At 69.4% G+C, this 44,081-nt stretch carries 46 protein-coding genes, 3 pseudogenes and 1 riboswitch; of the genes and pseudogenes, 30 read left to right on the forward strand and 19 right to left on the reverse strand.

Going from position 1 to position 44,081, the window contains the following annotated elements; translation table 11 throughout:
* The first annotated feature begins 82 nt into the window (after nt 1-82).
* The 4 genes from BLP62_RS07765 to BLP62_RS07780 all read left to right on the forward strand — a co-directional run bounded on the left by BLP62_RS07765 (nt 83) and on the right by BLP62_RS07780 (nt 3,835).
* Complete coding sequence (locus BLP62_RS07765) at nt 83-847, forward strand: YeeE/YedE thiosulfate transporter family protein (RefSeq protein WP_241374193.1); 765 nt, start codon at nt 83-85, stop codon at nt 845-847.
* Nucleotides 848-1,153: 306 nt separating this feature from the next.
* Nucleotides 1,154-1,819 carry a DUF4397 domain-containing protein gene (locus tag BLP62_RS07770; RefSeq protein ID WP_093007464.1) on the forward strand — a complete coding sequence of 222 codons (666 nt, stop codon included), beginning with the start codon at nt 1,154-1,156 and terminating at the stop codon, nt 1,817-1,819.
* Nucleotides 1,806-2,558: a methyltransferase domain-containing protein gene (locus BLP62_RS07775; RefSeq protein WP_093007466.1), complete on the forward strand. Its 753-nt coding sequence runs from the start codon at nt 1,806-1,808 to the stop codon at nt 2,556-2,558. Before BLP62_RS07770 ends, BLP62_RS07775 begins: the two co-directional genes overlap by 14 nt.
* A 5-nt stretch (nt 2,559-2,563) precedes the next feature.
* Nucleotides 2,564-3,835 carry an alpha/beta fold hydrolase gene (locus BLP62_RS07780; protein ID WP_176758168.1) on the forward strand — a complete coding sequence of 424 codons (1,272 nt, stop codon included), beginning with the start codon at nt 2,564-2,566 and terminating at the stop codon, nt 3,833-3,835.
* On the opposite strand, the gene BLP62_RS07785 is transcribed toward BLP62_RS07780, so the two are convergent.
* Nucleotides 3,750-5,153 (reverse strand): phytoene desaturase family protein, encoded by a 1,404-nt coding sequence (locus tag BLP62_RS07785; protein WP_093007470.1) that lies wholly within the window; start codon nt 5,151-5,153, stop codon nt 3,750-3,752. The two genes, BLP62_RS07780 and BLP62_RS07785, sit on opposite strands and share 86 nt — an antisense overlap.
* Nucleotides 5,154-5,236: 83 nt before the next feature.
* Here BLP62_RS07785 and BLP62_RS07790 point away from each other — a divergent pair, with 83 nt between their 5' ends.
* From BLP62_RS07790 to uvsE, 5 genes and pseudogenes are all read left to right on the forward strand, one after another.
* Nucleotides 5,237-6,676 (forward strand): SDR family oxidoreductase, encoded by a 1,440-nt coding sequence (locus BLP62_RS07790; protein ID WP_093007472.1) that lies wholly within the window; start codon nt 5,237-5,239, stop codon nt 6,674-6,676.
* A 61-nt stretch (nt 6,677-6,737) separates the two neighbouring features.
* Nucleotides 6,738-7,361, forward strand: coding sequence for an SDR family NAD(P)-dependent oxidoreductase (locus BLP62_RS07795; protein WP_093007546.1), 624 nt, complete (start codon nt 6,738-6,740; stop codon nt 7,359-7,361).
* Entirely contained in the window at nt 7,362-7,868 is a 507-nt protein-coding gene (locus BLP62_RS07800) for a flavin reductase family protein (protein ID WP_093007474.1), read from the forward strand. It begins immediately after the preceding gene.
* Complete coding sequence (locus BLP62_RS07805) at nt 7,865-8,377, forward strand: YceI family protein (protein ID WP_093007476.1); 513 nt, start codon at nt 7,865-7,867, stop codon at nt 8,375-8,377. The genes BLP62_RS07800 and BLP62_RS07805 overlap by 4 nt, the downstream gene beginning before the upstream one ends.
* Nucleotides 8,374-9,192 (forward strand): annotated as a pseudogene (uvsE, locus tag BLP62_RS07810) (UV DNA damage repair endonuclease UvsE); the annotation flags it as partial. The gene BLP62_RS07805 and the pseudogene uvsE, both read left to right, overlap by 4 nt.
* Nucleotides 9,193-9,303: 111 nt before the next feature.
* On the opposite strand, the gene BLP62_RS07815 reads toward uvsE, so the two are convergent.
* Genes BLP62_RS07815 through BLP62_RS07830 form a run of 4 tightly spaced genes read right to left on the reverse strand, consistent with a single transcriptional unit; the run spans nt 9,304 to nt 12,785 of the window.
* Nucleotides 9,304-10,167, reverse strand: a complete 864-nt coding sequence (locus tag BLP62_RS07815) for an NAD-dependent epimerase/dehydratase family protein (protein WP_093007478.1) — start codon at nt 10,165-10,167, stop codon at nt 9,304-9,306.
* A 5-nt stretch (nt 10,168-10,172) separates the two neighbouring features.
* Entirely contained in the window at nt 10,173-10,760 is a 588-nt protein-coding gene (gene ldrP, locus BLP62_RS07820) for a transcriptional regulator LdrP (protein WP_093007480.1), read from the reverse strand.
* On the reverse strand, nt 10,757-11,608 hold the full coding sequence (gene carH, locus BLP62_RS07825; RefSeq protein WP_093007482.1) for an HTH-type transcriptional repressor CarH: 852 nt from the start codon (nt 11,606-11,608) through the stop codon (nt 10,757-10,759). The genes ldrP and carH overlap by 4 nt, the downstream gene beginning before the upstream one ends.
* Before the next feature lie 52 nt (nt 11,609-11,660).
* Nucleotides 11,661-12,785, reverse strand: a complete 1,125-nt coding sequence (locus tag BLP62_RS07830; RefSeq protein ID WP_008632315.1) for a transposase — start codon at nt 12,783-12,785, stop codon at nt 11,661-11,663.
* Between the two features lie 207 nt (nt 12,786-12,992).
* On the opposite strand from BLP62_RS07830, the gene BLP62_RS07835 reads away from it, so the two are divergent.
* From BLP62_RS07835 to BLP62_RS13570, 12 genes are all read left to right on the forward strand, one after another.
* Entirely contained in the window at nt 12,993-13,274 is a 282-nt protein-coding gene (locus tag BLP62_RS07835) for a transposase (protein WP_093007484.1), read from the forward strand.
* A gap of 5 nt (nt 13,275-13,279) precedes the next feature.
* The gene (locus BLP62_RS07840; RefSeq protein ID WP_093007486.1) at nt 13,280-14,224 is read left to right on the forward strand and encodes an IS3 family transposase; all 945 of its coding nucleotides are present in this window, start codon (nt 13,280-13,282) and stop codon (nt 14,222-14,224) included.
* Nucleotides 14,225-14,365: 141 nt separating this feature from the next.
* Nucleotides 14,366-15,217 carry a phytoene/squalene synthase family protein gene (locus BLP62_RS07845; RefSeq protein ID WP_093007488.1) on the forward strand — a complete coding sequence of 284 codons (852 nt, stop codon included), beginning with the start codon at nt 14,366-14,368 and terminating at the stop codon, nt 15,215-15,217.
* Nucleotides 15,217-16,479 (forward strand): deoxyribodipyrimidine photo-lyase, encoded by a 1,263-nt coding sequence (gene phr / locus BLP62_RS07850; RefSeq protein ID WP_093007490.1) that lies wholly within the window; start codon nt 15,217-15,219, stop codon nt 16,477-16,479. Before BLP62_RS07845 ends, phr begins: the two co-directional genes overlap by 1 nt.
* A 45-nt stretch (nt 16,480-16,524) precedes the next feature.
* Nucleotides 16,525-16,704, forward strand: a complete 180-nt coding sequence (locus BLP62_RS13750; protein WP_093007492.1) for a hypothetical protein — start codon at nt 16,525-16,527, stop codon at nt 16,702-16,704.
* Nucleotides 16,705-16,713: 9 nt separating this feature from the next.
* Entirely contained in the window at nt 16,714-17,883 is a 1,170-nt protein-coding gene (locus BLP62_RS07860) for a cytochrome P450 (RefSeq protein WP_093007494.1), read from the forward strand.
* On the forward strand, nt 17,880-18,578 hold the full coding sequence (locus BLP62_RS07865) for a lycopene cyclase domain-containing protein (RefSeq protein WP_093007496.1): 699 nt from the start codon (nt 17,880-17,882) through the stop codon (nt 18,576-18,578). Before BLP62_RS07860 ends, BLP62_RS07865 begins: the two co-directional genes overlap by 4 nt.
* Nucleotides 18,579-18,582: 4 nt before the next feature.
* Nucleotides 18,583-19,254 carry a lysophospholipid acyltransferase family protein gene (locus BLP62_RS07870; RefSeq protein WP_093007498.1) on the forward strand — a complete coding sequence of 224 codons (672 nt, stop codon included), beginning with the start codon at nt 18,583-18,585 and terminating at the stop codon, nt 19,252-19,254.
* Nucleotides 19,251-20,273, forward strand: coding sequence for a glycosyltransferase family 2 protein (locus tag BLP62_RS07875; RefSeq protein ID WP_093007500.1), 1,023 nt, complete (start codon nt 19,251-19,253; stop codon nt 20,271-20,273). The genes BLP62_RS07870 and BLP62_RS07875 overlap by 4 nt, the downstream gene beginning before the upstream one ends.
* A 120-nt stretch (nt 20,274-20,393) precedes the next feature.
* Nucleotides 20,394-21,962, forward strand: a complete 1,569-nt coding sequence (crtI, locus tag BLP62_RS07880; RefSeq protein ID WP_093007502.1) for a phytoene desaturase family protein — start codon at nt 20,394-20,396, stop codon at nt 21,960-21,962.
* Entirely contained in the window at nt 21,959-22,957 is a 999-nt protein-coding gene (gene fni, locus BLP62_RS07885; RefSeq protein WP_093007504.1) for a type 2 isopentenyl-diphosphate Delta-isomerase, read from the forward strand. The genes crtI and fni overlap by 4 nt, the downstream gene beginning before the upstream one ends.
* A gap of 4 nt (nt 22,958-22,961) precedes the next feature.
* Nucleotides 22,962-23,078 (forward strand): HepT-like ribonuclease domain-containing protein, encoded by a 117-nt coding sequence (locus BLP62_RS13570; protein WP_280512754.1) that lies wholly within the window; start codon nt 22,962-22,964, stop codon nt 23,076-23,078.
* Here the strand turns inward: BLP62_RS13570 and BLP62_RS07890 are convergent.
* From BLP62_RS07890 to BLP62_RS07900, 3 genes are all read right to left on the reverse strand, one after another.
* A complete protein-coding gene (locus BLP62_RS07890) occupies nt 23,075-24,016 on the reverse strand; it encodes a YbgA family protein (protein WP_093007506.1) in 942 nt (313 codons plus the stop codon). The two genes, BLP62_RS13570 and BLP62_RS07890, sit on opposite strands and share 4 nt — an antisense overlap.
* A 96-nt stretch (nt 24,017-24,112) precedes the next feature.
* Nucleotides 24,113-26,698 (reverse strand): arsenate reductase (azurin) large subunit, encoded by a 2,586-nt coding sequence (locus BLP62_RS07895; RefSeq protein ID WP_093007508.1) that lies wholly within the window; start codon nt 26,696-26,698, stop codon nt 24,113-24,115.
* 12 nt (nt 26,699-26,710) lie between these two features.
* Nucleotides 26,711-27,193 carry an arsenate reductase (azurin) small subunit gene (locus BLP62_RS07900; RefSeq protein WP_093007510.1) on the reverse strand — a complete coding sequence of 161 codons (483 nt, stop codon included), beginning with the start codon at nt 27,191-27,193 and terminating at the stop codon, nt 26,711-26,713.
* Between the two features lie 217 nt (nt 27,194-27,410).
* Here BLP62_RS07900 and BLP62_RS07905 point away from each other — a divergent pair, with 217 nt between their 5' ends.
* The 3 genes from BLP62_RS07905 to BLP62_RS07915 all read left to right on the forward strand — a co-directional run bounded on the left by BLP62_RS07905 (nt 27,411) and on the right by BLP62_RS07915 (nt 29,481).
* Complete coding sequence (locus BLP62_RS07905) at nt 27,411-27,764, forward strand: ArsR/SmtB family transcription factor (protein ID WP_176758169.1); 354 nt, start codon at nt 27,411-27,413, stop codon at nt 27,762-27,764.
* Nucleotides 27,765-27,803: 39 nt separating this feature from the next.
* Nucleotides 27,804-28,715, forward strand: a complete 912-nt coding sequence (locus tag BLP62_RS07910) for a DUF72 domain-containing protein (protein ID WP_093007514.1) — start codon at nt 27,804-27,806, stop codon at nt 28,713-28,715.
* A gap of 121 nt (nt 28,716-28,836) precedes the next feature.
* Entirely contained in the window at nt 28,837-29,481 is a 645-nt protein-coding gene (locus BLP62_RS07915) for a hypothetical protein (protein WP_223903127.1), read from the forward strand.
* On the opposite strand, the gene BLP62_RS14390 is transcribed toward BLP62_RS07915, so the two are convergent.
* Both BLP62_RS14390 and BLP62_RS07925 read right to left on the reverse strand, forming a co-directional pair.
* A complete protein-coding gene (locus BLP62_RS14390; protein ID WP_093007518.1) occupies nt 29,478-30,671 on the reverse strand; it encodes a serine hydrolase in 1,194 nt (397 codons plus the stop codon). The two genes, BLP62_RS07915 and BLP62_RS14390, sit on opposite strands and share 4 nt — an antisense overlap.
* Before the next feature lie 9 nt (nt 30,672-30,680).
* Nucleotides 30,681-32,255 (reverse strand): gamma-glutamyltransferase family protein, encoded by a 1,575-nt coding sequence (locus BLP62_RS07925; protein ID WP_093007520.1) that lies wholly within the window; start codon nt 32,253-32,255, stop codon nt 30,681-30,683.
* Nucleotides 32,256-32,278: 23 nt separating this feature from the next.
* Here BLP62_RS07925 and mntR point away from each other — a divergent pair, with 23 nt between their 5' ends.
* Nucleotides 32,279-32,938: a manganese-dependent transcriptional regulator MntR gene (mntR, locus tag BLP62_RS07930; RefSeq protein WP_093007522.1), complete on the forward strand. Its 660-nt coding sequence runs from the start codon at nt 32,279-32,281 to the stop codon at nt 32,936-32,938.
* 4 nt (nt 32,939-32,942) lie between these two features.
* A pseudogene (locus tag BLP62_RS07935) lies at nt 32,943-33,164 on the forward strand (beta-eliminating lyase-related protein); the annotation flags it as partial.
* On the opposite strand, the gene BLP62_RS07940 reads toward BLP62_RS07935, so the two are convergent.
* From BLP62_RS07940 to BLP62_RS07970, 7 genes are all read right to left on the reverse strand, one after another.
* Nucleotides 33,149-34,315: a serine hydrolase domain-containing protein gene (locus BLP62_RS07940; protein ID WP_093007526.1), complete on the reverse strand. Its 1,167-nt coding sequence runs from the start codon at nt 34,313-34,315 to the stop codon at nt 33,149-33,151. The pseudogene BLP62_RS07935 and the gene BLP62_RS07940 overlap by 16 nt on opposite strands.
* Nucleotides 34,315-34,578 (reverse strand): hypothetical protein, encoded by a 264-nt coding sequence (locus BLP62_RS07945; protein ID WP_093007528.1) that lies wholly within the window; start codon nt 34,576-34,578, stop codon nt 34,315-34,317. Before BLP62_RS07945 ends, BLP62_RS07940 begins: the two co-directional genes overlap by 1 nt.
* Nucleotides 34,579-34,672: 94 nt before the next feature.
* Nucleotides 34,673-35,410: an SDR family oxidoreductase gene (locus BLP62_RS07950; RefSeq protein ID WP_093007530.1), complete on the reverse strand. Its 738-nt coding sequence runs from the start codon at nt 35,408-35,410 to the stop codon at nt 34,673-34,675.
* Between the two features lie 40 nt (nt 35,411-35,450).
* Entirely contained in the window at nt 35,451-35,783 is a 333-nt protein-coding gene (locus tag BLP62_RS07955; protein WP_093007532.1) for a hypothetical protein, read from the reverse strand.
* Nucleotides 35,764-36,516 (reverse strand): ABC transporter ATP-binding protein, encoded by a 753-nt coding sequence (locus tag BLP62_RS07960; RefSeq protein ID WP_093007534.1) that lies wholly within the window; start codon nt 36,514-36,516, stop codon nt 35,764-35,766. Before BLP62_RS07960 ends, BLP62_RS07955 begins: the two co-directional genes overlap by 20 nt.
* A complete protein-coding gene (locus tag BLP62_RS07965; RefSeq protein WP_093007536.1) occupies nt 36,503-37,531 on the reverse strand; it encodes a FecCD family ABC transporter permease in 1,029 nt (342 codons plus the stop codon). The genes BLP62_RS07960 and BLP62_RS07965 overlap by 14 nt, the downstream gene beginning before the upstream one ends.
* Nucleotides 37,528-38,385 carry an ABC transporter substrate-binding protein gene (locus BLP62_RS07970; protein ID WP_093007538.1) on the reverse strand — a complete coding sequence of 286 codons (858 nt, stop codon included), beginning with the start codon at nt 38,383-38,385 and terminating at the stop codon, nt 37,528-37,530. The genes BLP62_RS07965 and BLP62_RS07970 overlap by 4 nt, the downstream gene beginning before the upstream one ends.
* A 133-nt stretch (nt 38,386-38,518) precedes the next feature.
* Nucleotides 38,519-38,677, reverse strand: a riboswitch (cobalamin riboswitch).
* Between the two features lie 122 nt (nt 38,678-38,799).
* On the opposite strand from BLP62_RS07970, the gene BLP62_RS07975 reads away from it, so the two are divergent.
* Genes BLP62_RS07975 through BLP62_RS07990 form a run of 4 tightly spaced genes read left to right on the forward strand, consistent with a single transcriptional unit; the run spans nt 38,800 to nt 43,149 of the window.
* On the forward strand, nt 38,800-39,990 hold the full coding sequence (locus tag BLP62_RS07975) for an ROK family transcriptional regulator (RefSeq protein ID WP_093007548.1): 1,191 nt from the start codon (nt 38,800-38,802) through the stop codon (nt 39,988-39,990).
* Nucleotides 39,947-41,182: an ABC transporter substrate-binding protein gene (locus BLP62_RS07980; protein ID WP_176758170.1), complete on the forward strand. Its 1,236-nt coding sequence runs from the start codon at nt 39,947-39,949 to the stop codon at nt 41,180-41,182. Before BLP62_RS07975 ends, BLP62_RS07980 begins: the two co-directional genes overlap by 44 nt.
* A gap of 51 nt (nt 41,183-41,233) precedes the next feature.
* Nucleotides 41,234-42,343: a carbohydrate ABC transporter permease gene (locus BLP62_RS07985; protein ID WP_093007542.1), complete on the forward strand. Its 1,110-nt coding sequence runs from the start codon at nt 41,234-41,236 to the stop codon at nt 42,341-42,343.
* On the forward strand, nt 42,343-43,149 hold the full coding sequence (locus BLP62_RS07990) for a carbohydrate ABC transporter permease (protein WP_093007544.1): 807 nt from the start codon (nt 42,343-42,345) through the stop codon (nt 43,147-43,149). Before BLP62_RS07985 ends, BLP62_RS07990 begins: the two co-directional genes overlap by 1 nt.
* On the opposite strand, the gene BLP62_RS07995 is transcribed toward BLP62_RS07990, so the two are convergent.
* Entirely contained in the window at nt 43,139-43,735 is a 597-nt protein-coding gene (locus tag BLP62_RS07995; protein ID WP_093007550.1) for a protoglobin domain-containing protein, read from the reverse strand. The two genes, BLP62_RS07990 and BLP62_RS07995, sit on opposite strands and share 11 nt — an antisense overlap.
* Nucleotides 43,736-43,758: 23 nt before the next feature.
* Nucleotides 43,759-44,081: pseudogene (locus BLP62_RS08000) on the reverse strand (IS982 family transposase); the annotation flags it as partial.

The raw sequence follows: 44,081 nt of genomic DNA on the forward strand, positions 1-44,081 counted from the left end.
TCGTCTATAATGCAAAAGGCCGCTATGAGACGGGAAAGCATAGCGGCCACTATTTTTTCAGATCCAGGGGATAGGTAGCAACTTGGGTTACCACCTCCCCTTTTGGCAGGCCCTCCCCGCCTGGACCCCGGGAAGCGCCCTCACCTGGTTCCCCTCCCCGTACCTGGGCCTTGCCCTCTGGATGGGGCTTCTCGCCGCCTTGTACCTGGGGGTGAGCCAGGTGGAGCGGAGGAGGCGGGGAAGGCTCGAGCCCCTCCTCCGCCAAGAGGCCACCCACCCCCTCTTCGGCCCCTGGAGCCTGGCCGCTGGGGCCTTTCTCCTGGCCCTGGGGAGCCTCCTTCTCCTCCTTCTCCAGGGCCGCCCCTGGGGGGTGACAGCGGCCTTCGCCCTCTGGGGGGGCAAGCTGGCCCAGGCCTTGGGGGTCCCGGTGCTGGACTGGGCCCTCTTCCACAACCCCCCCTTCGCCGAGAGGCTGCAGGAGAGCGTGCTGAGGGACGCCACCAGCGTCACCAACTTCGGCCTCTTCCTGGGGGCCTTTCTGGGGGCGGCCCTAAGCGGAAGCCTACGTCTGAAGGACCTTCGCCGAATTCCCTGGAGCACCCACCTGGGCGTCTTCCTAGGCGGGGTGCTCATGGGCTATGGGGCCCGGCTTGCCGGGGGGTGCAACATCGGGGCCTACCTGGGGGGTACCGCCTCCTTCAGCCTCCACGGCCCCCTCTGGGGAGTCTTCGCCCTATTGGGGACGGCCCTAGGGGTGCGGCTTAGGCCCGTCTGCCGCTTGGAGAACGAAGGGGGATCCGCACCGCAGGCAGGTGGGAAGGAGGGCCTCGAGGCCCACAGGCTCTAAGTACCCCACCGCGGCTTTCGCCGCGGTGGGGGCCCCAAAAAGACCTTCCCAAGCCTTATTTCGGGCCACCCGTGTTGCGGAATCAACGTGCAGCCGCTTAGCAGGACGGCCCTTAGGGCCCCGGGAAAGGGGGCGTCCTGAGCATGGGGCACGGGTCCATAGCCAGGAGGCAGCCACAAGGCGCACCTCGGCACCCAGGGGCTTCCACGCAGCGTAGGCCCGGCTACTTTTGGAAGTTCTTTGTGGTTCAAACCCAGGTTCTCCCGAGGCCTCCCGGCTAGGCTCAAGGCCTGGAGGTGAACAGGCATGAAACGCGGGTTTTTCGCTATGGTTTTGACGGGCTTGGTGGGTCTGGCCCTAGGCCAAGGGGCCATGGTGCGGGTGGCCCACCTCTCCCCGGACGCCCCGGCGGTGGACGTCCTGGTGAACGGGCAGCGGGCCATCACCGGCCTGGCCTTCAAGGAGGTCACCCCTTACCTCCCCCTCCCCGCCGCCAAGGTCCGGGTCCAGGTGGTGCCTGCGGGGCAGGACGCCCCCGTGGTGATGGACGCCGAGCTGGACTTGAAGGAAGGGGTCTACTACACCGTGGCCGCCACGGGCTTCCTGGCCCAGATCCGGCCCCAGGTCTACACGGACCTCCTCGCCGGCTTCTTCCCCAGGGCGGGGTACGCCCGGATCCGGGTGGTCCACGCCTCCCCCGACGCCCCGGCGGTGGACGTGGCGGTGAAGGGGGGCCCCGTGCTCCTCGCGGGCCTTCCCTTCCCCCAGGCGAGCCCCTACCTCTCCGTGGCCGCGGGGACCTATGACCTCGAGGTCCGGGCGGCGGGCACCGACACCGTGGCCCTGAGCCTTCCCGGGGTAGAGCTGGAGCCGGGCAAGGTCTACACGGTCTTCGCCGTGGGGAGCCTCAAGGAGGGGACCCTCACCGTGGTCCCCGTGGTGGACGCCACCGTCCTCGGTGGGAACCGCTGAGGCTCCCAAGCCCCCCTTCCCGGGGCCTCCCGGGGAGGGGGTTCCCCCTTGGCTCCCTCCCCTCCTCGCCTGCCCCTTCTGCCGGGGGCCCCTCCTCGAGGAGGGATGCCCCGGGTGTGGCCGGGCGTTCCCCTGGAAGGGGGGCTTTCTGGACCTCCGGGCCTTCCGGGAAAGGCCCCTCCTCGCCCTCGTCAACCGGTTTCCCCCCGTGGCCTTGGGCTACGACCTCTGGCGCACCCGCTCCACGGGCCTCCTCTCCGGGGGGCGCCTGGACCTCGCCGGGGAGCTCGCCCTCCTCCGGGAGTGGCTTCTTCCTACGGGAGGGCCTTTTTTGGACGTGGGCACGGGGACCGGGGTCTACCGGGAGGCCCTGGGGGAGGGGATGGTGGGGGTGGACCCTTCCCCCGCCTTCCTGAGGGTGGCCCGGAAGCGCCGCCCGGGAGCCTACCTCCTCGCCCACGGGGAGAGGCTTCCCTTCCGGGAGGGGGCCTTCGGGGGCGTGGCCATCGGGCCCACCTGGAACGAGTTTTTTGACCCCATGGCGGCGGCCCGGGAGGCGAGGCGGGTCCTAAGGCCTGGGGGGAGGCTTTTCGGCCTCCTCCTCCTCGGCCCCGGGGCCTCCCTCGGGCTTTTCCGCCCCTCCCCGGAAGCCCTCCTCCGCCTCTTGGAAGGGGCGGGCTTCCAGGCCGAGGTCCGGAGGCTAGGCCTCATTGGCCTCGTCCTCGCCGAGGTAGGGTGAGGGGCATGAGGCGGCTTTTGGCCTTTTCCCTCGCCCTCCTCCTGGCCCAAGGCCAGGAGTACCGGGCCCTCCCCGGGGCGGACACGGGGCGGCCCGACCTGGACCATAGTTACGCCCTCGTCTACCCCGCCCCAAGGCCCAAGGCCCTCCTCCTCCTGGTGCCGGGGCTTCTCGGGGGAAGCACCAACTTCGCCCTGTTGGCCGAGCACCTGCGCGCCCTTGACCCGGACCTCGAGGTCTGGGCCTGGGAGAGGCGGGCCAATGGCCTCGAGGACCGCCGGGGCTTCCTTCAGGAGGACCCCGTGGCCTACTACCGGCGCATGCCCCTCCCCGACCTCACCCCCTTAAGGGCGTGGGGCTTGGAGGTGCACCTCAAGGACCTGGACCTGGCGGTGGAGGAGGCCAGGAGGCGCGCCCCCGTGGTCCTCGGGGGCCACTCCCTGGGGGCGGCCCTCGCCGGGCTTTACGCCCTCCTCCACGGGGAGAAGCTTTCCGGCCTCGTCCTCCTGGACGGGGCCCCCGGGGTGGCGCGCCTCACGGAGGAGGCCTTTTATGAAGGGACAGACCTCCCCTTTGGCCGCTTCGTGGGCTACCGGGCCTTCCTCCGAGGGGAGGGAAGCCCTGTCGTGGAGTTTTTGGGCCTTGGGCCTGAGGCGCTCGCCCTGGCCGAGGCCGAGGCCTTCCTGGCGGCGAAAAGGCCCGAGGAAGTCCTTCCCTTCGGGCCCTACCGGGCCACCCGGGAGGCCTTGGCCCTCCTCCGGGTGGACGACGACTACAGCCTCCTTCCCGTCTTCAGCGTGAGCGTGGGCCGGGCCTGGGCCAGGGAGGGCTTTAGCCTTTTTGGCCTCCTCCAGGGGCGGCTTGTGCGCACGGTGCGGGGGCCGAGGGCGGGCCCCGTCGCCTGGCGGGACACGGGGGAGGCCACGGACCCCAGGGCCTTCCTGAGGGCCTTCGCCCTCCCCGAGACGGGCTTTTCCGAGTGGTACTTCCCCTACCGGCTCCTCCTGGAGGTGGGGGGGTACCCCTACGTCCTCCGGGGCCTCAAGCCCCGGGCCCTGCCCTACCCGGTGCTCGCCTTAGGGGCCGGGCGGGGCCTCTACCCGAGGGCGGAGAACTTCCTTCTGGGAGAACTCTTCCCGGGGACGGAGGCCCGCGCCCAGGTCCTCCCCGGCCTCACCCACCTGGACCTCCTCACGGAGAGGGAGGGAAGGACGGCCGGGCTTCTCCTTCGCTACCTGCAAGGCCTAGGGCTTCTAGGGCCAGGCGGGCCGCCCTGAGCCCGGAGAGGGCTGCCGCGGGGACGCTCTGCCCCGGGAAGACCCCTTCCCCCACCCGGAAGACGTTGGGAAAGGGCCGCACCCGGGGGAAGCGGAAGGGGTGGGTCTGGGGATACCCCCCCACCCAGGCCCGCCCGGCGAAGCGGGCGTAGGTCCTGGGGGTGCCGAAGAGGAGGAACTCCGCCTCCCTCAGCCCCGGGAGAAGGGCCTCCCCAAGGCGTAGGGCCATCTCCCCCCACCGGGCCTTGAGCCTTCCGTACTCCTCCCGGGAAAGCCCCTCCCAGAGGGCGAGGGGGGTGTGGAGGCTTAGGGCGAAGGCCGTCTTCTCCCCCTCGGGGCGCAGGGAGAGGAAGGCGAAGGGCTTTTCCCTGGCGTTTTGCCGGAAGTAGGGGGGAGGGGCCCTAAAGGGCAGGACCCCGTGGACCACGAAGGCCCCCCAGGCGTCCTTGGGCGCCTTGAGGGGAAGGCCGAGAAGGGGGGCGAGGGGGACGTCCAGGACGAAGAGGTCGGCCTCCACCACCTCCCTTTCCCCCCGCCTTCTTCCCCCGTAGGCCACCTCCACGGCGAAGGCCCGCCCCTCCCGGAGGAGAAGCCTCTCCGCCCGGGCCTTGTAGCGCACGGGAAGGCCCTCCGCCAGGGCCTCCGCCACCCGCCCCACGCCTTCTGGGGCGAGGGCTGAGCCCATGTGGGGGAGGTCCAGGGCCAAAGCGGCGTAGAGGGCGTAGGTGCGCCCCGCCTCCGCCTGGCTTGCGATGAGGAGCTGGGCGTCCAGGAAGCGGAGGAAGTGGGGGTCCTGGGGGGCCCGGTGGACCGCCTTCAAGAAGAGGTCGGGGAGGAGGGGGAGAAGCTCGGGCACGAGGGCGAGGAGGCGGGGAAGCTCCTCCCTCTCGGGGGGCCAGGGGAGGCGGGGAGCGAGGCGGAGGAGGGCCTTGGCCCTCTCCTCCTGCCAGCGCCAGAAGGGGAGGACCTCTGGCCCGAAGAAGTCCCGCTGGGCCTCCCGCTCCGCCTCCCGCCCCACGGGCCGCACCACCCTTCCCCGGGGCAGGTGGACCTCGAGGAGGGGGAAGCCCTCAGGGAGGGGCTCCACGGGGAAGCGCACCTCCAGGGCCTCCGCGATGAGGGCCATGGGGCCTTCGGGAGCGAAGCCGGAAAGCAGGGTGGCCCCGGCGTCCAGGCGGTGCCCCCTGTGGGTGAAGGTTCCGGCGAGGCCCCCCGGGTAGGTGTGGGCCTCGAGGACCAGCACCTCTAGCCCGGCCTTCTGCAGGGCCCGGGCCGCCACGAGCCCCCCGATCCCCGCCCCCACCACCAAAGCCCGCACGGGGGCCAGGGTAGCGCCTCTTTTCCGGCAAGACCTTGGCCTACCGCCCTTTTCCCGGGGGAAGAGGGGTGTAGGCTTGGGGCGTGCGCGTCCTGGTCACGGGGGCCACGGGGTACGTGGGGGGGAGGCTCGTGCCCCGCCTCCTGGAGCGGGGGCACGAGGTGCGGGTCCTGGTGCGGGACGAGGCGCGGCTTGCAGGAAGGCCCTGGGCCAAGGGGGTGGAGGTGGTCCAGGGGAGCCTGGAGGACGAGGAGGCCTTGAGGCGGGCCCTGGAGGGGGTGGAGGCCGCCTACTACCTGGTCCACGCCATGCTCTCGGAGAGGGCCTTCCAGGAGGCGGAGCGCCGCCAGGCGGAGGCCTTCGCCCGGGTGGGCCGGGAGGTGGGCCTTGCGCACGTGGTCTACCTCGGGGGCCTCCTGCCCAAGGAGGGGAAGCCCTCCCCCCACCTGCGAAGCCGGGCCCAGGTGGGGGAGGTGCTGAGGGGGAGCCTTCCCGCCACGGAGTTTCGGGCCGGGCCCATCGTGGGCTCAGGGTCGGCGAGCTTTGAGATGGTCCGCTACCTCACGGAGCGCCTGCCCGTCATGCTGGCCCCCCGCTGGGTGCTGAACCCCGTCTCCCCCATCGCCATCCGCGACGTGCTGGCCTACCTCCTCCTGGCCCTGGAGAGGGGGCCTTCCGGGGTGGTGGAGATCGGCGCCGAGCCCCTCTCCTTCAAAGCCATGATGGAGACTTACGCCGAGGTGCGGGGGCTTAAGCGGGTCATCCTCCCCGTCCCCGTCCTCGCCCCGAGGCTTGCCGCCCTCTGGGTGGGCCTCGTCACCCCCATTCCCAACCGGCTTGCCCTCCCCTTGGTGGAGGGGATCCTCCACCCCCTGGTGGCGGACACCGCCCGGGCCCGGGCCCTTTTCCCCGAGGTCTCGCCCATCCCCTACCGCAAGGCGGTGGAGCTCGCCCTGGAGAGGATCGCCCTGGGGGAGGTGGAGACGCGCTGGTCGGGGGCGCTTTACGGCGGGGGGTTCCGCCTCGAGGACCGGGAGGGCCTCATCCGCGAGGTCCGCGCCCTCCGCACCCAGGCCTCTCCGGAGGCCCTCTTCCGGAGCTTCGCCTCTTTGGGAGGGGAGAGGGGCTGGCTCGTCTGGAACTGGGCCTGGGCCTTGAGGGGCCTTCTGGACCGCCTCCTCGGGGGGCCGGGCCTGAGGCGGGGGAGGCGCCACCCCACCGAGCTCCTCCCCGGGGAGGCGGTGGACTTCTGGCGGGTGGAGGCGGTGGAGCCCCCGAGGCTCCTCCGCCTAAGGGCGGAGATGCGCCTGCCCGGACGGGCCTGGCTGGAGTGGGAGGCCCGGGAGGAGGAGGGGGGAAGCCTCCTCGTCCAGACCGCCTACTTTGAGCCCAAGGGCCTCACGGGCTTCCTCTACTGGTGGGCCCTTTACCCCATCCACCGGCGCATCTTCAGCGACCTGGCGCGGGCCATCGTCCGCGAGGCCGAAGCCGCCCATGCGCCACCGCGAGGTGGGGCGGGGTGAGAGGAGCCCTTTTCTCCCTGCCCTACAAACCAAAGCCGCCCCAGGCCCTAGCCTGAAGGCCATGCGGGTCCTCATCGCCGGAGCCACGGGAGGCCTGGGGGGCGCCTTCGCCCGGGCCTTTAAGGGGCACGAGCTCTTCCTCTCGGGGAGGCGGGCCGGGGCCCTCTTGGAGCTCGCCCGGGAGCTTGGGGCCAGGGCGCTTCCCGCAGACCTCGCCGACGAGCTGGAGGCCAAGGCCCTCCTGGAGGAGGTGGGGCCCTTGGACCTCCTGGTCCACGCCGTGGGAAAGGCGGGGCGGGCCTCCGTGCGGGAGGCGGGGCGGGACCTCCTGGAGGGGATGCTCGCCGCCCACCTCCTCACCGCGGCCTTCCTCCTGAAGCACGCCCGCTTCCAGCGGGGAGCAAGGGCGGTCTTCTTCGGGGCCTACCCCCGGTACGTCCAGGTTCCCGGCTTCGCCGCCTACGCCGCGGCCAAGGGGGCCCTCGAGGCCTACCTCGAGGCCGCCCGGAAGGAGCTCGCCCGGGAGGGGGTGCACCTCGTCCTGGTGCGGCTTCCCGCCGTGGCCACGGGGCTTTGGGCCCCCCTCGGGGGGCCGCCCAAGGGGGCCCTCTCCCCGGAGGAAGCGGCCCGGAAGGTCCTGGAGGGGGTCCTCAAGGACCCTCCCCCGCAGGTTCTGGAGGTCTAGGTGTACCGGAGCTTCTTCTACCCCATGCGCCTCGCCCTCCTCTCCTCGGGGGAGAACTTCATGCCCATGGCCTGGTGGACCCCCGTTTCCAAAAGCCCCTTCCGCTTCCTCCTCGCCGTGGACCGGAAGAACCACACCCTAAGCCTTCTGCGGGAGCTTTCCGAGGCGGCCCTTTCCTTCCTCCCCTGGGAGGAGCGGGCCTGGGTGGTGCGGGCGGGCTACCTCACGGGGAGGAAGGCCCGGAAGGCGGAGAGGCTCGGGGTGGCCCTTAGGCCTGCCCGGAGGCTCGCCCACACCTTGGTCCCGGAAAAGGCCCTGGCGGTGTTTGAGCTGAAGGTGACGGAGTGGCCCATGGACGGGGACCACGCCCTCTTCCTGGGGGACGTGGTCCACGTGGAGGGAAGCCCCGAGGCCAGGCTCAGGCCCATCCTCTTCCTGGGCTTCCGGGACTACGCCACCTTGGGGGAGCGCTGGCGCTTCTCCCCCTCGGGAGGGGGTGGGCCGTGAGGGGGGCTTTCCTCCTCGCCTTCCTCCTCCTGGCCCAGGCCCAGGCCCCCCTGGCCGTGGAGGGGGTGGCCCGCTACCGGGGGTACTACCCCTTGGGAAGCTGGGAGGGGGTGAACCCCACGGCCCGGGGGGAGGTGCTTTGGGACGGGCGGGAGAAGGCCTCGGGAAAGGTCTGCCTAAAGCAGGCGGCCTGGGACTCGGGGAACGCCGAGCGGGACGAGAAGGCGCGGAAGATCCTGAAGGCCGAGGCCTACCCCGAGGCCTGCCTCTACCCCCAAAGGGCCTACCGGGAAGGCTCCGGGTTCGTGGTGGAAGGGGAGCTGGAGATGGCGGGGAAGAAGCTTCCCGTGAGGGTCCTTGGGGAGCTTCGGGAGGAGGGAGGGGGGTACCGCTTCTCGGGGCGCTTCGCCACCCGCTTTTCCCAGTGGGGCCTGGAGCGGCCGAGGTTCCTCTTCCTCGAGGTCCGGGACGAGGTGGAGGTCTACCTGGAGGCGAGGCTTCTCCGGTGATCCGCCTGGGCTACCCCTGCGAGAACCTCACCCTGAAGGCCACCACCAACCGCACCCTGCGCCTCGCCCACCTCACCGAGGAGCGGGTGCGGGAGAAGGTGGCGCAAAACCTAAAGGACCTGGAAAGGATCCTCCGCTTCAACGCCGAACACGGCTTCGCCCTCTTCCGCATCGGCCAGCACCTCATCCCCTTCGCCTCCCACCCCCTTTTCCCCTACGACTGGGAAGGAGCCCACAAGGAGGCCTTGGGGCGCCTCGGGGCCCTGGCCCGTGCCCTCGGCCAGCGGCTTTCCATGCACCCTGGGCCCTACGTGAACCCGGGAAGCCAAGACCCCAAGGTGGTGGAGCGCTCCCTAATGGAGCTCCGCTACTCCGCCCGGGTCCTCTCCCTCCTCGGGGCGGAAGACGGGGTCTTGGTCCTCCACCTGGGCGGGGCCTACGGGGAGAAGGGGAGGGCCCTCCGCCGCTTCGTGGAAAACCTCCGGGGGGAGGGGGAGGTCCTGCGCTACCTGGCCCTGGAGAACGACGAGAGGCTCTGGAACGTGGAGGAGGCCCTGGAGGCGGCGGAGGCCCTGGGGGTGCCCGTGGTGGTGGACACCCTTCACCACGCCCTAAACCCCGGGAGGCTCTCCCTGGAGGAGGCCTTCCGCCTCACCTTTCCCACCTGGCGGGGCCGGCCCAAGGTGCACCTGGCAAGCCAGGACCCTAAAAAGCGCCCCGGGGCCCACGCCTTCCGGGTAAGGAAGAGGGACTGGGAGCGCCTGCTTGCCGCCTTGCCCGCCCCGGCCGACGTCATGGTGGAGGCCAAGGGCAAGGAGCGGGGCCTAAGTACCCCGCTCTGGCTTGCGCCAGAGCGGGGGCCCCAAAAGAGCCTTCGCAAAGCCCTACCCCCGGCGTCCCATGTGGCGAAATCAAGGTGCGGGCACTTAGCAATGGAGGTACTGGGGCAAGACCTCCTCCGGGGCCTGGGGCGTGGGCAGGATTTCCTTAAGGGCCTCGGGGAAGGGGGCGGTGTTCCCCTCCTTGAGCATGAGGTACTGGTCCAGGGTGAGGGGGCTGAAGGGGAGGAGGGAAAGGAGGGGCACGAGGCGGTCCATGAGCCAAAGGGGTAGGGGCAGGAAGGGCTTCTTCCTCCCCAAGGCCTCCATCACCAGGAGGAGGAGCTCGCGGAAGGTGTACTCCTTAGGCCCCACCAGGTCGTAGGTGCCCTCGAGGCCCCGCTCCAAGGCCTCCACGAAGGCCTCCGCCACGTCCCCCACGTACACGGGCCGGAAAGGAAAGCTCCCGTCCCCGATGAGGGGGACGAAGGGAAGGGGGGCACAGACGAGGCCCCTAAGGACCCCCCCGAAGAACCCGTCCCCGGGGCCGAAGATGAGGCTTGGGCGGAAGATGGCGTGGCTTAGGCCGCTTTGGCGCACCAGGGCCTCCCCTTCCGCCTTGGTCCGGTGGTAACGGCTTGGGGCGTCTGGCCTTGCCCCCAGGGCGGACATGTGGAGGAGGCGGCCCACCCCGGCCCGCTCCATGGCCCTTAGGAGGTTCCTCACCCCCTCCACGTGCACCGCCTGAAAGGTCTGCTCCCCCTCTCGGATGAGGCCCGCCAGGTAGATGGCGGCCTCCGCCCCCTGGAGGTCCGGGGCTTCCTTGGCGATGTCCCCCTCTACCAGGACCGCCCCCTCGGGGAGGGGCCTGGACCTGCGGGCAAGGACCAGGGGGGTGTGGCCCCGCTTAAGGAGGGCCCGCACCACCTCCTGGCCCACGAACCCCGTCCCGCCCACGACGAAAACCCGCATGGGCGCTAGGCCGCCTCCAAGGCCCCTTCCGCCTCGGCCTCGAGGGCCTGAAGGTTCAGGAGGTACACCTTGCGGTAGGCGGTGGCGATGAGGCCCCCTTGGCGGAGGTCGGAGAGGATCTTGGACACCGACTCGCGGGTGGAGGCGGTGGCGTCGGCGATCTCCTCGTGGGAGACGGTGACGTAGAGGCCCTTCTCGTCCCGGTAGGAGGCCGGGGTGTCGGCGAGGAAGAGGAGGTAGCGGGCGATGCGGGCCCGAAGCTCTCCCGTCTGCAGGTGGGCCTCGTAGGCGTGGACCCGCCGCATCTGCCGGGCGAGGTTCTTCGCCACCTGGTGCAGGGCCTCGTGGGACATGGCCTTGGGGTCAAACCCCTGGACCACGGCCTCCGTCATGGCCTCCGCGGTGTAGCGGTAGCGCTTGCCCTCCAAGGCCTCCTCGCCAAAGAAGTCCCCCGGGAGGACGTGGCGCAGGGTGAGGATGCGCCCGTCGGGCAAAAGCTCCACCACCCGCACCAGCCCCTCCTCCAGGCGGTAGAGGGTGTGGGCGTTCTCCCCCCTCAGGTAGATGGTCTCCTTGCGGCCAAACCTCTTCATGCTTCCTCCTTTTCCGTCTCCAGCCAAAGGGCCTCGGCGAGGGCCTCGGGCGCCTCCAAGTGCTCGGCGCCAAGCCTCCTGGCCTCCTCCGGGTCCGCCCCCTGCCCCCCGAGGAAGACCCGGGGGGCGAGGTCCTTGAGGGCCCCGTCGGGAAGGGCCCTCAAGGGCTCAGAGAGGAGGGCGGAGAGGACCACGGCCCTCGCCCCAAGCCGCCGGGCCAGGGCCCTGAGGTCGGGCAGGGGGGTGTCGGGGCCCAGGTAGAGGGCGGGAAGCCCCCGGCGGCGGAGGTGGTAGGCGGCGAGCATGGCCCCCATCTCGTGCCGCTCCCCGGGGGGCGTGGTGACGAGGACGGGGGGCCCCGGGGGAAGGCCCGCGAGGTCCAAAAGCTCCTGGAGCCGCGCCCGGAGGAAAGTGGAGGCCAGGTGCTCCTCCGCCACCCCGATCTCCCCCCGGTGCCAGGCCTCCCCCACCTCCCGGAGGACGGGGAGGAGGAGGTGCTTCAGGGCGCCCTCCGGGCCCAAGAGCCTGAGGCCCCGGCGGAAGAGGGCCTCGGCCCCGGCGAGGTCCCCCCGGAGGAGGGCCTGGATGAGGTCGGCCCCCAGGCCCTCGAGGCGCACCTCCTGGGCCAGGTAGCGGCGGATGGCGGCCTTGGGCGTGGCCCCCTCCTCCAGCCAGCGCTTGATGGTCTTCAGGGCCTCCACGTCCTCCAGACGGTAGAGGCGGTGCCCCCCCGGGGTGCGCAGGGGCTTGGGGAAGCCGTAGCGGCGCTCCCACTGGCGGAGCACCTCGGCGGAGAGGCCGGTCATGGCCTCCACCTCGGCGATGCTGTACACCCCGGAGGAGGTCATGGCCTAAGGGTAGCAGGTTGTACAACTCCTGTCAAGGTCTTGTACCAGGGCTTTACCCAAAACTCCTTCCTCGCCCTCCCTTAGCCTGCTTCAAGAGTTCTTGGGTGACTTCATAGTTGAGCAGGCGAACCAGGCCCCTCAGGAGCAGGTACGGACCATCCCTCTCGCTGGGCAGCCCCAGCTTGCCCCCGAGCTGCAAAAGAAACCCCTTGAACGGATCCCCCAACCGCTCAACTTCCCAAAGGAACACCGCCAGCCCCAGCAAAACCGCCACCACCTTCCGGATCCGGGCAAGCCCCCGCACCTGGAAGGTCTCAAGCCCCAGCCCCGTCTTCAAAAGCCGGAAGAACCGCTCCACCTCCCACCGCCTGCGGTACGCCTCCACCACCTGCGCCGCCTCCTCCCTCCCCCTCACCGGCAAGCTGGTCAGTAGCCACCACTCCCCACGCCGCCCCAGGGCTGGCACCCGGCAGACCACCAGGTGGAGCCGCCTCCCCTCCACCTCCACCTCCCTCCATCCGAAGTGGAGCCGCACCCGCTGGTACCTGCCCCCTACCCTCAGCTCCACCTCCTCCCCACAGGGAAGGGCCAGGGAAGAAGCCACCTTCGCCAGAGAACCCCCCTCCCCAAGCTTCCGGTCCCGGTAGACCCGCACCACGAACTCCTCCCCCAGGGCCAGCACCTGCCCAAACACCTTCCGGTCGTCAAACCCCCGGTCCGCCACATACACCAGCCTCCTGCCCACGCCCCCCAATCGCTCCCGGGCCGCCTCAATGGCTCCCTCCACCTCCTTGGGCAGGCTGGCAAACCCCCTCTCCCCGTAGGCCACCAGGTGGGCGTACCCCAGGGCCAGCCGCCCCGCGGGGTCCAACCCCAGGGCGGTGAGGAGCTCGTACCCGGGCCGCCTATCCTTCCCCACCCGGGCTATCCCCTCCAGGGCCCGGGCATAGGGCTTGGCCACCGGGCTCAGGTCCAGGAGGACCAGAACCTCCTCACCCTCCAGGGCAGTCGCGCTCTCCTGATAGACCCGGTCAAGGAGGGCTTCTGCCTCCACCCGTGGGTTGGACAGGAAGCGGTAAAGGGCTTTGGCCTGGTGGAAGCGGTTCTGGAGGGGAGAAGGGAGCGAGGCCACCATCTCGCTCACCCGGGCTGAGCCTGCGGCCAAGGCGCCCCGCACCACCTCTTCAAACCGTCGGTGGAGGCGCTTATCGGGGGAAAACGCTCGCAAAACGGCCCGTGAACTCCTGGAGCCTGGCCTCGGCCACCTTGAGCATGTCCATGGATCACCCCCGGTACCAGATACGGGCTGCGCCCGCAAGGGGATATGAACCCTCTAGACTAGACGCTGATTTTGATGTAGGATGACCTCATCCGGGAGGTCAAGATGAAGAAGCCCAAAGCGGTACCCCCACAGGTTAAGTTTCAAGCAGCTCTGGAGGCCATCAAGGGGGAGAAGAGCCTGGTGGAACTCGCCCGCATCTACAACGTCCACCCCAACACCATCGTGAAGTGGAAGGCGGAGCTCATGGAGAAGGGGGCCACCATCTTCTCCAACGAGACCCAGGAGAAGGAGCTGGAGAAGAAGATCCGCGACCTGGAACAGCTCATCGGCAAAAAGGAAGTGGAGATCGCCCTCCTAAAAAACTTCCTCGGGCAGGGGAGGTAAAGCGGATGACCCTGGGCGAGCGCATCGACCTGGCCCGCGAGGCGCTGGCCCAGGGTCTGGCTCCCCTGCCCATCGTCCTGAGTGCCCTGGAGATCCCTCGGGCCACCTGGTACTACTACCGGAAGCAGAAGGTGGAGGCGGACAGGAAGAGGGAGGGGGAGGAGCGCCGCCTCAAGAGGGCCATCGAAGAGATCCTGCTGGAGCACCCCGAGTACGGCTACCGCCGGGTCACCGAGGAGCTCCACAGAAAGGGCATTCCGGTCAACCACAAACGGGTCCACCGCCTACTGCAGGACTTCCACCTCTCCCTGAAACGCACCGCCCGGAAGCCCAAGCCCAACCCCCTGCTGCAGATCGTGCTTTTGGCCGGGGACAAGGCCGACCTCCGGGGTTTCCTGCTGAAGCAGAGGGAACCGGAGCCCTTTGAGCTCCTGTACACCGACTTCACCCTCCTGCCCTACCGGGGAGGGAAGGCCTGGTTCGTACCCATCCTAGACCACAGGACGCGGACGGTGGTGGCCTGGGGTTTAGGGCCTTCTCCCTCGGCGGAGCTGGCTCTGGAGGCGTGGGAGGAGGCCAAGACCTTTCTCCAGGCCCAGGTGGGGAGGCTCCCCAGGGCCCTGGTGCACCACGACCAGGGGGGACCTTTCCTGAGCCACGACTGGGTGGGGACGCTTCTTCTCAGGGACGGGCAGCGGCTTTCCTACAGCCTGATGGGGGCTAAAGGAAATCCCACGATGGAGAGCTTTTTTGCCCGGTTCAAGGGGGAGGGGGGAGACCAGTTTTTGGAGGCCAGAAGCCTTGGGGAGCTAAAGGAGGTGGTGAAGGAGCGCCTACGCTACTACCACGAGAGCCGGTTGCACTCGGGGCTCGGTTATCGGACGCCGAGGGAGGTGATGGAGGAGGCGCTGGGGCAAAGCACACAGGACATCACATGGGAGGCAGGGTGAAAGTGTCTAAGTTTAGGGGGCTGGATCAAGGGGAGATTTACCACGAAACGGAGATGTGGGTAAAGTCCTGCTTGTACAGCTTGGCCGAGTGTGGGCGGGACAAAAGTCCCGTAAAAGGGGTACACTAAAACTGAACTCAGTATGGAGCCCGATTGGAAAGCCCTCCTCCGGATCCTCCGGGCCCACTCCGCCACCTTCTACCTGGGAAGCCTCCTCTTCCCCAAGGAGGCCCGCAAGGGGGCCTGGGCGGTCTACGCCGCCTGCCGCCTGGGGGACGAGGCGGTGGACGGGGAGGGCGGGGGCCCCAAGGCCCTAGAGGCCTGGTGGGCGGGGGTGGAGCGGGCCTACCGGGGGAGGCCCCTCGCCGAGTGGGAGAAGGGCCTCGCCTGGGCCCTGGAGCGCTGGGACATCCCCTTTGAGGCCTTCGCCCACATGCGGGAGGGCTTCCAAACCGACCTCGGCCCCGTGCGGCTCAGGACAGAGGAAGAGCTCCTCCGCTACTGCTACCAGGTGGCGGGCACCGTGGGGCGGATGATGGCCCCCATCGCCGGGGGGAATGGGGAGGCGGAGGCCCGGGCGGTCCAGCTGGGCCAGGCCCTGCAGCTCACCAACATCCTCCGGGACGTGGGGGAGGACCTGAGGCGGGACCGGGTCTACCTGCCCATGGAGCTCCTGGAAGCCTACGGGGTGCGCCTGAGCGACCTTATGGCGGGGCGCATCACCCCGGAGTACCGCGCCCTCATGGCCCACCTGGAGGGGAAGGCCCGGGCCCTCTACCGGGAGGGGCTTGCGGGCCTGGGCCACCTCAAGGTGGGCCGGGCGGCCATCGCCCTTGCCGCCTTGCAGTACCGGGGGATCCTGGACAAGCTCAGGCTTTCGGGCTACGACAACCTGGGGAGGCGGGCCCACCTCAAGGCCTGGGAAAGGGCCTTCCTCGTGCCCAAGGCCTTCCTTGCCGCCCGCTTTCCCCCAAGCCTGGAGGAAAGCCCCTGATGGGCCCCTTTCTCGTCTGGCACCGGGGCGACCTCCGCCTCCACGACCACCCGGCCCTCCTCGAGGCCCTGGCCCGGGGGCCGGTGGTGGGCCTCGTGGTCCTGGACCCCAACAACCTGAAGACCACCCCGAGGCGGCGGGCCTGGTTCCTGGAGAACGTCCGGGCCCTTAGGGAGGCCTACCGGGCCCGGGGCGGGGCCCTTTGGGTCCTGGAGGGCCTCCCTTGGGAGAAGGTGCCCGAGGCGGCGAGGAGGCTTAAGGCCCAAGGGGTCTACGCCCTGAAGGGCTACACCCCCTACGGCCACCACCGGGACGCCCGGGTGGCCGAGGCCCTTCCCGTCCCCCTCCACCTCCTCCCCGCCCCCCACCTCCTCCCCCCCGACCTCCCCAAGCCCTACCGGGTCTACACCCCCTTTAGCCGCCTCTACCGGGGGGCCGACCCGCCCCTCCCCCCTCCCGAGGCCCTGCCTAAGGGGCCGGAGGAGGGGGAGATCCCCCGGGAAGACCCGGGGCTTCCCCTCCCCGAGCCGGGGGAGGAGGCGGCCTTGAGGCGGCTTTGGGGCTTCCTCGAGGCCAAGCTTCCCCGCTACGCCGAGGAACGGGACCGGCTGGACGGGGAGGGGGGCTCGAGGCTTTCCCCCTACTTCGCCCTGGGGGCCCTCTCCCCGAGGCTTGCCGCCTGGGAGGCTAAGAGGCGGGGCGGGGAGGGGGCGAGGAAGTGGGTGGCCGAGCTCCTTTGGCGGGACTTCTCCTACCACCTCCTCTACCATTTCCCCTGGATGGCGGAAAGGCCCCTGGACCCGAGGTTCCAGGCCTTCCCCTGGGAGGAGGACGAGGCCCTCTTTCAGGCCTGGTACGAGGGGAAGACGGGGGTCCCCCTGGTGGACGCCGCCATGCGGGAGCTCAGGGCCACGGGCTTCCTCTCCAACCGGGCCCGCATGGCCGTGGCCCAGTTCGCGGTGAAGTACCTCCTCCTCCCCTGGAGGAGGGCGGAGGAGGCCTTCCGCCACCTCCTCCTGGACGGGGACCGGGCGGTGAACCTCCAGGGCTGGCAGTGGGCGGGAGGGCTTGGGGTGGACGCCGCCCCCTACTTCCGGGTCTTCAACCTGGTGGCCCAAGGGGAACGGCACGACCCCGAGGGGCGTTGGCTCAAGCGCTGGGCCCCGGAGTACCCCTCCTACGCCCCCAAGGACCCCGTGGTGGACCTGGAGGAGGCGAGGAGGCGCTACCTGCGCCTGGCGAAGGGCCTCCCCCGAGGGTAGGCGGGGGTACACTCCTGGGAGGGGCTTCCCCGGTAGAGTGCGGGCATGTTCAAGGTGAAGGACCCGGAAAAGGCCCTCAAGGCCATCGCCCTCTTCCGCTACGCCCTGGCGGCCCTCTTCCTCCTCCTCGCCCTCTTCCGCCCCGAGAAGCTCCTCTTCGGGGGCCTGGCCCTCCTCGCCCTCCTCATGGCCCGCTCGGGGTACTGCCCCCTGGTGCGCCGTTAAGATGCTCCCATGAAGCGCCTTTCCCTGAGGGAGGTCCAGCCCTACCTAAGAAACCTCCAGCAAGATCCCCTCGCCGTCCTCCTGGAGTGGGGCCGGGCCCACCCCCGGCTCCTCCTTCCCCTGCCGGGCTTCCCCCTGGCCCTGGTCTTTGACCCCGAGGGGGTGGAGGGGGCGCTCCTCGCCGAGGGGACCACCAAGGCCACCTTCCAGTACCGGGCCCTCTCCCGCCTCACGGGAAGGGGCCTCCTCACCGACTGGGGGAAAAGCTGGAAGGAGGCCCGCAAGGCCCTCAAGGACCCCTTCCTGCCCAAGGCGGTCAGGACCTACCGGGAGGCCATGGAGGAGGAGGCCCGGGCCTTCTTCGGGGAGTGGCGGGGGGAGGAGCGGGACCTGGACCGGGAGATGCTCGCCCTCTCCCTACGCCTCCTCGGGCGGGCCCTCTTCGGAAAGCCCCTCTCCCCAAGCCTCGCGGAGCACGCCCTTAAGGCCCTGGACCGGATCATGGCCCAGACCCGAAGCCCCCTGGCCCTCCTGGACCTCCCCGCCGAGGCCCGCTTCCGGAAGGACCGGGCCGCCCTCTACCGCGAGGCGGAGGGGCTCATCGCCCACCCGCCCCTCTCCCACCTCCCCCGGGAACGGGCCTTAAGCGAGGCGGTGACCCTCCTGGTGGCGGGCCACGAGACGGTGGCGAGCGCCCTCACCTGGTCCTTCCTCCTCCTCTCCCACCGCCCCGACTGGCAGGAGAAGGTGGCGGAGGACGGGGCCATGGCCCTCGCCGCCTTCCAGGAGGCCCTGAGGCTCTTCCCCCCCGCCTGGGTCCTCACCCGGAGGCTGGAGAGGCCCCTCCTCCTGGGAAAGGATCGGCTCCCCCCGGGCGCCACCCTGGTCCTCTCCCCTTACGTGACCCAGAGGCTCTACTTCCCCGATGGGGAGGCCTTCCGGCCCGAGCGCTTCCTGGAGGAAAGGGGGACCCCTTCCGGGCGCTACTTCCCCTTCGGCCTGGGGCAGAGGCTCTGCCTGGGGCGGGACTTCGCCCTCCTCGAGGGCCCCATCGTCCTGCAGGCCTTCTTCCGCCGCTTCCGCCTAGACCCTCTCCCCTTCCCCCGGGTCCTCGCCCAGGTCACCTTGAGGCCCGAAGGCGGGCTTCCCGCGCGGCCCAAGGAGGAGGTGCGGGCGTGACCTACCTCGCCTTCCACCTCGTCTTCCTCCTCCCGCCCCTCCTCCTCCTCCTGGCCACGGGCCTTCCCCGGCCCCCTAGGCTCTGGGCCTACCTCCTCATGCCCCTCATCGCCCTCCTTTACACCACCCCCTGGGACAACTACCTGGTGTGGAAAGGGGTCTGGGGCTACCCAGAAGGGAGGGTGCTCCTGCGCCTCGGGTACGTGCCCCTGGAGGAGTACCTCTTCTTCCTCCTCCAGCCCCTCCTCACCGGGGCCTTCCTCCACCGGGTGGCAGGGGCGCCGCCTTCGGCGGGGCGGGGCCTCGCCCGGGTGGTGGGGGGCGGGGTGTGGCTCCTCGTGGCCGCCCTGGGGGTCCTCCTCCTCGCCCTCGGGGGGAAGGGGCTTTACCTGGGGCTTATCCTCGCCTACTTCGCCCCCGTCTTCCTCCTGCAGTGGGCCTTCGGGGGAGACCTCCTCTGGGGCTGGCGGCGGGCCCTCCTCCTCGGGGTGGCCTTCCCCACCCTCTACCTCTGGTTCGCCGACGCCTGGGCCATCCGGGAGGGGATCTGGTGGATCTCCCCCCAGTACACCCTAGGCCTCGGGGCCTTCGGGCTTCCCCTGGAGGAGATGGCCTTCTTCCTCTTCACCAACCTGGCCGTGGTCCAGGGCCTCCTCCTCGCCTGGCACCCCGAGGCCCTGAGGCGCCTAAGATAACCCCGTGGCCGACCTCTGGGAACGCCTGAAGGAAAGGCCCACGGGCAAGGCCCTGGGCCTCGTGGTGGAGGCCCTCCTCCTGCGAAGCCTCAAGGGGAGCCTCCGGGGGGTCTACCTGAGGGGGGAGGCGCCCGCGGGCCCCCTGGTCCTCGTCCTGAACCACCACGGCTTCTTTGACGGCCACCTGGCGTGGCTTCTGGGGAAACTCTACCAGAGGCCCCTAAGCCTCCTCGTGGCCGAGGAGAACCTGCGGGCCTTCCCCGTGCTGAAGCTTGTGGGGGCCTTGGAGGCGGGGCGGGTGCGGGAGGCCCTGCGGAGGCTTAAGCGGGGGGAGTGGGTGGCCCTCTTCCCCGAGGGGGCCATGCGCTACCCGGGGCCCCTGGGGCCCCTTCGGGAAGGGGCTTCTTGGCTTGCGGAAAAGGCGGGGGTTCCCCTCCTCCCCGTGGCCTTAAGGGTGGCCCTCCGGGGGTACGAGCACCCCGAGGCCTTCGTCTGGATCGGGAAGCCCATCCCCCCCAAGGAGGCCAGGGCCCTGGGGGGGCTTCTCCAGGGGCTGGACGCCCTCCTCGCCCAAACCCACCCCCGGGAGGTGCCAGAGGGCTTCCGGGAGGTGCTTCGGGGGAAGAGGAGCCTGGAGGAAAGGGTGCTTCCCCTGGTGAGGCTCTTTCGGCCATGACGGGGGACTTCTTCTTCGGGGTCTTCCTTTTCCTCCTCCTGAGGTGGCTCGCCCTCCTCCATAACCTCCTCGCCTTCCCCCGCCTAAGGCCTCGCCCCACGCCCCCGAGGCCCACGGCCTCCATTCTCGTGCCGGCCCGGAACGAGGCGGAAAACCTAAAGAAGACCCTCCCCGCCCTCCTCCGGCAGGGGGCCCTCGAGGTCCTCGTCCTGGACGACCTCTCCGAGGACGGCACCGCCCAGGCCGCCCTGGAGGCGGCGGGGCACCACCCCGCCTTCCGCCTCCTCCGGGGCGCCCCCCTGCCCCCGGGCTGGACGGGGAAGAACTGGGCCTGCTTCCAGCTCGCCCAGGAGGCGCGGGGGGAGGTCTTGGTCTTCACCGACGCCGACGTCCTCTGGGAGGAGGGGGCCTTGGGGGGGCTTCTGGAGGCCCTGGAGGGGAAGGAGATGGTCTCCGCCCTCCCCCGCCAGGAGGTGGGCCTTAGGGAGGGCGCCCTGGTGGCCTTCGTGATGCACGGGCTCCTCTCCTTCCTCCCCCACCCTCTTCTAGAAGGGCTACGGGTGGCGAACGGCCAGGTCCTGGCCTTCCGAAGGGCGGCCTACCTCGCCCTCGGGGGGCACGAAGCGGTGAAGGGGGAGGTCCTGGAGGACGTGGCCCTGGCCCGAAGGGCGCGGACCTACGGCCTCTTCCTGGGCAGGGGGCTTTTCCGGGCGCGGATGTACCGGGGCTACGGGGAGGCGGTGGCGGGCTTCGCGAAGAACTTTCTGGCGGTCCACCTGAAGAACCCCGCCGTCCTCCTGGGCTCGGCCTTTTACCACCTCGCCCTCTACACCCTGCCTTGGCTCTTTGGGCGTTGGGAACTTGGGCTTATGGGCCTTCTGGAGCGGCTTTGGGTGCAGAAGGCCCTCGGGGGGCCCCTCTGGCCCGCCCTCCTCACGCCCCTCGCCCCCCTTCTCCTCCTCCCCGTCTACCTCCTGGCCCTCCTCCCGGGAAGGCGCTGGAAGGGGCGGAAGGTGTGACGCTGGCTGGTCCCCCGGGAAAGGCTGGAGTGGACCCACAGCCTGGTCACTCCCGGGGGCAGCCCCCTGTGTGGGCCAGGCCCAACTCGGCGGGACGGAAAGCCTGGTAGACTCCTCTCCATGCGGGCCATCGTCATCGGAAGCGGGGTGGGAGGGCTCTCGGCGGCCATCCGCCTCGCCGCCATGGGCCTTCAGGTCCTGGTCCTGGAAAAACTGGACGGCCCCGGGGGAAGGGCCTTCGTGCACCGGGCGGGGGGCTTCACCTTTGACATGGGGCCCACGGTGATCACCGTCCCCCCCTTCCTGGAGGACCTCTTCGCCACGAGGCCCGGGGACCCCAGGCTCTACCCCGACTTTCCCCAGGAGGAAGGGCTTAAGCACACGGAGCGCTACGTGAAGCTCGTCCCCCTGGACCCCTTCTACCGCCTCCACTTCCCGGACGGCACCTACTTTGACTACAAGGACGACCCCGCGCACCTGGAGGGGGAGATCGCCCGCCTCGCCCCGGAGGACCTCGAGGGCTACCGCCGCTTTGAGGCCCACGCCAGGGCCCTCTTCCAGAAGGGCTTTTTAGAGCTCGGCTTCACCCACTTCGGAAGCCTCCTGGACCTCCTCAAGGTGGCCCCGGACCTCCTCCGCCTGGACGCGGTGCGGCCCCTTTTTAGCGTGGTCTCCCGCTACTTCAAGAACCCCAAGACCCGGCAGATCTTCTCCTTTGAGCCCCTCCTCATCGGGGGAAACCCCCTCCAGGTGCCCGCCCTCTACGCCATGATCCACTTCGTGGAGCGGCGCTGGGGGGTGCACTTCGCCATGGGGGGGACGGGGGCCTTGGTGCGGGGGCTCGTCCGGAAGCTGGAGGAGCTCGGCGGGCAAATCCGGTACAACGCCCCCGTGCGCCGCATCCTCACCAAGGGGCGGCGCGCCGTGGGGGTGGTCCTCCAAGATGGGGAAAAGATAGAAGCCGACCTCGTGGTCTCCAACGCCGACTACGTCCACACCTACGGCGAGCTCCTCGCCCCCGAGGACCGCACCTGGAACGGCGACTGGCGCCTCAAGCGCACGAGGCTTTCCATGAGCCTCTTCGTGGCCTACTTCGGCTTCAAGGCCCGGGGGGACGAGGGGGAAAGGCTAAAGCACCACAACGTCCTCTTCTCCCACCGCTACGAGGGGCTTCTCCGGGACATCTTCCAGCGGAAGACCCTCCCCGAGGACTTCGCCCACTACCTCCACCTCCCCACCCTCACCGACCCCTCCTTAGCCCCCCCGGGGCACCACGCCGCCTACACCCTGGTCCCCGTGCCCCACAACGGGAGCGGCCTGGACTGGGGGAGGCTTGGCCCCCTCTACCTGGAGAAGGCCCTCCGGTACCTGGACGAGGCGGGGTACCTCCCCGGGCTCATGGACCGCCTGGTCTACACCCACTTCATCACCCCGGACTACTTCCAGTGGGCCCTGAATAGCCACCTGGGCAACGCCTTCGGCCCCGAGCCTGTGCTCTGGCAGACGGCCTCCTTCCGCCCCAAGAACCGCTCCGAGGACGTGAAGGGGCTCTACCTGGTGGGGCAGAGCTACCAGCCGGGGGCGGGGCTCCCCAGCGTGATGATGTCCGCCAAGATGACGGCCCGGCTCATCGCCCACGACCTGGGCCTGGAAAAGGCCCCCAAGGGCCTTGTGGAGGCGCGGGGGTGAACATCCAGGAGAGGAAGCGGAAGCACCTCGAGGCCTGCCTCCGGGAAGAGGTGGCCTACCAGAAGACCACCACGGGCCTCGAGGGCTTCCGCCTCCGCTACCAGGCCCTGGCGGGCCTCGCCCTAGGCGAGGTGGACCTCACCACCCCCTTCCTGGGGAAGACCCTGAAGGCCCCCTTCCTCATCGGGGCCATGACCGGGGGGGAGGAAAACGGGGAGAGGATCAACCTGGCCCTGGCGGAGGCCGCGGAGGCCTTAGGGGTGGGGATGATGCTGGGCTCGGGCAGGATCGTCCTGGAGCGCCCCGAGGCCCTGAGGAGCTTTAGGGTGCGCAAGGTGGCCCCAAAGGCGCTCCTCATCGCCAACCTGGGCCTCGCCCAGCTCAGGCGCTACGGGCGGGACGACCTCCTCCGGCTCGTGGAGGCCCTGGAGGCGGACGCCCTCGCCTTCCACGTGAACCCCCTGCAGGAGGCGGTGCAGCGGGGGGACACGGACTTCCGGGGCCTTTTGGAGAGGCTCGCCGAACTCCTCCCCCTCCCCTTCCCCGTGATGGTGAAGGAGGTGGGGCACGGCCTCTCCCGGGAGGCGGCCTTGGCCCTACGGGACCTCCCCCTGGCGGCGGTGGACGTGGCCGGGGCCGGGGGGACGAGCTGGGCCCGGGTGGAGGAGTGGGTGCGCTTCGGGGAGGTGCGCCACCCGGAGCTCTGCGAGATCGGGATCCCCACAGCGAGGGCCATCCTCGAGGTGCGGGAGGTCCTGCCCCACCTCCCCCTCGTGGCCTCCGGCGGGGTCTACACGGGGACAGACGGGGCCAAGGCCCTGGCCCTGGGGGCGGACCTCCTGGCGGCGGCGCGGCCCCTCCTCAGGCCCGCCCTGGAGGGGGCGGAACGGGTGGCGGCCTGGATTCAGGACTACCTGGAGGAGCTCAGGACCGCCCTCTTCGCCATCGGGGCGAGGAACCCGAGGGAAGCCCGGGGGCGGGTGGAGCGGGTGTAGGAGGATCGGCTTCCGCCACCTCCTGGTGCACGAGTACCTGGACATTGACCGCCGCATCGTCCACCGGGTCCCCCGGGAAAACCTCGAGGCCCTGGGCCGGGTCTTCGCCCGGTTCCTCTAGGCCCCGGGGATGTGCATCAGCGCCCGGGGGTACGGCTCCAGGAGGGCCTGGGCCTCCACGTAGGGCTCGGCGAAGCGCCGGGCCCAGGAGGCGAGGAGGGCCAGGGGGGCCTCGAGGGGCAGGCGCTCCTCGCGGAAGTCCGCAAGGAGGTCCAGGAAGTGGGCCTTCTCCCTTGGGGTGAGGGCCTTCTTGAAGTAGCCGAAGGCGTGGAGGAGGGCGTCGGCCATGGCTCCCAGGCGCCAAAGCCTCTCCGTGGCCCGCAAGAACCCCTCCTCGTAGGCCCCACGGACCTCGGGAAAGGGCCTCCCCTGGGCCTCGGCGAGGAGGCGGCCCAGGGCCCTCGCCTCCTTCTGGCTGTAGGCCAGGAGGAGGAGCTTGTAGCGGGCGTGGAAGGCCATGAGGCCGGGGAGGTCCTCCACCCGCCGAAGCCGGGCCAAGGCGAAGATGCGGGTGAAGAAGTGGGCCCGGATGCGAGGGTTGGTGAGCCTCCCCTCGTCCTCCTTGGGGAGGAGGGGGAAGGCCTCCTCCACCGCCTTGGCGAAAAGCCCGGGGCCTTTCCCCACCACCCCGCCCCCTTCGGCGTGGGCGTAGACCTTGGCGTCCTTCAGGGCGCAGGAGGGGGAGCGGTTCTTGAGGAGGAAGCCCTCCACCTCCCCAAGGCCCTGGAGGAAGCCCAGGCTGAAGGCCCGCATCCTCTCCGTGAGGTCCTCCCCCGTCTTGGGCTGGACCATCCTCGGGCCCTCCTCCCCCCGCACCAGGCGCACCACGGGCCTCGGCACCCCGAGGCCGATCTCCACCTCCGGGCAGACGGGGAGGAAGTCCACGTGCGCCTTCAGGGCCGCCACCACCTTGTCGGGGATGAGCTCCCCCGAGTAGCGCACCGCGGCGAAGCCCAGACAGGCGCTCACCACCAGACGGGGCTTAGGCCAAGGCTCCACCCCTCCATGGTACCCTTCCCACAAGAAAAGGGCCCTCGGAGCCACGGGAAAAACACCCCGCCCTGGCTAAAGCCAGAGCGGGGTCCCCAAGAGGGCTTAGTCAAACTTGTTCTGCTGCAAGACGCTCGCCGTCTGCTGCACGGAGGGGATGGCCCCCGCCACCTTGCGGAGGTTGGCCCGGGTGCCCTTGTACCAGGGGATGGTGGTCTTGGGGTCGGTGTAGCCGGAGACCAGGGAGTTGGAGGTGCCCCGCCAGTGGTACATCACCAGGAAGAGGGTGCCCGGCTTCACCGCGTCCGTGACGTAGACGAGGAAGGTGCCGTTCCCCTCCTCGTTGTAGACCTCCACCAGGTCCCCGGACTGGAGGCCGAGGCGCCTGGCGTCCTCGGGGTTCACCTCCACGTAGGGGAGGGGGAGGGCCAGGGCCTTCTCGGGGAGGCGGCGGTCGTGGTAGGCGGTCTGCCAGATGGTCTGGGCCCGGCCGGTGGTGACCCAGAAGGGGTACTGCCGGGCCTTCTCCCCCTCGAGGTACTTGGCCACCTCCGCGGGGTAGCCTTCCCAGTCGTCGGTGCCGTACCACTTGAACTTGCCGTCAGGGGTGCCGAACTTGTAGGTGTAGCGCCGGACCGTGCCCACGAGCTTCCCCGTCTTGGGGTCGCGGCGCACGGGGGTCTGGATGCCCTTCTGGCCCAGCTCCTTCAGGAGCTTGTAGGTGACCCCCTTGTAGTTCTCGGCCTCCAGCTTGGCCTCGTCCTCCTCGCTCACGCGGTTGTCGCCGAACTCCTCGGCCCCGGCGAGGAAGACGTCCTCGTCCGTCTTCCAGTCCTTGCCGAACTCAAACTTGGCGGCCTCCTGGGCCTTGCCCTCGGCCCGGTAGAGCTCGGCGATCCGCAAGCCCACCAGCTTGAAGATCTCCCAGTCGGGCTTGGCCTCCCCGGGCGGGTCCATGAACTTCTCGTAGAGGCGGAGGAGGCGGCTGTTGCAGTTGATGGAGGTGTCGTTGGCCTCGCCCCAGGCGGCGGCGGGGAGGATGAGGTGGGCGTCCCGGGCCGTCTCGGTCATGTAGATGTCCTGGACCACCATGAAGAGGGCGTCGGGGTCCTGGTAGAGGACGTCCAGGATCTTCTGGGCCCGCTCCCGTATGGTCCCGGGCTCGCCCCCGGCGCCGAGGGCCTTGGTGAGCTTCTCCGTGCGCTCGTGGATGCGCTTGCGGAAGACCTGGTTGTTGGGGGTGGAGAGGTAGGGGTCGTTGGCGATGACCCAGTAGAACTTGCCCTTGCCGTCGGTGAGGAACTTGTCCACGTTGACGGGGGGCCCGCCCCGGTAGATGGAGCCCGGGGTGGGGGCGGGGGGACGGACGTACCCCTCCTGGTGCCCGCCCTGGCGGCCGCAGCCCGTGCCGGGCCGGCCGATGTTGTGGGTGAGGACGGCGAGCTGGACGATGGCCGCTACCTGGTCGTAGTTCTTCATGTTCCAGATGATGCCCTTCTCGTAGATGGTGAGGGTGCGGCGCTTGAACCGGCCCGCCTTGGGCTTGGCGATCCAGTCGGCGGCCTTCTCAATCTCCGCCCGGGAAACCCCGGTGATGCGCTCCGCCTGGGCCATGAACTCGGCGTAGGGCACGGAGAGCTTAAGGCTTTTCGCCTTGTACTCCTCAAAGAGGGCCATGTCCGTGCGGGCCTGGAGGTAGGCCATGTCGTAGTAGCCCTTCTCCCAGACCGCCCGGGCGATGGCGTTGGCCAGGATGTAGTCCGTGCCCAGGTTGGGCCGGAGGAGCATCACCCGGTCCGGGGCCACCTGGGCGGCCACGGTGTAGGAGCTGGTCTTCCTGGGGTCAATGACGATGAGGTAGCCGGGCTCGGCGGGCTCGCCCCGTTCAAAGACCTGCTGCTTCTCCGCCACCGTGGCCCCCTGGATGTTGGGGAGCATGTGCTCCACGTAGAACACCGTGGCCGTCTCGTAGGGGTTCGCCCCCCAGAGGACGATGGTGTCGGCGAGCCGGGCGTCCTCGTAGGTGTAGTTCAGCTCGTGGACGCCCCTCTCCCGGCTTCCCCAGACCTCGGAGTTGTAGGCGGGGCGGTTGTGGATGGCGATGTGCTTCACGGAGAGGGCGGCGAAGAAGAGCTTCCCGGCGCCATAGTTGTCCTCAAAGCCCTGGCCCGAACCCCCGTGGTCGTAGCACTTCACGGCGATGTTGTCGTCGTTGCCGTCCCGGTCCCGGATGCCCTTGATGAGGAGGCCCATGAGGGTCAGGGCGTCCTGCCAGGTGATGGCCTGGAACTGGTCGCCCACCCTGAGGAGGGGGTAGGTGAGCCGGTCCTGGGTGCCCCGGTCTAGGCTCCAGACGGTGAGGGCGTTGGTGCCGCCGCGGATGGAGTAGTCGCCCCGGTTGATGGGGCTGTCCTTGGCGGGGACGATGACCACGTGGTACTGCTGGCCGTCCCTGCCCACGGTGACGGCGTGCATGGTCTCCGTGTAGCTCTGGCCGGCCAGGGGGGGCTGGGGCGTGGAGAGGTCCAGGCCGAAGGCGTTCTGGGAAGGCTTAGGCCCGCCCTGCTCGCCCACCGGCCAGACGTACACCTTATAGCCGCACCCCACGTTGCAGTACTGGCAGACGGTGTTGTAAACCTTGGCGTTCTTGGGTGGGATAGGAAGCTGGTCCCTACGAGGAATGAGCGCCATATCTTAACCTCCTCACACGTTCTTCACGCGGCCCCAGATGAGGCCCGCCACGGCCACGGCGTAGATGTCGCCCTTGCCGTCCACGCGAAGGGGGATCTGGGGGAGCCAGGAGCTGGCCAGGCCCTGGTAGGTCTGGCCCGCCTTGGCAGGGTCAAACATGGAGTAGTGGCAGCGGCAGAGGAAGCGGCCCCCCTCGTACTGGACGGGACAGCCCATGTGGGTGCAGAGGGCGGAGAAGGCCACGATGTCCCGCTCCCGTCCCACCCCGCCGATGGCGGGCCGGCCGAGCTTGACCAGGATGGCCGGGGAGGAGGCGTCGGGGTAGTTGAAGGTGATGGGCTGGCCCGTCTTGACCTGGGAGAGGTTGGCCACCTTCACCGCGGGGTAGGTGAGGCTCGGGGCGTACCCGAGCTGGGCCTTGCCGCCTGCGGCGAAAAGGGCGGTGGCCGCAGCGGTGAGCTGAACAAAACGCCTCCGGCTCAGGGTTTGCGTCATACTTTTGTCCCTCCTTCCTTTGACGGTTTGAACGTTATCATAGCGGATCGGCGTTTGTCAACGGAAACAAAACCTCTCCAAATATACCTCACTAGGGTATACAAAGGAAAACCCTCTTCCCTAGCGGGATGCGGTGCGGGTAGGAGAAAGAGCCATAAGGAGATTTTGAGGTCTACCCGGGGTGGTTCTTAAGAGGTCCGCATGGCATAATGGGGCCGTGCGCGGGAAAGACGTGACTCAAGGCCGCCTCGAGGCCCTGGCCCATCCCGCCAGGGTGGCCATGGTCCGCCTTCTGGCGGAACTCCCCGACGAGCACACCGCCTACGATCCCCGCTGCGGCACGGCCTACGGGGTCTGCTTCTGCCACCTGCAGGAGAAAACAGGCCTCTCCGCCCCCACAGTGAGCCACCACCTGCGGATCCTTCGGGAGGCGGGCCTGGTGGAGGGGGTGCGGGTGGGCCGGTGGACCTACTACCGCCTACGCCCAGGGGCCCTGGAAGCCCTAGCCCACGAGCTCTTGCGCCTGGCCCAGCAGGCGAGGAAAGCCCTGGAAGCCGAAAGGGCGGTCTAGACTCCACCAAGCGGAAGGCTTTTCCCTTACCATGAGGGCGTGGCGGAAATCCGGGTGGGCACCGCCAGCTGGACCGACCCTACCCTCCTCGCCTCCGGCTGGTACCCCCCTGGGGTGAGGAACCACCCGGAAAAGCGCCTCCGCTACTACGCCCAGCACTTTGACACCGTGGAGGTGGACAGCACCTTCTACGCCCTGCCCCGCCTCGAGGTGGTGGAGAAGTGGGCGGAAAGGACCCCCGAAGGCTTCCTCTTCCACGTCAAGGCCTTCTCCGCCTTCACCGGGCACGGGCTGGAGGCGGACGCCCTCCCCAAGGACCTCAAGGCCCTCCTGCCCCGCCAGGAGGGGCACCTGGCGCAGCGGGAGGTGCCCGAGGAAGTGGTGGAGGAGGCCTGGCGGCGCTTCTTCGGGGCGCTAAAGCCCCTGGAAATGGCGGGGAAGCTTGGCTACCTCCACTTCGGCCTTCCCCCCTGGACCGAGCCCAAGCCCAGGAGCTTCCGCTACCTGGAGCGCCTGGCGGAGAGGACCCAGGGGTACCTGGTGGCGGTGGAGTTCCGCAACCCCAAGTGGTACACCGCCTGGGGCTTCGTGAAGCGGGAGCTAAAGCGGCTTGGCCTCGTCCACGTGAGCGTGGACGCCCCGCCCCACCCCGAGGCCCCGCCCAGGGTCTTAGAGCCCACCCACCCCGTGGCCGTCCTCCGCTGCCACGGGAGGAACGCCGAGGCCTGGAAGGGCCCCCACACGAAGCCCTACGAGCGCTTCAACTGGCGCTACTCCGAGGAGGAGCTTTTGGACCTGGCGGAGGCCACCCGCACCCTGGCCGCGCAGGCGGAAAGGGTCTTCGTCATCTTCAACAACAACTACGGCACCCAAGGGGTGGAGGCCGCTTTGGGACTCAAGCGCCTTCTGGGTCTTGGGAAGCCTCCCTGGACCGAAGGGCCGTTTTATTAGACCAAGTACAGGACATTTGTCCTCTGAACCACTACTTAGACTTCTTTATCGTATGGAGCTGGGTTTGCTTTCGGAAAAAGGAAACTTTTCCAGGGAAAATGATCCCTTTATCTGGGATCCAATGAAGGAAAGTCTAGAAGGGGCTTGCAAGCGGCTTCTTGCCCTTTACGACCGCGTTCTTCTTTTGATGACCCGCCCCCCCTTCGGCGCCCACCTGGCCCTGGCGGAAGCCCTTCGGGAACGGTACCCAGGACGCCTCCTCCTCCACGCCACCCCCCTCTTCGGCCCGGGGCTCCAGGCCCTGCACGAACGGGCCGAGGAGCTCCTCGGCAAGGCGGAGCCGGAAGACGTGCTCGCCGAGCTACGGCGAATGGAACGGGAAGGCCGCCTATACCTGGCCTCCGCCGATCCCGAGGCCCTAGGACGCCAAGGCTGGCTTCCCCCGGGAGGAAAGTTGGTCATGCGCCTGGGCTTCCACGCCCTCTTCGCCCTAGAAGGCGAGCGCTTCCGCCTACCCCCCTTGCCCGTGCCGGAAGGCCAGGTTCCCGCCGCCTTCGCGGAGTTCTGGGGGCGGGCCTTCGCCGGAAGACCCGTCCGGGCCTACCTCAATCTGGGCAAGGCCACACCCCCCTCCTGGCGAAGGGCCTTGGAGGAGGGACTCAAGGCCCACCTTGCCCTGCAGAAGGCGCGCCTCTCTCCCATGCCCCAGGACCTACAGGAACGGATCGGGGCGAAGAGCCTCCTGGGGTTCGCCTATCCGCTTTAGGGGAGAAGGTCCAAAAGCCCCCCGTAGAGGGTGAAGGCCTTGAGCTCGTCCACCTCCTCCCCGTTCCACACGAAGGCCACGCAGTAGCGGCTTTCGCCGCGGGAAAGGCTATGGACCAGGCTCAGCACCCCGGGCCTAAAGCCCCCCTTGTAGGCCACCCGGTCCCAGCGGAAGGCGGCCACCCCGGGGTTGATGCCCATGAGGGGAAGGTCCGCCACCTTCCCCATCCAGCGGCAGAGCTCCCTCGGGGTAAAGCGCCAGTCCGTCTCGGGCGGCCAGTCCCCAGGGTCTAAGGGCAGGTCCGTCACCGAGGGGAGGCCTCGGGCCCTCAGGGCCTCCAGGGCCTGGCGCTTGGCCTCTAGGTCCCCGTGGCGGAAGGCCGCCAAGAGGTCCCGGTTTCCCCGGGCGGCGAGGCCGAAGGCCTCCCTGGTGGTGAGGAAGGGGCGGTTGCGGGGGGAGAGGGCCTCGAGGCGCTCCCGCCCGAGGAGGGCAATGAGGGCGTCCGCGGCGGTGTTGTCGGAGAGGGAGATCATGAAGGCCGCCAGGGTGTGGAGGGTCAAGGGGCTTCCTTCCGGCCAACTCTGGAGCAAACCGGAAGGCAGGCTCTTCCACACCTCCTCCAGGCGGACCACCTCGTCCCACGCCCGCCTTCCCGCCTCCACCTCCTCGCGCAAGGCGGCGAGGACCAGAAGCTTGAAGGCCGAGGCCACGGCCAAAGGCGTGTCCTCCTCCAGGGCCAAGACGGGCCTCCCGTCCCGCTCCACCCATAGCCCCACCCGCCCCGGGAGGGCCCGGAAGGCCTCCATGGCCCCCTCGAGGCTTCCCAGCTTGGCTATGGGGGGCTCAAAGAAGAGGCCCGCGATGCGCCCTTCCCGGTCCAGGCTGATGCGGGCGGGCACGTACCCCCGCTCAAGCTCCAAGAGGTACCTCTCCGGATCCAGGAGCTGCACCCCTTTGAGCTCTCCTAGATTGGCCTTCAGCTGGGCCACGATGGCCGCCACCTGGGCCGCGGGCACCTGGGCGAGGAAGCCCGGAGCAAAGGCCTCCTCGCGGACCTCCTCCGTAAAGAGGCGGAGGAGCACCTCCGCCCCCCGTTCCAGCCTCCCCCCCATGGGGTCCCCAAGCCCCTCCGCCCCGCCGAACCCGCCCAGGAGGGCGAGTAGCCCCAAGAAAAACCCCTTCGCCTTCATGGCTCCAAACTACCACGCCAAGGCGAGCCCCTCGGCCCGGGGGTCGCTCGCCCCCACGAGGGCCTCCCCCAGGCGGAAGACCGCCTGCCCCCGCCCGAAGAGGCCGTACTCCGCCTCGTAGCGCACCCTATGCCCGAGGTCCTTGAGGAAAAGCGCCGTGGCCTGGGGGATGCCGGGCTCAAAGAGCACCTCGTCCCCCGGCACCACCTGCCAGCGGGGCCGGTCCAGGGCCGCCTGGGGGTTCAGGCCGAAGTCCGCCAGGCCCACCACCACCTGGACGTGCCCCTGGGGCTGCATGAACCCCCCCATGACCCCAAAGGGCCCAAGGGGCTTCCCCTCCCGGGTGAGGAAGCCCGGGATGATGGTGTGGAAGGGCCGCTTTCCCGGACCCACCCGGTTCGGGTGCCCCTCCTCCAGGGAAAACCCCAGGCCCCGGTTGTGCAGGGCGATCCCCGTTCCCGGCACCAAAACCCCGGAGCCGAACCCCTGGTAGTTGGACTGGATGAGGGAGACCATCACCTCCCCGTCCGCCGCCGCGAGGTAGACCGTGCCCTCGGGGCGGAGGCCGGGAAGGACCCGGGGAAGGGCCCTTTCCCCGATGAGCCTCCGCCTTTCCGCCGCGTAGGCCTTGGAGAGGAAGGCCTCGGGGGCGAGCTCCATGTGCCGCGGGTCGGCCACGAAGCGGTAGGTGTCCGCCAAAGCGAGGCGCATGGCCTCAATCTGGACGTGGTAGCTCCAAGGGTCCTCCGGCCTCAGGTCAAACCCCTCCAGAAGGTTCAGGGCGAGGAGGACCGCCACCCCCTGGCCGTTTGGGGGAAGCTCCCAGACGGTGAGCCCCTTGTACTCCGTGGAAAGGGGCGTCACCCACTCCGGGGCGTGGGCCTCGAGGTCCTCCCGGGTAAGGAGCCCCCCCGTGGCCTCGCTGAAGCGGAGGAGGGCCTCGGCCAGGGCCCCCCGGTAAAGGCTTTCCCCGTAGGACTCGGCGATCTCCTTAAGGGTCTTGGCGTGGAGGGGGCTTCGCCACACCTCTCCCGCCCTTGGGGCCCTCCCCCCGGGGAAGAAGACCTCCTTGAAGGGCCCAAACTCCGGCCCCTCCAGGGGGAGGAAGACGCCTTCTGCCCGCCGCCAGCTCCTCGCCGTCTCCGGCCCCACGGGGAAGCCTTCCTCGGCGTAACGGATGGCGGGGGCGAGGACCTCGGCGAAGGGAAGCCTGCCCCAGCGCTCGTGCAGGGCCCGCCACCCCGAGACCGCCCCCGGCACGGTCACGGGAAGCCACCCCCGCTCCGGCATCCTCCCGGGAAGCCTCTCCGGGGTGAGGGCCATGGGGCTTTTCCCGGAGGCGTTCAGGCCGTGGAGGGCTCCGTCCCACACCAGGGCGAAGAGGTCCCCCCCGATCCCGTTGGAGGTGGGCTCCACCACGGTGAGGCAGGCGGCCATGGCAATAGCGGCGTCCACGGCGCTTCCTCCCTTTTGGAGCATCTCCATCCCCGCCAAAGCGGCAAGGGGCTGGCTCGTGGCCACCGCGCCCCGCCTTCCCAAGACCACGTGGCGGCGGGAGGGGTAGGGGTAGTGGGTGAGGTCCATGCTTCCATGCTACCTTTAGGGGGATGGCGAGGCCGCCCCTCACCGAGGCCCAGGAGGATTACCTAAAGCACCTCTTTCTTCTGGAGGAGGCCCTCGGGGGGCCCGTCCCCACGCAGGCCCTGGCGGAGCGCCTCTCGGTCAAGCCGCCCTCCGTGACGGAGATGCTGAAGAAGCTCAAGGCCCTGGGCCTCCTGGAGCACGAGCCCTACCGGGGGGCCCGGCTCACGGAGCGGGGGAGGAAGGTGGCCCTCGAGGTCCTGCGCCACCACCGCCTCCTCGAGGCCTACCTCCACCAGGCCCTGGGCTACGGCTGGGAGGAGGTCCACCAGGAGGCGGAAAGGCTGGAGCACGTGATCAGCGAGGACCTGGAGGAAAGGATTGCCGAGTACCTGGGCCACCCCCCCTTTGACCCCCACGGGGACCCCATCCCCACCAAGGACCTGACCCTCCCCTCCTCCAAGGCCCTCCCCCTCACCGAAGCCCCCCTGGGGCGGGCCCGGGTGGCCCGCGCCCTGGCCCAGGACCGGGGCACCCTGAACCTCCTCGCCCGGCTCGGCCTGGTGCCGGGAAAGCCCCTCCGGATCCTGGAGAAGGGCGAGGGGGTGCGGGTGGAGGTGGAGGGGGAGGTCTACCTCCTGCCCCGGGCCCTCGCCCAGGCGGTGGGGGTGGAGCCTTTAGGCTAGGGGCATGCGCCTCGTGGACCTGAGGAGCGACACCCTCACCCGCCCCACCCCGGCCATGCGCAAGGCCATGGCGGAGGCGGAGGTGGGGGACGACGTCTACGGGGAGGATCCCACGGTGAGCCGCCTGCAGGCCATGGCGGCGGAGATGCTGGGCGCAGAGGCCGCCCTTTTCTTCCCCACGGGCACCATGGCCAACCAGGTGGCCCTCCTTCACTCCAGCCCCAGGTAGACCAGGGTGCGGAAGGCGTGCTGGAGCCTCGCCCCAAGCCGGGAGTGGAGGCCCCTTTCCGGCTCCAGGACGGAGAGGAGGTTCGGGGCCTGAGCGAGGTAGAGGGCGGTGACCTCCTGGAGGGGGTCCACGAAGAAGAAGGTCCCGCCGAAACCCGCCCAGGTCCACTCCCCCAGAGAGCCCGGGGAGTAGCCCATGGGCTCCACCCGCACCGCCACCCCTAAACCGAAGCTGTACCCGGGCCCGGGCAGGTACTCGGGCCCCCGCTTGAGGGCCTCGGGGTAGAGGCTTCCCAGGTGGTCCTGGACCATGAAGCCCGCCATGGTGGGGGAAAGCAGGCCCCGGCCCAGGCGAAGGGCCTCGAGGAAGGCGAGGTAGTCCGCCGCGGTGCCCACGCCCCCCATCCCCCCGGCGTACCGGGGCGGGGGAGCCTCCACGGGAAGGAGGACGATCCTCCGGCCCGTCTCCGGGTCCTTGGGGAAGGGCTGGGCCAGCCGGGCGGGGTCCTTGGCCTGGAAGCCCGAGTCCTTCATGCCCAGGGGGCGGAAAAGCCTCTCCTCCAAAAGCTCCGCCAGGCTCCGCCCCGCCAAAGCCTCCAGGAGGTGACCGAGGAGGTCGGTGGAAAGCCCGTACTCAAAGGCCTCCCCGGGCTGGAAGCGCAAAGGCAGGGCGGCGAGGCGCTGCAAAAAGGCCTCCCGGCTCAGGTCAAACCGGTCCACCCCGGCCTCGAGGTAAAGGCGCTTCACCGGGGAGCGGAAGAAGACCCCGTAGGTGAGCCCCGCGGTGTGGCGGAGGAGGTCGTAGACGGTGAGGGGGCGCTTCAGGGGCTCCAAAATCACCTCCTCCCCTACCTCCCGCCCCACCCGGAGCCCGGAAAACCCCGGGAGGTACTTCTCCACGGGGTCCAAGAGGGAGAGGGCCCCCTCCTCCACAAAGCCCAGGGCCAGGGCGGAGACCCAAGGCTTGGTCATGGAGTAGAGGCGGAAGAGGGCGTCCTCCCGCATGGGGAGGCCCTTTTCCGGGTCCAAAAAGCCGTAGACCCCCTGGAAGACCACCTCCCCTCCCCGGGCCACGAGGACCACGGCCCCGGGGAGAAGGCCCTCCTCCACCAGGCGCCGGAAGTAGGCGTCAAGCCTCCGGAAGTCCATCACCACCCCTCAGGAACGGGCCTCCTCGGGCTTAGGAGGAGCCAGAGGGCGAGGAGGAGAAGCGCCAAGGGCAAAAGCCACTTCACGAAGAAGCCCAAAAGGCCAAGGACAGCCCCCAAAAGGGCGAGGAAGAGGCCCACGGGAAGGGCCAAGACGGCGAGGAGGAGGGCCAAAAGGGCGAGGACCAGGGCCACGAAGGGGCCCAGGAGAAACCAGGCGAGGACGAGCCCCAAAAGGAGAAGGACCCAGCCTAGGACCCGCATGCCTCAAGCCTACACCCTCTTCTGCCTCCGATGCCCGAAGAAGGCTAGGCCTTTTCGGGGCCCCCATGCGGGCTTGGGCCCGCATGGGGTGCTCTTAGGCCGAGGCCGCCCCAATGGTCCTCCCCCCGTCCACGAAGAGGACCTGGCCGGTGATGAAGCTGGACTCGTCGGAGACCAGAAAAAGGGCGGCGTAGGCCACCTCCAAGGGCTTCCCCGCCCGGCCCAAAGGCGTGGCGGCGATGGCCTTCTCCCGCACCTTCTCCGGCACCTTGGCCGTCATCCGCGTCTCAATGAACCCCGGGGCCAGGGCGTTCACCCGGATCCCCCACCGCCCAAGCTCCAGGGCCAAGGTCCGGGTAAGCCCCACCACCCCCGCCTTGGAGGCGGCGTAGTTCGCCTGCCCCAGGTTCCCGAGGTACACCCGGCTTGCGGTGAGGACGATGCTCCCAGGGTTTTTCTCCCGCATGGCCTCCGAGGCCGCCTTGGCCACCAGGAAGCTTCCCGTGAGGTTCACCCGGAGGACGAGCTCCCAGTCCTCCAGGGGCATCTTCCAGTGGAAGTTGTCCCGGGTGATCCCGGCGTAGTGCACCACCCCGTCCAGCCGGCCCAGGTGGGCCAGGGCCTCGGCAAACCCCCGCTCCACGGAGGCGGGGTCGGCCACGTCCATCACCACCGGGTGGGCCCCCACGCTTTCCGCCGCCTCCCTTAAGGGGCCTTCTTCCACGTCGCAGGCCACGAGCCTCGCCCCTTCCTTGGCGAAGAGCTCCAGCGTGGCCCGGCCAATGCCGTGGGCCGCCCCCGTGATGAGCACCGCCTTGTCCTTGAGCCGCATCCCGCACCCCCTAGACGACCAACCGGTCGGTAAGCCCACCCTACTCCCGGCCCCGGGGGCCCGTCAAGGGCCAGGCGTAGTAGGGGGTCTCCACGAACTCGGGGGGGCCTCCCAGGTAGACCCGAAGCCCGGGCAGGACCAGGGTCTCCCCCTCCCACTCAAAGGCCAGGGGGTCCACCTCCAGGGGGTAGTGGAGGACGGCCTCCCTCGGAAGGCCAAGCCTCAGCCACTCGGGCGGGGAGACCCGCCCCACGAGGAGGTAGCGGGCCCGCCGCGGCCCCCCCTCGGTGTAGAGGAGGACCTCCTCCCCCAGGTCCAGGAGGAAGGCCCGCCGCCTTACGAAGAGCCTGGCCCTACGGGTCCAGGTAGACATGGGGCCTCTCCCCCAGGCGGACGACCCGGACCCCCGGCCCGTAGAGCCGGGCGAGGAGGGGTTCCTGCAGGACCGCTTCAGGCCTCCCCTCCGCCACCACCCTTCCCCCTTCCAGCACCGCCACCCGGTGGGCGAGGGCCGCCTGGTTGGGGTCGTGGAGGACGGAAAGCACCCCGAGGCCCATCCCGGCAAGCCGCCTCAAAAGCCCCACCACCGCCCCCTGGTGCTCCAGGTCCAAGAAGGTGGTGGGCTCGTCCAGGAGGAGGTACCTGGGCCTCCCCGCCAGGGCCCGGGCCAGGAGGACCCGCTGCCTCTCCCCGCCCGAGAGGGTGCCGAGGAGCCTCCCCCGAAAAGCGGAAGCCCCGGTGACCTCGAGGGCCCAGTCCACCGCCTCCCGGTCCTCCCGCCCCTCCCGCCCCCAAAGCCCGAGGTGGGGAAGCCTCCCCAGGCGCACCACCTCCTCCACCAAAAGCCCCTCGGGGTAGGGGCCGCCCTGGGGGAGGTAGGCGAGGAGGCGGCCCCGCCCGTAGCTGCCGTGGACCCTAAGGGGCCTCCCCTCCAAAAGCACCTCTCCCCGCCTGGGCCTGAGGAGGCCCGCCATCGCCTTCAGGAGGGTGGTCTTCCCCGAGCCGTTGGGCCCGAGGAGGGCGAGCCACTCCCCCGGGCGCAGGAGGAGGTCCACGCCCTTTAGGGCGAAGGGCCCCACAATTCCCCTGGCCTCAAGCCCGCCCACGCCGCCTCCACATGAGGTAGAGGAAGAAGGGCCCCCCGAGGAGGGTGGTGACCACGCCCACGGGAAGCTCCGCGGGCCGGGCGAGGGTGCGGGCGAGGAGGTCGGCCAGGGCGAGGAGGGCCCCGCCCCCCAGGGCGCTGGCCGGGAGGAGGAGGCGGTAGTCCTCCCCCAGAAGCCGCCTCAGCATGTGGGGCACCACCAGGCCCACGAAGCCGATGATCCCCGCCTGGGCCACGGCGGAGGCGGTGAGGAGGCTCGCCGCCCCGAGGAGGAGAAGCTTTAGGCCCTCCAAGGGAAGCCCGAGGCTTTTCGCCGTCTCCTCCCCAAGCTGCAAGGCGTTGAGGACCCTTCCCAGGAGGAAAAGGGGAGGCAGGGCGAGGAGGAGGGCCAGGGCCAAGGCCCGCACCCCCGCCCAGCCCACGAAGGCCAGGTTGCCCAGGGTGTAGGCGAAGACGGCCCGCACCCGGTCGGCGTCCTGCATCATCAGGTAGGTGGTGAGCCCGGTGAGGACGCTCCCCACCACCACCCCGGCGAGCACGAGCTCCCCCGTGCGGGCCACCCCCCCCGCCAGGACCAGGGTGAGGAGGGTGGCCAAAAGGGCCCCAAGGAAGCCGAAGAAGGTGGCGGAGAAGGGGAGGTGCTGGAAGACGGCGTGCTGGGCGAAGGCGGGGGAAAGCCCCCCCAAGAGGACGGCGAAGAGGGTCACGGCGAAGGCCGCCCCCGAGGCGGAGCCCATGAGGTAGGGGTCGGCCAGGGGGTTGCGGAAGAGCCCCTGGAAGGCGGCCCCCGAGACCGCCAAGGCCCCCCCCACCAACATCCCCCCCAGGACCCGGGGCAGGCGGAGCTCGGTGACGATGGGGTTTTCCTCCAGGCCCAGGAGGGCCCGGACCACCGCCTCCGGGGGCAGGGCCACCGCCCCGAAGGCGAGGCCCAGGACCAAGGCCCCGAGGAGGAGGAAGAGGAGCCAGGCGAAGACCAGGCCCCGCCTTACGGCCAGGGGAAGGCTTAGGGTCATGGCCTGCCGTGGAAGCAGTCCACGAGGAGCCTCAGGCCCTGGGCCACCCGGGGGCCGGGGCGGGAGAGGAGGCTGTCCTCGCCCCCGGTGTAGACGCAGATCCGGCCCGCGCGCACCGCCCGGACCCGGTCCCAGCCGGGGCGCTTGCGGATGGTCTCCAGGGCGTTCGGGTAGGTGGCCACGATGACCTCGGGGTCCTTCTCCACCACGAACTCGGGGGCGATCTTGGGGAAGAGGCCGAGCTCCTTGGGGACGATGTTCACCCCCCGGGCCTTTTGGATGAGAACCCCGATGAAGCTCTCGGGGCCCACGGTGTAGGGGGTGGGGTCAATCTCGTAGTAGACCCGGGGGCGGGACTTGGCCTTGGCCGCCCGGGCCTCCTCCTGGTAGACCTCCTTCTGGATCTGGGCCACGAGCCGCTCGGCCTGGGCCTCGAGGCCAAGAAGCCTCCCCAGGGTGCGGACGGTGCGGAAGATGTCCTCGTAGGTCTCCGTCCTCACGGCGTAGACCGTAAGCCCCGCCCTTTCCAGGGTCTCGTAGAGCCTCCCGTACTTGGAGACCAGGACCAGGTCGGGCTTGAGGGAGACGATGAGCTCGGGGTTGGGGTTGTAGAGGCCGCCCGCCTTGGGAAGCTTTTTGACGCTTTCCGGCCAGTCGGAGTAGTCGTCCGTGGCCACGATGCGGTCGCAGGCCCCCAGGGCGCAGACCGTCTCCGTGACCGAGGGCAGCATGGTGACGATGCGCTTGGGCGGGGCCTTGAGGGTGACCGTGCGCCCCAGGTCGTCCTGCAGGGTGAGGGGAAAGGCGAAGGCCAAGGCCAGTAGAAGCGAGAGCGCCGCCAAGAGTCTTTTCATGCCTACCTCCCTAAGGCCGCTAGGGCCAGGCCCGGGGGAGGTAGGGAAAAACCCCTGCCGGGAGGCAGGGGCTAAAGGCAAACGCCGTTTATCCCCCACTTCTCCCCCATCCGCGTGAGGTGCCCGCCCCGGGGAAGGGCGGACGGCCCTGGCAGGCATTCGGGCTTCCGGCCTACGACGAAGGGCGTGACGCGCGACCGGTTACCGTTGCGGGACAGCGCCGGACTTGCACCGGACTTCCCCACTTTAAGCCTGGACTACGCGCCCAGGCACCAGGGCAACGGGACCTGGCTTTGGGGCCCTAGCGGGCCTTAGCCCTAAGGCTAAGGCCCGGGGAAGGTTCTGGCAAGGGGGCTTGACAAGGAAGGCCCGGGGTGGTTTCTTAGTCCTGAGAACGAACTAATGGGGGCGAGGGTGCGCAAGGGAGACACGCAAGAAATCCGCAGGCTGAACCGCCGGGCCATCCTGGAGCACCTGCGCCAAGGCCCCCTGACCCGCGCGGAGCTCTCCCGGCGCACCGGCCTGGCCAAAAGCGCCATAAGCCGCTTGGTGGACGAGCTTTTGCAGGAAGGCCTCTTGGAGGAAGGGGCCTTCACCTCTCCCCCCCTGGGGCGGCCCGGCACCCTCCTGCACCTCCGGCCCCGGGCCCGCTTCGCCCTGGGGGCGGAGCTGGGCGTGGAGGGGACCGTCCTCCTCGCCCTGGACTGGCGCGGGGAGGTCCTCTGGGCCCGGGAGTGGCGGCATGACCCCCACGCCGGACCCGAGGAGCGGCTAGACCGGCTCCGGCAGGAGGTCTTGCCCCGGGCTACGGGGGCCTTGGGCCTGGGCTTCACCCTGCCCGGGGTGGTGGGAGACCGCCTCCTCCTGGCCCCGAACCTGGGTTGGCGGGACCTGGACCTCAGGCCCCTCCTCTCCGGTTTCCCCCTAGCCGTGGCCATGGAAAACGACGCCAAGGCCTCGGCCCTTTCCGAGGTCTTCTTCCACGGGGAGGCCAACCTGGCCTACGTGGTGCTGAGCACCGGGCTAGGGGTTGGGGTGGTGGCAGAAGGCCGCCTCCTGCGGGGGGCCAACGGGGCGGCGGGGGAGCTCGGCCACTGGCTGGGCCCGGGGGAAAGGGCCTGCGCCTGTGGCCGCGTGGGGTGCCTGGAAACGGCCCTGGGCCTGGGCACCCTCCTGGCCCACCACCAGGCCCTGGGGGGGAGGGCGGAGGACCTCGAGGCCCTCCTCCACCTGGCCCGGCAAGGGGACCCCCTTGCCTTACAGGCCCTCGCCCACCTGGGAGAGGCCCTGGGCCGCTTCCTGGCCAACCTCGCCGTGGCCTACGACCCTGCCCTGGTGGTGGTGGGGGGCAAGGCGGCGGAGTTTTTCCCTTTCCTGGAGGCTTCCCTGCGCCGGTCCCTGGAAGCCCACGCCTTCGTGGAGGCCCACCGAGCCCTTCCCGTGCGCCCCTCGGTCTACGGGCACCTGGCCCCGGCGGTGGGCGGGGCCAGCCTCTTCCTGGCGCGGTTTCTTGAGCTGGGCGGCCTGTGGGCGGAAAGCCCACGTCGCAATGGAGGTAGGTATGAGGAAGTGGCTTTTGGCGATCGGCGTGGCCTTGGGGCTTAGCGCCCTGGCCCAGACGGGCAAGCTGGAGATCTTCTCCTGGTGGGCGGGGGACGAGGGGCCGGCCCTCGAGGCCCTCATCAAGCTCTACAAGCAGAAGTACCCCGGGGTGGAGGTCATCAACGCCACCGTGACCGGGGGGGCCGGGGTCAACGCCAAGGCGGTCCTGAAGACCCGCATGCTGGGCGGCGACCCGCCGGACACCTTCCAGGTGCACGCGGGGCAGGAACTCATCGGCACCTGGGTGGTGGCGGACCGGATGGAGGACCTCACGGGGCTCTTCCGTCAGGAGGGCTGGCTGCAGGCCTTCCCCAAGGGACTCATTGACCTCCTCTCCTACAAGGGCGGCATCTGGAGCGTCCCCGTGAACATCCACCGCTCCAACGTCATGTGGTACATCCCCGCCAAGCTCCGGGAGTGGGGCGTAACACCCCCCAAGACCTGGGCCGAGTTCCTGGCCACCTGCGAAACCCTGAAGAAGAAGGGCCTCCAGGCTCCTTTGGCCCTGGGGGAGAACTGGACCCAGCAGCACCTCTGGGAGAGCGTGGCCCTGGCCACCTTGGGGCCGGAGGGCTGGAACAACCTCTGGAACGGGAAGCTGAAGTTCACCGACCCCAAGGCGGTGGCCGTTTGGGAAACCTTTGGTAAGGTCCTGGACTGCGCCAACAAGGACGCCGCCGGCCTCTCCTGGCAGCAGGCCGTGGACCGGGTGGTGCAGGGCCAGGCCGCCTTCAACATCATGGGCGACTGGGCCGCGGGCTATATGGCCACCACCTTGAAGCTCCGCCCGGGCACGGACTTCGCCTGGGCCCCTTCCCCCGGCACCTCCGGGGTCTTCATGATGCTCTCCGACTCCTTCGGCCTGCCCAAGGGGGCCAAGAACCGCCAGAACGCCCTTAACTGGCTTAAGCTCGTGGGCTCCAAGGAGGGGCAGGACACCTTCAACCCCCTCAAAGGCTCCATCGCCGCCCGGCTGGACTCCGACCCCGCCAAGTACAACGCCTACGGCCAGTCGGCCATGAAGGACTGGAAGTCCAACCGCATCGTGGGCTCCCTGGTCCACGGGGCGGTGGCGCCCGAGAGCTTCATGAGCCAGTTTGGCACCGTGATGGAAATCTTCCTGCAGAGCAGGAACCCCCAAGCCGCCGCGAACGCCGCCCAGGCCATCGCGAGCCAGGTGGGCTTAGGCCGCTAAGCGCGTGGAACCCGTGGGGGCTAAAGCCCCCACGGGTTTTTCGGAGGAAACGTGCGCGACCGCATCACGGCCTTTTTGGTCCTCCTCCCCTCCTTGGTGGCGGTGGGGGTCTTCGTCTACGGCTTCATCGGGCAAAACCTTTGGGCCTCCCTCACCGACTGGGGGCGAAACCCCGCCCAAGCCCTGGCCCTACGGCCCGAGCTCAAGTTCGTGGGCCTGGAGAACTACCGCGAGCTTTTCACCGGCTTCGTGGACATGCGCTTCCGCCAAAGCGTGGTGAACTTGATCTTCTTCACCCTCTTCTTCATGGCGGGAAGCCTGGGGCTTGGGCTCCTCCTGGCCCTGGCTTTGGACCGAAGCCCGAAGGGGGAAGGGTTCTTCCGCACCGTCTTCCTTTTCCCCATGGCCCTTTCCTTCGTGGTCACGGGGACGATTTGGCGCTGGCTCCTCCAACCCCAAGGGGGGGTGAACGTCTTGCCCACCCTCGTTGGCCTCCCGCCCCTCTCCTTCCCCTGGCTCACCACCCGGGACCAGGTCCTGGTCTTTGACTGGAACGCCCTCCCCTTCTACACCGCCTTGGTGGTGGGCCTCGTCCTCCTCTACCTGGCCTGGCGGGCCCATCGGGAGGGGGAGCCCAAACGCCTCGCCTGGAGCCTCCTCGCCGCGGGGATCCTCTTCCTCTGGGCCTTCACGGTGGGGCGGGGCCTCCACCTTCTCCCCTACCCCGAGCCCCACGGCTTCAGCCTGGCCCTGGTGGGGGTCATCCTGGCGGCGGTGTGGCAGATGTCGGGCTACACCATGGCCCTCTACCTGGCGGGCCTCCGGGGCATCCCCGTGGAGGTGCTGGAGGCCGCCAAGGTGGACGGGGCCAGCGAGTGGCAGACCTACCGCCACGTGATCTTCCCCCTCCTGGCCCCCATCACCCTCTCGGCCATGATCGTCCTCGGGCACATCGCCCTGAAGATCTTTGACCTCATCTTCGCCATGGCGGGGCTGGACTACGCCCCCACGGACGTGCCCGCCATCTACATGTACCTCTTGGCCTTCCGGGGGAACCAGTTCGCCAAGGGCGCCGCCATCGGCCTCCTCCTCCTCCTCCTGGTGGCGGTGGTGGTGGTCCCCTACCTGGCGAGCCAGCTCAGGAAGGAGGTGCGGCGCTGATGGGGCGGGCCCTCCTCTACGCTTTTCTCCTCCTGGCCACCCTCTTTTTCCTCCTGCCGGTGTACCTGGTGGTCCTCACCGCCCTCAAGGAGCCCGCCAAGATCACCCTGGACACCGTGTGGCGCTGGCCGGACCCGGTCTACTGGGAAAGCTTCCGGATCGCCTGGGAGGCCTTCCGGCCCAAGTTCCAAAACTCCCTGGTCCTGGCCCTCACGGCCACGGCCCTCTCCGCCCTGGTGGGGGCGCTAAACGGCTACGTGCTGGCCAAGTGGCCCTTTAGGGGCTCAGGCCTCCTCTTCGCCCTCATGCTCTTCGGCATGTTCATCCCCTACCAGAGCATCCTCATCCCCCTCTTCCAGTTTGTGAAGGCCATCGGGCTTTACGGGACGCTTTGGGGCTTGATCCTGGTCCACGTGGTCTACGGCATCCCCATCGTCACCCTGATTTTCAAAAACTACTACAGCGAAATCCCCGACGAGCTGGTGGAGGCGGCCCGCATTGACGGGGCGGGGTTCTTCGCCATCTTCCGCCACGTGATCCTGCCCCTCTCTGTCCCCGCCTTCGTGGTGGTGGCCATCTGGCAGTTCACGCAGATCTGGAACGAGTTCCTTTTCGCCGTGACCCTCACCCGGCCCGAGAGCCAGCCCATCACCGTGGCCCTGGCCCAGCTTGCGGGAGGCGAGGCGGTGAAGTGGAACCTGCCCATGGCCGGGGCCATCCTGGCCGCCCTGCCCACCCTGTTGGTCTACGTCTTCCTGGGCCGCTACTTCCTGAGGGGGCTCCTCGCCGGGTCCGTCAAGGGCTGATCTGGGCGAGGAGGGCCGCCGCCGCCATCTGGGCTTTCTGGGCAAAGGCCTCGGGGTCCTGGCGGTCCGAAAGGGCTAGGGCCTCGAGGTAGCCCTGAAGGTACTCCTCGGCAATGAGGGCCGTGGCGGTGAAGGCCAGGCGGCGCCAGGCGTCCTCCAAAGCCCGGGCCTCCTCGGGAGGAAGGTGGGCCCGGGCTTTCTCGGACACCTTTTCCGTAACCCAGTTCCACATGGCGGCCATCATGGCGTTGGTCACGCCCCGGCGCACGTGCACCAAGCCCACCAGGGCCTGCCAGGCGAAGTACTGGCCATTGAAGGGGCCCCGGATGGTGCGCAGGTACCAGTCCCTAAGGGTCTTTTCCCGCGCCGGACGTTCCCCTTCCCTAAAGATTTTCCGGGTAGCTGGATGGCCGAAGAGGGTGTCGTAAAACCCCTGGACGAGCTCCTCCGTCCAGGAGGCCATGAGGTCCGCGTGACGGGCCAAAACCTTTCCGTCCTCCAGAGGGCGGAAGCGGGCTTTGGGAGGAAGCTGGTTCCAAATCTCCTGGGCGATCTGGTAGAAGCGGGCGAGGTTCTTCTCCGTCACGTCCTCTAGCATAACCCAAGTTGCTACCCAGCCATCTTCTGGGTCAGGAGACTGATGTTATGGGCCAGGACGAAGGTGAGAACTTTGATGACGAAACCCTCCTGGGTCACGGCGTGGATGCGCCTGGGGAAGAGGTGATGGAGCATGCTCCCCACCGTCTCCACCACCCTCCGCCCCACGATGGCCAGGTACTGCATCCAAGGGAGATACCGCCGGCTGTTCCTCCTGCGGATGACCATGGGAACAACCTCCTGGGCCTCCCGGAGGAGGTCCTCGTACAGATGGCTCTCGTACCCCCGGTCCAGGTAGAGCTCCGCCCCCTCGGGAAGGTCCAGGGGAAGGAGGA

Source organism: Thermus arciformis (assembly GCF_900102145.1).
Lineage (GTDB): Bacteria > Deinococcota > Deinococci > Deinococcales > Thermaceae > Thermus > Thermus arciformis.

Excerpts from the sequence above, each read along its gene's own strand:
- BLP62_RS14390 (WP_093007518.1), bottom strand. The coding sequence starts at position 30,671 with ATGAAGGCGAAGGGGTTTTTCTTGGGGCTACTCGCCCTCCTGGGCGGG.
- BLP62_RS07845 (WP_093007488.1), top strand. The coding sequence starts at position 14,366 with ATGGAGCCCGATTGGAAAGCCCTCCTCCGGATCCTCCGGGCCCACTCC.
- BLP62_RS07940 (WP_093007526.1), bottom strand. The coding sequence starts at position 34,315 with ATGGACTTCCGGAGGCTTGACGCCTACTTCCGGCGCCTGGTGGAGGAG.
- BLP62_RS07970 (WP_093007538.1), bottom strand. The coding sequence starts at position 38,385 with ATGAAAAGACTCTTGGCGGCGCTCTCGCTTCTACTGGCCTTGGCCTTC.
- BLP62_RS07875 (WP_093007500.1), top strand. The coding sequence starts at position 19,251 with ATGACGGGGGACTTCTTCTTCGGGGTCTTCCTTTTCCTCCTCCTGAGG.
- ldrP (WP_093007480.1), bottom strand. The coding sequence starts at position 10,760 with ATGAAGAGGTTTGGCCGCAAGGAGACCATCTACCTGAGGGGGGAGAAC.
- phr (WP_093007490.1), top strand. The coding sequence starts at position 15,217 with ATGGGCCCCTTTCTCGTCTGGCACCGGGGCGACCTCCGCCTCCACGAC.
- BLP62_RS07980 (WP_176758170.1), top strand. The coding sequence starts at position 39,947 with ATGAGGAAGTGGCTTTTGGCGATCGGCGTGGCCTTGGGGCTTAGCGCC.
- BLP62_RS07895 (WP_093007508.1), bottom strand. The coding sequence starts at position 26,698 with ATGGCGCTCATTCCTCGTAGGGACCAGCTTCCTATCCCACCCAAGAAC.
- BLP62_RS07955 (WP_093007532.1), bottom strand. The coding sequence starts at position 35,783 with ATGTCTACCTGGACCCGTAGGGCCAGGCTCTTCGTAAGGCGGCGGGCC.
- BLP62_RS07815 (WP_093007478.1), bottom strand. The coding sequence starts at position 10,167 with ATGCGGGTTTTCGTCGTGGGCGGGACGGGGTTCGTGGGCCAGGAGGTG.
- mntR (WP_093007522.1), top strand. The coding sequence starts at position 32,279 with ATGGCGAGGCCGCCCCTCACCGAGGCCCAGGAGGATTACCTAAAGCAC.
- BLP62_RS07900 (WP_093007510.1), bottom strand. The coding sequence starts at position 27,193 with ATGACGCAAACCCTGAGCCGGAGGCGTTTTGTTCAGCTCACCGCTGCG.
- carH (WP_093007482.1), bottom strand. The coding sequence starts at position 11,608 with ATGACCTCCTCCGGGGTGTACAGCATCGCCGAGGTGGAGGCCATGACC.
- BLP62_RS07990 (WP_093007544.1), top strand. The coding sequence starts at position 42,343 with ATGGGGCGGGCCCTCCTCTACGCTTTTCTCCTCCTGGCCACCCTCTTT.
- BLP62_RS07950 (WP_093007530.1), bottom strand. The coding sequence starts at position 35,410 with ATGCGGCTCAAGGACAAGGCGGTGCTCATCACGGGGGCGGCCCACGGC.
- BLP62_RS13750 (WP_093007492.1), top strand. The coding sequence starts at position 16,525 with ATGTTCAAGGTGAAGGACCCGGAAAAGGCCCTCAAGGCCATCGCCCTC.
- BLP62_RS07795 (WP_093007546.1), top strand. The coding sequence starts at position 6,738 with ATGCGGGTCCTCATCGCCGGAGCCACGGGAGGCCTGGGGGGCGCCTTC.
- BLP62_RS07925 (WP_093007520.1), bottom strand. The coding sequence starts at position 32,255 with ATGGACCTCACCCACTACCCCTACCCCTCCCGCCGCCACGTGGTCTTG.
- BLP62_RS07770 (WP_093007464.1), top strand. The coding sequence starts at position 1,154 with ATGAAACGCGGGTTTTTCGCTATGGTTTTGACGGGCTTGGTGGGTCTG.
- BLP62_RS07915 (WP_223903127.1), top strand. The coding sequence starts at position 28,837 with ATGAAGGAAAGTCTAGAAGGGGCTTGCAAGCGGCTTCTTGCCCTTTAC.
- BLP62_RS07840 (WP_093007486.1), top strand. The coding sequence starts at position 13,280 with ATGACCCTGGGCGAGCGCATCGACCTGGCCCGCGAGGCGCTGGCCCAG.
- BLP62_RS07965 (WP_093007536.1), bottom strand. The coding sequence starts at position 37,531 with ATGACCCTAAGCCTTCCCCTGGCCGTAAGGCGGGGCCTGGTCTTCGCC.
- crtI (WP_093007502.1), top strand. The coding sequence starts at position 20,394 with ATGCGGGCCATCGTCATCGGAAGCGGGGTGGGAGGGCTCTCGGCGGCC.
- BLP62_RS07860 (WP_093007494.1), top strand. The coding sequence starts at position 16,714 with ATGAAGCGCCTTTCCCTGAGGGAGGTCCAGCCCTACCTAAGAAACCTC.
- BLP62_RS07780 (WP_176758168.1), top strand. The coding sequence starts at position 2,564 with ATGAGGCGGCTTTTGGCCTTTTCCCTCGCCCTCCTCCTGGCCCAAGGC.
- BLP62_RS07835 (WP_093007484.1), top strand. The coding sequence starts at position 12,993 with ATGAAGAAGCCCAAAGCGGTACCCCCACAGGTTAAGTTTCAAGCAGCT.
- BLP62_RS07945 (WP_093007528.1), bottom strand. The coding sequence starts at position 34,578 with ATGCGGGTCCTAGGCTGGGTCCTTCTCCTTTTGGGGCTCGTCCTCGCC.